General features: G+C 67.9%; 49 protein-coding genes (1 of these 49 running past the window's edge). 18 read left to right on the plus strand and 31 right to left on the minus strand.

Annotated elements, in window-relative coordinates; genetic code table 11:
* Nucleotides 1-473: 473 nt before the first annotated feature.
* The 6 genes from ACWF4Z_RS15045 to ACWF4Z_RS15070 form a co-directional block, all read right to left on the minus strand.
* A complete protein-coding gene (locus ACWF4Z_RS15045; protein ID WP_452243607.1) occupies nt 474-2,618 on the minus strand; it encodes a transglutaminase-like domain-containing protein in 2,145 nt (714 codons plus the stop codon).
* Nucleotides 2,615-3,748: a DUF58 domain-containing protein gene (locus ACWF4Z_RS15050; protein ID WP_452243608.1), complete on the minus strand. Its 1,134-nt coding sequence runs from the start codon at nt 3,746-3,748 to the stop codon at nt 2,615-2,617. Before ACWF4Z_RS15050 ends, ACWF4Z_RS15045 begins: the two co-directional genes overlap by 4 nt.
* Nucleotides 3,749-3,754: 6 nt before the next feature.
* Nucleotides 3,755-4,711, minus strand: a complete 957-nt coding sequence (locus tag ACWF4Z_RS15055) for an AAA family ATPase (protein WP_452243609.1) — start codon at nt 4,709-4,711, stop codon at nt 3,755-3,757.
* Nucleotides 4,708-6,903 (minus strand): fibronectin type III domain-containing protein, encoded by a 2,196-nt coding sequence (locus ACWF4Z_RS15060; RefSeq protein WP_452243610.1) that lies wholly within the window; start codon nt 6,901-6,903, stop codon nt 4,708-4,710. Before ACWF4Z_RS15060 ends, ACWF4Z_RS15055 begins: the two co-directional genes overlap by 4 nt.
* A 63-nt stretch (nt 6,904-6,966) precedes the next feature.
* Complete coding sequence (locus ACWF4Z_RS15065; protein WP_452243611.1) at nt 6,967-8,226, minus strand: sensor histidine kinase; 1,260 nt, start codon at nt 8,224-8,226, stop codon at nt 6,967-6,969.
* Nucleotides 8,223-8,894 carry a response regulator transcription factor gene (locus ACWF4Z_RS15070; protein WP_452243612.1) on the minus strand — a complete coding sequence of 224 codons (672 nt, stop codon included), beginning with the start codon at nt 8,892-8,894 and terminating at the stop codon, nt 8,223-8,225. Before ACWF4Z_RS15070 ends, ACWF4Z_RS15065 begins: the two co-directional genes overlap by 4 nt.
* A gap of 54 nt (nt 8,895-8,948) precedes the next feature.
* Between ACWF4Z_RS15070 and ACWF4Z_RS15075 the strand changes: the two genes are divergently transcribed.
* Genes ACWF4Z_RS15075 through ACWF4Z_RS15095 form a run of 5 tightly spaced genes read left to right on the plus strand, consistent with a single transcriptional unit; the run spans nt 8,949 to nt 15,254 of the window.
* On the plus strand, nt 8,949-10,748 hold the full coding sequence (locus ACWF4Z_RS15075; RefSeq protein ID WP_452243613.1) for a BTAD domain-containing putative transcriptional regulator: 1,800 nt from the start codon (nt 8,949-8,951) through the stop codon (nt 10,746-10,748).
* Nucleotides 10,745-12,037, plus strand: coding sequence for a hypothetical protein (locus ACWF4Z_RS15080; RefSeq protein ID WP_452243614.1), 1,293 nt, complete (start codon nt 10,745-10,747; stop codon nt 12,035-12,037). The genes ACWF4Z_RS15075 and ACWF4Z_RS15080 overlap by 4 nt, the downstream gene beginning before the upstream one ends.
* Nucleotides 12,034-12,705 (plus strand): LuxR C-terminal-related transcriptional regulator, encoded by a 672-nt coding sequence (locus ACWF4Z_RS15085; RefSeq protein WP_452243615.1) that lies wholly within the window; start codon nt 12,034-12,036, stop codon nt 12,703-12,705. Before ACWF4Z_RS15080 ends, ACWF4Z_RS15085 begins: the two co-directional genes overlap by 4 nt.
* Nucleotides 12,705-14,348, plus strand: a complete 1,644-nt coding sequence (locus tag ACWF4Z_RS15090) for a right-handed parallel beta-helix repeat-containing protein (RefSeq protein ID WP_452243616.1) — start codon at nt 12,705-12,707, stop codon at nt 14,346-14,348. Before ACWF4Z_RS15085 ends, ACWF4Z_RS15090 begins: the two co-directional genes overlap by 1 nt.
* Before the next feature lie 21 nt (nt 14,349-14,369).
* Nucleotides 14,370-15,254, plus strand: coding sequence for a S1 family peptidase (locus tag ACWF4Z_RS15095; RefSeq protein WP_452243617.1), 885 nt, complete (start codon nt 14,370-14,372; stop codon nt 15,252-15,254).
* A 104-nt stretch (nt 15,255-15,358) separates the two neighbouring features.
* On the opposite strand, the gene ACWF4Z_RS15100 is transcribed toward ACWF4Z_RS15095, so the two are convergent.
* The 4 genes from ACWF4Z_RS15100 to glgX all read right to left on the minus strand — a co-directional run bounded on the left by ACWF4Z_RS15100 (nt 15,359) and on the right by glgX (nt 21,969).
* The gene (locus tag ACWF4Z_RS15100; RefSeq protein ID WP_452243618.1) at nt 15,359-15,559 is read right to left on the minus strand and encodes a hypothetical protein; all 201 of its coding nucleotides are present in this window, start codon (nt 15,557-15,559) and stop codon (nt 15,359-15,361) included.
* 155 nt (nt 15,560-15,714) lie between these two features.
* The gene (gene treZ / locus ACWF4Z_RS15105; RefSeq protein ID WP_452243619.1) at nt 15,715-17,445 is read right to left on the minus strand and encodes a malto-oligosyltrehalose trehalohydrolase; all 1,731 of its coding nucleotides are present in this window, start codon (nt 17,443-17,445) and stop codon (nt 15,715-15,717) included.
* 4 nt (nt 17,446-17,449) lie between these two features.
* Nucleotides 17,450-19,855, minus strand: a complete 2,406-nt coding sequence (gene treY / locus ACWF4Z_RS15110) for a malto-oligosyltrehalose synthase (RefSeq protein WP_452243620.1) — start codon at nt 19,853-19,855, stop codon at nt 17,450-17,452.
* Nucleotides 19,852-21,969, minus strand: a complete 2,118-nt coding sequence (glgX, locus tag ACWF4Z_RS15115; RefSeq protein WP_452243621.1) for a glycogen debranching protein GlgX — start codon at nt 21,967-21,969, stop codon at nt 19,852-19,854. The genes treY and glgX overlap by 4 nt, the downstream gene beginning before the upstream one ends.
* A 120-nt stretch (nt 21,970-22,089) precedes the next feature.
* Here glgX and ACWF4Z_RS15120 point away from each other — a divergent pair, with 120 nt between their 5' ends.
* The 6 genes from ACWF4Z_RS15120 to ACWF4Z_RS15145 all read left to right on the plus strand — a co-directional run bounded on the left by ACWF4Z_RS15120 (nt 22,090) and on the right by ACWF4Z_RS15145 (nt 27,467).
* Nucleotides 22,090-22,851 (plus strand): S1 family peptidase, encoded by a 762-nt coding sequence (locus ACWF4Z_RS15120; protein ID WP_452243622.1) that lies wholly within the window; start codon nt 22,090-22,092, stop codon nt 22,849-22,851.
* A 114-nt stretch (nt 22,852-22,965) separates the two neighbouring features.
* Nucleotides 22,966-24,546 carry a flavin monoamine oxidase family protein gene (locus ACWF4Z_RS15125; protein ID WP_452243623.1) on the plus strand — a complete coding sequence of 527 codons (1,581 nt, stop codon included), beginning with the start codon at nt 22,966-22,968 and terminating at the stop codon, nt 24,544-24,546.
* Nucleotides 24,543-25,199, plus strand: a complete 657-nt coding sequence (locus tag ACWF4Z_RS15130) for a Rid family hydrolase (RefSeq protein ID WP_452243624.1) — start codon at nt 24,543-24,545, stop codon at nt 25,197-25,199. The genes ACWF4Z_RS15125 and ACWF4Z_RS15130 overlap by 4 nt, the downstream gene beginning before the upstream one ends.
* Before the next feature lie 12 nt (nt 25,200-25,211).
* Nucleotides 25,212-25,583, plus strand: coding sequence for a cupin domain-containing protein (locus ACWF4Z_RS15135; RefSeq protein WP_452243625.1), 372 nt, complete (start codon nt 25,212-25,214; stop codon nt 25,581-25,583).
* A 79-nt stretch (nt 25,584-25,662) separates the two neighbouring features.
* Nucleotides 25,663-26,550: a type IV toxin-antitoxin system AbiEi family antitoxin domain-containing protein gene (locus ACWF4Z_RS15140; RefSeq protein WP_452243626.1), complete on the plus strand. Its 888-nt coding sequence runs from the start codon at nt 25,663-25,665 to the stop codon at nt 26,548-26,550.
* Nucleotides 26,547-27,467: a nucleotidyl transferase AbiEii/AbiGii toxin family protein gene (locus ACWF4Z_RS15145; protein ID WP_452243627.1), complete on the plus strand. Its 921-nt coding sequence runs from the start codon at nt 26,547-26,549 to the stop codon at nt 27,465-27,467. Before ACWF4Z_RS15140 ends, ACWF4Z_RS15145 begins: the two co-directional genes overlap by 4 nt.
* Before the next feature lie 58 nt (nt 27,468-27,525).
* Here ACWF4Z_RS15145 and aceB read toward each other — a convergent pair whose 3' ends face one another.
* The 3 genes from aceB to ACWF4Z_RS15160 are packed head-to-tail and all read right to left on the minus strand — an operon-like array spanning nt 27,526 to nt 30,862.
* The gene (gene aceB, locus ACWF4Z_RS15150; protein ID WP_452243628.1) at nt 27,526-29,091 is read right to left on the minus strand and encodes a malate synthase A; all 1,566 of its coding nucleotides are present in this window, start codon (nt 29,089-29,091) and stop codon (nt 27,526-27,528) included.
* 10 nt (nt 29,092-29,101) lie between these two features.
* Nucleotides 29,102-29,371, minus strand: coding sequence for a hypothetical protein (locus ACWF4Z_RS15155; RefSeq protein WP_452243629.1), 270 nt, complete (start codon nt 29,369-29,371; stop codon nt 29,102-29,104).
* 30 nt (nt 29,372-29,401) lie between these two features.
* Nucleotides 29,402-30,862, minus strand: a complete 1,461-nt coding sequence (locus ACWF4Z_RS15160) for a hypothetical protein (protein ID WP_452243630.1) — start codon at nt 30,860-30,862, stop codon at nt 29,402-29,404.
* A gap of 170 nt (nt 30,863-31,032) precedes the next feature.
* On the opposite strand from ACWF4Z_RS15160, the gene ACWF4Z_RS15165 reads away from it, so the two are divergent.
* On the plus strand, nt 31,033-32,040 hold the full coding sequence (locus ACWF4Z_RS15165; protein WP_452243631.1) for a LacI family DNA-binding transcriptional regulator: 1,008 nt from the start codon (nt 31,033-31,035) through the stop codon (nt 32,038-32,040).
* Between the two features lie 83 nt (nt 32,041-32,123).
* The gene (locus ACWF4Z_RS15170; RefSeq protein WP_452243632.1) at nt 32,124-32,696 is read left to right on the plus strand and encodes a hypothetical protein; all 573 of its coding nucleotides are present in this window, start codon (nt 32,124-32,126) and stop codon (nt 32,694-32,696) included.
* A 3-nt stretch (nt 32,697-32,699) separates the two neighbouring features.
* Here ACWF4Z_RS15170 and ACWF4Z_RS15175 read toward each other — a convergent pair whose 3' ends face one another.
* Nucleotides 32,700-33,545, minus strand: coding sequence for an LLM class F420-dependent oxidoreductase (locus ACWF4Z_RS15175; RefSeq protein WP_452243633.1), 846 nt, complete (start codon nt 33,543-33,545; stop codon nt 32,700-32,702).
* Nucleotides 33,542-34,105 (minus strand): TetR/AcrR family transcriptional regulator, encoded by a 564-nt coding sequence (locus tag ACWF4Z_RS15180; RefSeq protein ID WP_452243634.1) that lies wholly within the window; start codon nt 34,103-34,105, stop codon nt 33,542-33,544. Before ACWF4Z_RS15180 ends, ACWF4Z_RS15175 begins: the two co-directional genes overlap by 4 nt.
* Before the next feature lie 1,642 nt (nt 34,106-35,747).
* On the opposite strand from ACWF4Z_RS15180, the gene ACWF4Z_RS15185 reads away from it, so the two are divergent.
* From ACWF4Z_RS15185 to ACWF4Z_RS15195, 3 genes are read left to right on the plus strand one after another with little or no spacing between them, the layout of a single operon-like run.
* Nucleotides 35,748-36,821 carry a glycosyltransferase family 2 protein gene (locus ACWF4Z_RS15185; protein WP_452243635.1) on the plus strand — a complete coding sequence of 358 codons (1,074 nt, stop codon included), beginning with the start codon at nt 35,748-35,750 and terminating at the stop codon, nt 36,819-36,821.
* A complete protein-coding gene (locus ACWF4Z_RS15190; RefSeq protein WP_452243636.1) occupies nt 36,709-37,968 on the plus strand; it encodes a hypothetical protein in 1,260 nt (419 codons plus the stop codon). Before ACWF4Z_RS15185 ends, ACWF4Z_RS15190 begins: the two co-directional genes overlap by 113 nt.
* Nucleotides 37,965-38,309 carry a YciI family protein gene (locus ACWF4Z_RS15195; RefSeq protein ID WP_452243637.1) on the plus strand — a complete coding sequence of 115 codons (345 nt, stop codon included), beginning with the start codon at nt 37,965-37,967 and terminating at the stop codon, nt 38,307-38,309. The genes ACWF4Z_RS15190 and ACWF4Z_RS15195 overlap by 4 nt, the downstream gene beginning before the upstream one ends.
* Nucleotides 38,310-38,465: 156 nt before the next feature.
* Here the strand turns inward: ACWF4Z_RS15195 and ACWF4Z_RS15200 are convergent, their stop codons facing one another.
* From ACWF4Z_RS15200 to ACWF4Z_RS15230, 7 genes are all read right to left on the minus strand, one after another.
* Nucleotides 38,466-39,611, minus strand: a complete 1,146-nt coding sequence (locus tag ACWF4Z_RS15200; RefSeq protein WP_452243638.1) for a VWA domain-containing protein — start codon at nt 39,609-39,611, stop codon at nt 38,466-38,468.
* Complete coding sequence (locus ACWF4Z_RS15205; RefSeq protein ID WP_452243639.1) at nt 39,611-41,824, minus strand: DUF5682 family protein; 2,214 nt, start codon at nt 41,822-41,824, stop codon at nt 39,611-39,613. The genes ACWF4Z_RS15200 and ACWF4Z_RS15205 overlap by 1 nt, the downstream gene beginning before the upstream one ends.
* A complete protein-coding gene (locus ACWF4Z_RS15210) occupies nt 41,821-42,906 on the minus strand; it encodes an ATP-binding protein (RefSeq protein WP_452243866.1) in 1,086 nt (361 codons plus the stop codon). Before ACWF4Z_RS15210 ends, ACWF4Z_RS15205 begins: the two co-directional genes overlap by 4 nt.
* A complete protein-coding gene (locus ACWF4Z_RS15215; RefSeq protein ID WP_452243640.1) occupies nt 42,900-44,303 on the minus strand; it encodes a DUF5691 domain-containing protein in 1,404 nt (467 codons plus the stop codon). Before ACWF4Z_RS15215 ends, ACWF4Z_RS15210 begins: the two co-directional genes overlap by 7 nt.
* A complete protein-coding gene (locus tag ACWF4Z_RS15220) occupies nt 44,300-45,598 on the minus strand; it encodes an SWIM zinc finger family protein (RefSeq protein WP_452243641.1) in 1,299 nt (432 codons plus the stop codon). The genes ACWF4Z_RS15215 and ACWF4Z_RS15220 overlap by 4 nt, the downstream gene beginning before the upstream one ends.
* Nucleotides 45,599-45,838: 240 nt before the next feature.
* A complete protein-coding gene (locus ACWF4Z_RS15225; protein WP_452243642.1) occupies nt 45,839-48,208 on the minus strand; it encodes an MFS transporter in 2,370 nt (789 codons plus the stop codon).
* Between the two features lie 354 nt (nt 48,209-48,562).
* The gene (locus ACWF4Z_RS15230) at nt 48,563-49,414 is read right to left on the minus strand and encodes a LysR family transcriptional regulator (protein ID WP_452243643.1); all 852 of its coding nucleotides are present in this window, start codon (nt 49,412-49,414) and stop codon (nt 48,563-48,565) included.
* Between the two features lie 85 nt (nt 49,415-49,499).
* On the opposite strand from ACWF4Z_RS15230, the gene ACWF4Z_RS15235 reads away from it, so the two are divergent.
* The gene (locus ACWF4Z_RS15235) at nt 49,500-50,399 is read left to right on the plus strand and encodes a TIGR03564 family F420-dependent LLM class oxidoreductase (protein WP_452243644.1); all 900 of its coding nucleotides are present in this window, start codon (nt 49,500-49,502) and stop codon (nt 50,397-50,399) included.
* Here ACWF4Z_RS15235 and ACWF4Z_RS15240 read toward each other — a convergent pair.
* From ACWF4Z_RS15240 to ACWF4Z_RS15260, 5 genes are all read right to left on the minus strand, one after another.
* Entirely contained in the window at nt 50,384-51,103 is a 720-nt protein-coding gene (locus tag ACWF4Z_RS15240) for an amidohydrolase family protein (protein ID WP_452243645.1), read from the minus strand. The two genes, ACWF4Z_RS15235 and ACWF4Z_RS15240, sit on opposite strands and share 16 nt — an antisense overlap.
* On the minus strand, nt 51,100-51,993 hold the full coding sequence (locus ACWF4Z_RS15245; RefSeq protein WP_452243646.1) for an SDR family oxidoreductase: 894 nt from the start codon (nt 51,991-51,993) through the stop codon (nt 51,100-51,102). Before ACWF4Z_RS15245 ends, ACWF4Z_RS15240 begins: the two co-directional genes overlap by 4 nt.
* 34 nt (nt 51,994-52,027) lie before the next feature.
* The gene (locus tag ACWF4Z_RS15250) at nt 52,028-52,774 is read right to left on the minus strand and encodes an SDR family oxidoreductase (protein WP_452243647.1); all 747 of its coding nucleotides are present in this window, start codon (nt 52,772-52,774) and stop codon (nt 52,028-52,030) included.
* Nucleotides 52,775-52,870: 96 nt separating this feature from the next.
* Nucleotides 52,871-53,803, minus strand: a complete 933-nt coding sequence (locus tag ACWF4Z_RS15255) for a LysR family transcriptional regulator (RefSeq protein WP_452243648.1) — start codon at nt 53,801-53,803, stop codon at nt 52,871-52,873.
* A 130-nt stretch (nt 53,804-53,933) separates the two neighbouring features.
* On the minus strand, nt 53,934-54,113 hold the full coding sequence (locus tag ACWF4Z_RS15260) for a hypothetical protein (protein ID WP_452243649.1): 180 nt from the start codon (nt 54,111-54,113) through the stop codon (nt 53,934-53,936).
* Between the two features lie 268 nt (nt 54,114-54,381).
* Here ACWF4Z_RS15260 and ACWF4Z_RS15265 point away from each other — a divergent pair, with 268 nt between their 5' ends.
* Nucleotides 54,382-54,882 carry a DNA polymerase ligase N-terminal domain-containing protein gene (locus tag ACWF4Z_RS15265; RefSeq protein WP_452243867.1) on the plus strand — a complete coding sequence of 167 codons (501 nt, stop codon included), beginning with the start codon at nt 54,382-54,384 and terminating at the stop codon, nt 54,880-54,882.
* On the opposite strand, the gene ACWF4Z_RS15270 is transcribed toward ACWF4Z_RS15265, so the two are convergent.
* The 4 genes from ACWF4Z_RS15270 to ACWF4Z_RS15285 form a co-directional block, all read right to left on the minus strand.
* Nucleotides 54,869-55,516, minus strand: a complete 648-nt coding sequence (locus tag ACWF4Z_RS15270) for a nitroreductase family protein (RefSeq protein WP_452243650.1) — start codon at nt 55,514-55,516, stop codon at nt 54,869-54,871. The two genes, ACWF4Z_RS15265 and ACWF4Z_RS15270, sit on opposite strands and share 14 nt — an antisense overlap.
* A gap of 16 nt (nt 55,517-55,532) precedes the next feature.
* A complete protein-coding gene (locus tag ACWF4Z_RS15275; RefSeq protein WP_452243651.1) occupies nt 55,533-56,150 on the minus strand; it encodes an L-threonylcarbamoyladenylate synthase in 618 nt (205 codons plus the stop codon).
* Nucleotides 56,151-56,161: 11 nt separating this feature from the next.
* Nucleotides 56,162-57,427, minus strand: a complete 1,266-nt coding sequence (locus tag ACWF4Z_RS15280; protein WP_452243652.1) for a S41 family peptidase — start codon at nt 57,425-57,427, stop codon at nt 56,162-56,164.
* A gap of 91 nt (nt 57,428-57,518) precedes the next feature.
* A protein-coding gene (locus ACWF4Z_RS15285) for a class F sortase (protein WP_452243653.1) crosses the window boundary here: on the minus strand, nt 57,519-57,671 show its 3' portion. 252 nt of this gene lie beyond the right edge of the window; only the last 153 of its 405 coding nucleotides appear in the window; its start codon lies beyond the right edge, outside the window; the stop codon is at nt 57,519-57,521.

Below are 57,671 nucleotides of genomic sequence, written 5' to 3' on the forward strand. Positions count from 1 at the left end.
CCAATCAACTCACACATCCAACACAAGAGCCGGATATCCCCTGGCGTGGTGGGTTCTCTGTTGGTGTACCAGGGGAGAACCCACAACTCAGAGGGGTATCCCCTCGTGTTAGACCGGTCCGGAGGTGGTTGAAGCGTCCGGCTGGGGTGGGGTCTCGGGATGTGGCCGGATGCGGCCGGGTGGCGGGATTCGCCTTGTGGGGAAGGGGTTTGGGAGGTAATTGTGCCTGATATGGGAAGAGATCTTCCCGAGCCCGGGTGTTGCGGGGTGGTGGATCGAGCAGATGGATTGACCTCTGGATGGCGGGATTGCTGGGCTGGAACGGCCGGTTCACGGTGGCGCGGGCGGCTTCTGGGGCTGCGGACCAGGACCACGACCGCATCCGTGGCGCCGAGCGAGTGGCGGGTCCGCGGTCTTCGGATGGGGTCCGCCGTCACCCCGTAGGGTGTCTGCGCCGGGCTGGAGGCAAGGAATTAGCGGAGGCTTAGCTGGGCTCGGAGGCGGTCTTGCCAGGGGCGGGTCTTCAGGGCTTGGGTGAGGGCTTTGAGGCCAGACCAGGCTTCGGTGGGGAGGTTTGGGCGGATTGTGGTGCCGGACCAGAGGGCTTCGTCTACTGCTTGGGCGAGGGTGGTCAGGCCGGTTTGGGCTTTGGGGGTGGTGATGGGGGCTGCGGCTTGGGCTAGTTCGCGGACGGTCATGCCGGCGGTTATCTCGATGCCGAAGGCTCGGAGGCGGTCTCTTGCCTCGGCCCAGGCGCCGATTACGGCGGCGGTGCCGGTACGGCGTCGGCGGCGGGTGGTTCGGATCACCTTGAGGAGTGGGACTCCGAGTACCCAGAGGACCAGGAGGGCGGCTGAGGCTATGAAGAGCGCAGACACGGGTAGCACCCAGCAGTCGCCGCACGGGCCGTGGCCTCGCTCGTCCGCGTCGTTCGGTGGGAGTGGCGGGTCTTCGAGTTTGTCCGGCGGGGGGAGTTCGGAGCGTGCTTCTGCGGTGACCTGGGCCTCGGAGCCTAGCGCCGCGGCTTGTCCCGCGTCGGCTTTGCCGGCGGGGTCCAACGGCCACCAGCCGACGCCGTTGACCGCTACCTCGGGCCAAGCCAGCACATCGCCGTTCCGGACTGTGTACCAGCCGTCCGGACCAGCCGACGCGGGAGCTCGGAATCCCACCACCAGGCGAGCCGGGATCCCAGCCAGCCGAGCCATCGCGACGTACGCCGCAGCGAACTGCTCGCTGGTTCCGACCTTGTCCTGCAGGAGAAAGCGCTGCAACTGCGGCCAGCCGTGTCCGGTCGGCAGCGGCGGACCCGATGCGAGTTTGTAGTTGTCCCGCAGGTAACGCTCGAGCCCCAGAGCGGTCTGGAACGTCGGTCGCCGGCCACCCAGCGCCTTGTCGACCAGATCGGTCACTGCGGCGGGCGCCGTACCGATGTCGCCGAGTCCGCCGGTGGCGTCGTCGTTCACTCCGGCGTTCAGGAGTTGGCGGGCGGTGACGGTCGGCTTCGACCAGTTGAGGGTGTAGCTCACGGGACGTTCGCCGGCGAGCAGGGTGCCGCCGACTGGTTCGATTTGTGGTTCGCCTGCGCCGGTGACCGATGCCGGGAGCAACTGTCCGGGCAGCCATGGTCCGTCCAAGCCGGTGAGCTGGATCTTCGCGGTGTGGCTCGTCGTCGGCACTCGGACGTCGGCGCCTAAAGCAAGCTCCGAGCCGAGGCGGAGGAACGGGTTGCCGGTGCTCCAATTCGTGCCGTCGAAGGAGTCCAGCGCGACCTGCCGCCAACTCCCGACCGGTGTTGGCGATTGATAGCGGAAGAGCGGGCGGTCCTTGTTCTTCGGGTCCAGGCGACTGGCCAGCTCATCCAGCGGGTTGGTCAACCGGGAGCTGTCGTCGTTCGCGGCCTGGAGCTGCTGCAGCGTGTACGGGTCGCGGCCGACCGGGTCGGCGACGATCAGCACGACGCTGCCGAGCGCCGCGATCACGGTGACCAGGCCGGCCGGGACCACGACTCGCCAAGGGACCAGACTCCGGTACGGCGTACGACGCGTCGACGCGGGCCGATCGCTGACCAGCAGGGCGGCTACGGCAGCGGCATACGCGAGGGCTACGAGTACGGCGGCACCCGCAGTCAGGGCGATGTAGGCCTGGCTGACTCCGGTCACCAGCAGACCGGGCACGGCCGCGATCAACGGCGAGACGCGGTCGAGGAGCTCGATGCCGAGGAGGCAGGCGAGTAGCACCAGGAGTGGCACGAACAGCACGAGATCGGGATCCGGGCGCGCGGGCCAGGTCGACTCCAGCGTCAGGCGCCACGAGGACAGGCCGCGCGCCAGAGCGTGAATCGACGCGATCATGGGCAGTCCAGCGTCAGTGGTTGCTTGAAGCAATGTTTCGACGATGGCGAGTAGGCCGGCGAGAAGAACCAGAAGCGGGCGCCAGGCAACCAGTCCAGCCCACCGCCGGCAGCACTCCGTCACCACCAGCACGACGAGACACAAGACCCCGATCGGCAAGAGCAGGCCTCGGACCCCGAAGAGCGGGCCGAAACACAGTCCGCCGATGGCGCCGCAGGCGACAACCGCAACAGTCCTTCTTCTGGTGCCTGGAGAAGATGTACTCATTCGATCAGCCCGCTCCACTGTTGGAGGGCGGTGGAGGCGTCGGTGGCCAGGACTACTTGGGCGCCGGAGATGGGGGCTACTCCGTGGACGGGGCCGATGCCCAGGACGGTGACTGAGCCGAAGCGGGGTGGCAAAGGCGCTAGGTCGGTGGCGGTTCCGCGGGCTCCGGTGACCAGGACGACTGCACCGCCGCTGGGACCGTTGGTCAAGGAAAGCGGCACCAACGGGATCCTCGCGGACGACTGCTTGGCCATGCAGAGCTCATCCAGGAACCCTCGCGCGGTCAGCGGCCCGCCGGGTGCGGCGATGTCGACCTCCGCCGACGTCAACAGTCGGCACCGATGCCCAGCCATCGCGGCGGCGAAGAGGACCGACGCCGCGACCTCGACCGCCTCCTCGAACTTTGCCCCCGGCAACGATTCGGCCCGGGTGTCCAGCAATACGGTCAACCTGGGCTGATCGGGATCGACGAAGTCACGCACCATCAACTGCCCGGTCCGCGCCGTCGCCTTCCAATGCAGGTGCCGAACCTCATCCCCGACCACATAAGGCCGCACGTCCCGCACATCCGAGGACCCACGCAGAGAGTCGTCGGCAGTCCGCCCGACATGGTGATGCCGCGGCCGTCCTGCGACGACGGTCCGCGTGGGATGCCGCCGCGGATGCACCCAGAGCGTCTCGATCTCGCCCGCGGCCCGGCTGTTCCGCGCCAGCCCGAACGGATCCGCCCGGTCCAACCGCAGCGGCCCGACCTGGACCTTCCCCCGCCGCGACGTCGGCAGCTCGTACCGGTACGTCGCCTCAGCCCCCGGAGCCAACCGCCGCACCCGAACCTGCCGCCGCTGCTCACCCGCCGAGTCGTGCGCCTCGAACGCCGGCTGCCAACGCTTCCCCGCGTTCCGCACCCGCAGGGTCGCCAGCGCAGGCGAGCCGCGCTCGACCCGATCAGGCGACAGCTCCCGACGTACGGCGACAACCGGCTGCTGCAACGTGAGCAGTACCGCGGCCACGACCGCCCCCAGCCCGATCCCCCCAACCGCCCGGAAGAACGGCCAGCCAGCAAACTCACCGACCGCATAGGACAGCAGCGCGAAGACCAGTACGGCGATGCCACGCCCCGTGAGTCGCATGATGGGCTAGCCGACGCTGGCGGTGGGAGCCGGTGTGGCAGCGAGGACCTCCTCGACCACCGACGCGGGCGGTCGCTGGCTGAGCTCGGCATCCGGCGTGAGGACGAGGCGGTGAGCCAGCACGGCCTGCGCCACGTCCTTCATGTCGTCAGGTGTTGTGAAGGCACGGCCGTCCGTAGCGGCGAAGGCCCGAGCCGCCCGGACCAATGCGATGCTCCCCCGCGGACTAGCGCCGTACCGAACCGCAGGATGCGTACGAGTCGCAGCCGCCAACTTCACCGCGTACGAGACAACGGCCTGGTCGACGTGGACCGACCGGACCGCGGCGATCGCGTTGTGCAGAGCCGGTACGTCGATGACCGGTGCCAGTGAGTCCGGTCCGATCCGGCCCGTGTCGCCGAGCACGATCCGCACCTCGGCCTCGTGATCCGGGTACCCGATCTCGATCCGCATCAGGAACCGGTCGAGCTGCGCCTCGGGCAGCCGGTAGGTGCCTTCCATCTCGATCGGGTTCTGCGTGCCGATCACCAGGAACGGATCCGGGACGGCCCGCGTGATCGAGTCGACGGTCACCCGTCGTTCGGCCATCACCTCGAGCAGCGCGGACTGGGTCTTCGGCGTACCGCGGTTGATCTCGTCCGCGACCACCACGTTGGCGAAGATGCCGCCGGGGTGGAACTCGAACGTCTCACTGCCCTGGTGGTAGACCATCACGCCGGTGATGTCGCCGGGCAAGAGGTCGGGCGTGAACTGGATCCGGTTCCAGCTGGCGTCCGTGCTGCGCGCGATGCACCGGGCCAGCGTGGTCTTGCCCAGCCCGGGCACGTCCTCGATCAGCAGATGTCCTTCGGCGAACAGCGCGGTCAGCGCCAGCCGGATCGCGTCCGGCTTGCCCTGGATCACTCGCTGCAGGTTGCCCGCGACGAGCCGATAGGCCTCGCCCGGAGGAATCGCGGCGTTCATCGAATCACCTGACAAACAAGAGGCCGTGCCCACAGCTGCGGGAACCACACGTGCGGCTCGGCAGCGGAGACGGGACTGGTCGGGAAGAGGAAGGCCGGAGCGCCGTCGCCGCCACCGATCTCGGCGAACGTCGACGAGGTCGCGCCGGTGAGCTCGCGGCCGTCCGAGGTCTTGGTGACCGCTCTGACCGTGAACATGTAGTAGTCGCCCTTGTAGAGGTTCTTGAAGGTGTGGGAGCGAGACGTACCGTTCGCGCCGCCTTGTCCTTCAGGGCCTGCGTAGGTGTATTCGTAGCGCACGAGCGTCCCTCCGTGCAGGTTCGGTTGACCCCAGGTCAGCGTGGCCTTGCCGCTACCGGGCTGCGCGTTGAAGCCGGGCGGGGCATCGGGCGGACCACCGGTCGGAACGATCCGGGACGTACTGGCGCCTGGACCGGCGCCGACCCTGTTGGTCGCGCGGACCGTGAAGGTGTACCCGGTACCGTTCGTCAGACCGGTGATCGTCATGCTCCGCGACCCGGCCGAGGCCGTGCGGCTACCGCCGCTCCAGCTCACCGTGTACTTGGTGATGTCCGCTCCGTTCGACGCGGCGGCACCCCAGCTGACGGTGGCCCGGCTTTCACCGGCCTTACCACTCACGGAGCGTGGAGCGCCCGGCTTACTGGCGCTGACCGTCGGCGGCGGTGGCGGCGGTTTCGGAGTCGGCTTCTGCGTCGGCTTCTGCGTGGGCTTGTTGGTCGGCTTCGAAGTCGGCTGATGCGTTGGTTCCGGCGGCTGGGTCGGCCGGTCCGGTGGCTGCTCGGTCCTGGTCGGCCGGTTTCCGGGCTTGCTGGGCTGGACGACCGGCGGCCGGCTCGTCGGCTTCCCGGTCGGTACCACCGGGTGCGGAACCGACGGCGGCGGAGTCGTTGTCGGGATCGTTGTCGGGGGCAACGTTGTGACCGGGCTGGTCGGCTCGTTCCCAGGTGCCTCGGTGGTCTTGCCCTCGGTCGGCTTCGGCTGGTTGGTGTCGACGCCGGTGACCTCGCCGCCCTCTTCCACCACCAGGACGTGTTCGCCGGCCACGCTGTCGACGTACAGGCGCGAGTCCGCGCCGCGGAACAGGCCGGCCCGGTCGGTGGACTTCGCCTTCGAGGCCTTCGACGGCGCGGGGATCTTGTGCACCTCGCGCTGGTCGCCGTTGCGGTCGAGCGTGATCAGAGTGTCGCTGTTCTCGTCGATCAGCGCGATTCCGGCGCCGGAGGAGGCGATGCGTTCGTACTTGCCCGGGCGGAGCTTCTTCACGATCGGGTCGGCGGCCTGCTTGTCGCCGGTGAGCTGCGCGGTGTCGATCAGGTGCAGGAGGTTCTTGCCCGGGTCCAGGATCGCGACCCGCCCGGCGACGTCGTTCGCGGCGAGGATCGAGTCGGCCGGCAGGTTCAGCCCGGCGAGCGAGATGCTCCGGCCCAGGCCGTCCGCGTCGACTGCCTGCAGCTGGCCGGCGGTCAGATCGACGAACGTCGCTTGGTCGCCAACCATCGTCAGCGCACCCGCGTGGCCCAACGGCACCTTGGCCGGGCAGGACAGGCGGTCGGCCTTGACCGGCAGCTGGCACAACTGCCCGGTGTCCAGCCGATGCACCCACAAGGTCCCGGCCGACGTCACGGCCGGCGGCCCGAGCCGGCCCGCGGTCTGCACCAGCGCGTTGTCACCGAACCGGGCAATCCGGCCGGACTGCGGATAGATCGCATACGCGACCCCGGCCGCTTCCAGGCCGATCGGCCGCTCGTCGGTCGGGGCCAGCAGCGGGTCGGCGACGGACAGGTCGGACTTGCCGAACTCGATCGTCTTTCCTTCGGCCAGAACGAAACCGCTCTTGTCGGTCTGGACCACCTGCGTCCCCGGACCAGCGCCCGGCACCGAGGCCTGGCTGTCGACGTTCTTCGTCCCGCCGTCGATGTGGAAGACCGTGCCCAGGGTGCTGTTGTAGATCCAGTGGCCGGACTGCACGAACTTCAGTCCCGGCGAGTCGCTGCTCGCTCCGGCCACCGCGACACCGGTGAGCGCGAGGCACCCCGCGATGACGGCGGCGAGGGCCGCCCGCGGCCGCCACGTCTCCGTCGAGCGGGGCCGGGTCGCGGACTCGGTCGCCGCTCCGGCACCGGGTCGCCGGTGACGGCGTGTGACAGCGAAGAGCTCCGAGAGTGACTTCACGGGCTCAAGCTAAATACCCCCTGGTCCAGCCCGGATACAAACGCGGTCCAGCCGCGATCAGCCTCAGCGGTCCACCCAGACCGGCAGCTGGAACTCGAAAATCGCCCCACCCTCGGCCGCGTTGTAGACCGCCAGCTCGCCTCCGTGCGACAGCGCGACCCAGCGCACGATCGACAACCCCAGCCCGGACGAGCCGCTGCCGCTGCGGTACCGGTCGAAGATCTTGTCGCCCAGATCTGGCGACACCCCAGGCCCGCGGTCGGCGACCGTGACCCGCCCGTTCGCGACCGTCACGGTCACCACGGCCTCACCATCCGGACCACGCCCATGTCGTACGGCGTTCTCCAGCAGATTCCCGATCGCACGCCGCAGCAGCGTCGGGTCGGCGCGAACCTTGGTCGGCGCCATCACCATCGAGATCCGCGCGGAACCGGGCGGGAGGTCCTCGACCAGCCCGCCGACGAGCTGGTCCAACCAGACCGGCTCCATCCGCAACTGTTCGACCCCCGCGGCCAGCCGGGCTCGCACCAACAGTCCATCGATGGTGTCGCCCATCCGCGACGCCAACCGGACAGTCCGGGGCAGCAAGTCCGTCCGCTGCTGCGGATCCTGCTCGGCCGTCTCGGCCAGAGCGCGCAGAGCGGCGACCGGATTCCGCAGGTCGTGCGCAGTGTCGGCCAGCAACGCCTCCTGCTGTTCCAACGCGGCCATAGCCGGCCGGATGGCACGTCCAGACAGCCAATACCCACCGAGCGCGGCAGCGGTGACGAGGAAGAAGCACCCGGCGAGTACGACGAGCACGAGCCGTTGATGCCGATCGCTCTCCCCCTGGGCGTCCGACCACGCGACCACGGCCCCGGCGAACCGTCCGCCCGAATCACGGAACGGCTCGACCCCGATCCGCACCCGACCACCCGACACCGACCGTCCCTCGGCGACCAGGCTCTCGCCGGACGAAACTGCCTTGGTAGCAAGGCGATCGAGCTCACCCGAGTCGACCACGACACACGAATGCCGACTGGTGTACGCGCGAAACGGCGTGGCACCACCAGGCAGTACGGCGAACTGCGGGCAGGCGTCGTTCAACTCCGCATCGTCACTCACCCGATCGAGTCCGATCGCGCCACCGTCGTCACGGACCAGTCGGAGAACGGACGCGGTCACCACCGCGATCCGGCCGTCGATGCTGTCGATCCCGCGGTCGGAGTCGAGCGTGATGATCAACGGCGCGAACACGACCAGCCCGATCGTGTTCATCACCGTGAAGATCGCCGTCAACCACCAGCGCAACTGATGGAGATCGCCGGCCGCGGGTCCCTTCACCGGAGCTCGTCCTGATCGATCAGTTGGTAGCCCTGACCCCGGATCGCACGGATGAGCTCGGGCGGGCCGAGCTTCGAGCGGAGTCGTTTGATCGTCGCGTCGACCGCGTTCGACATCGGCGGGTCGCCGTCCCAGCAGCCGTCGATCAGCTCGGCGCGGGTCAGTACCCGGCCCGGTCGGAGCATCAGGTACTCCAGCACCTGGAACTCTTTGGCCGTCAGCGTCAGCAGCACACCGTCGCGGCGCACCTCGCGTCGACCGGTGTCGACCTCGACATCGGCGTACCGCTGGACCGGCGACCGGCCGACACCGGCGCGACGGCACAGGCTCAGCACCCGCGCGGTCAGCTCGGCGACCGCGAACGGCTTGACCAGGTAGTCGTCACCGCCGTGCGCGAACCCGTCCACCCGGTCGGCGAGCGTGTCGCGGCCGGTCAGGAACAGGACCGGGACATTCCAGTTCTGCTGCCGCCGTCGCCGTACGTAGGTGATCGAATCCCCGTCCGGCAGGATCCGGTCGAACACCACGCAGTCGTACTCGTTCACGAAGAGGGCCTCGTCCGCGGTCGCGATGTCACCCACGGAGTCCACCGCGAGCGCGGCGGTCCGGAGACCGGCAGACACGGCGACCCGCAGGTCCTCCTCGTCTTCTACCACCAGTACGCGCACTCCCGGCCTCTCGTGTCATCGAAATGTCATCGTCGGTATGGATCGTAGGTGTTTATGAACGGCGACTCTCTGCAACCACCGCCTCCGATGACCTTCCGCGTCCTCGGTCCGCTCGAGATCGTCGGACCGGACGACCGGCCGATCGAGGTCGCCGGTGGCAAGCCGGCCATCATGTTCACGCTCCTCCTGCTCCACCGGAACACCTGGGTCAGCACCGACCAACTCATCGACGCGCTCTGGGAGCGGCAGGAGCTGCCGACCTCCGCCCAGCGCAATCTCAAGACCTATGTCTGGCAGCTGCGCCGGATCCTGCCGGGTGACCGGATCGAGAGCCGCCCCGGCTCGTACCGGGTCCGCGTCCTGCCGGGCGAACTCGACGCCGACCTGGCCGCCGACCTCTCCGTCGAGGCCCGCCGACTGCTGGTCGAGGGCACCGACCCCGCCCGGGCAGCCGAACTCATCGGGCGTGCCCTCGAGCTCTGGCGAGGAGACGCGTACGACGGTCTCGCGGGTGGAGCCGGGTCCGCCGTCGAGCGGCTGACCGAGCTGCACCGGTCTCTGCGCGAGGACCTGGCCGACGCCGCGCTGGCGCTTGGCCGGCCCGCTGACGCGATCGCCACACTGCGAGTGCTGACCGAGGAAGAGCCGCTGCGCGAGGTCGCGTGGACGAAGCTGATGGCCGCGTTCCTGCAGACCGGTCGCCGGCATGACGCACTTGCGACCTACCAGCGCGCCCGGGGCGTACTGGTCCGCGAACTCGGTATCGAGCCCGGTGCGGAGCTCACCCAGCTCCACCAGGAGATCCTCAACGACACCCCGAAAAACACCGAAGAGACCGGCGGACGTTCCGACCTGCCCTGCCGGATCGCCGGATTCGCTGGTCGTACGGCAGAGCTGGACCGGCTGGCCGCACTGGCCAACGACTCTGCCTCCGGAGTCGGCGTGGTCACCATCGACGGGATGCCGGGGATCGGCAAGACCGCACTGGTTCTCGAAACCGCACACCAGCTCACCAACTCCTACCCGGACGGACGCTTCTACCTGGATCTCCGGTCTCATCGGGATGAGCCGGTCGGGACCGCCGAGGCACTCGGCAAGCTGATCCGCTCGTTCCGCGGACCCGCGGTCAAGCTGCCGGACACAGTCGACGAACTCGCGGCGTACTGGCGCTCGACCTTGCGCGGACAGCGGATCCTGCTGGTGCTCGACGATGTGGCCGACGCCGAGCAGGTCGGTCGGCTCCTGCCGGGAACCGCTGGCTCCCTGGTCCTGGTCACCAGCCGCAGTCGGCTGGCCGGGCTGAATCGGACCGGCTCGATCAGCCTGGACGTACTCCCGGACGAGATCGCGGCAGAGCTCGCCGATCCCGCTGTACTGCGGTGGTGTGGCGGTCACCCGGCCGCGATCCGTCTGTTGACCGACCGGCTCCGGGACAGGCAGCCGTGGACCGCCAAGCGGATGGTCTCCCGCCTCGAGGACCCGACCGCGCGGCGCCGCGAGCTGTCCGACGTGCTGGCGCTGTTCGACGCGACCTACGCGTCACTACCTCCCGAGGTGCAGCAGTGCTACCGGCTACTCGGCCTGCTGCCGGTCTTCGACGTACGACGGGCTGCCGGCCTGCTCGGGATCACCCAGGTCGAGGTGGAACCGATCTTGGACGAGTTGCTCGACCACCACCTCGTCACCGAGCCCGGGCCTGGACGGTTCGCGCTCCACCCACTCGTCCGGGATCACGCGAACCGGATCCTGCTAGCCACCGAGTCGGAGGCCGAACTCCGCGCCGCCGCCCAACGAGCCGACATCCAAGGCGCCGGCCTGGAGCTGGTGTCTGCCCGGGGACCGAGGGTCGCATGAGCCAACCATTCACCACGTCCACACTGGCTGAGCAAAGCGGACAAGCACTCGCACCGGCACAACAACCACAGGCAGCCGCCGCGCCCGTAGCCACCACAGTCGGTACGCCGATCGCCCAGGCCGCACCGCAGTTCTTCCTGCCGCCACCACCGCAGGCGCAGACGTTTGCGCCCCCGGCTCCCGCACCGGCAGCACCGGACCTGTATGCCACTCCTCCACCCACGCCGGACCCGACAGCCACTGTTATCTCGCACCCGGATCGCGCACTGCGGCTGGGACAGATCATCTGGTGGCAGACCGCGGTGGTCGCAGTAGGTGCGGCCACAACCGGCTCACGACTCGCTCTGATCCTCACCTCGGTCGCTGCCTTCACGGTGATCCTCCTGACCGCCATCCGCTTCCGGGGTCAATGGCTCTACCGCTGGGCCCTCCTACTGGCGGCGTACCTGCTCCGGCGGCGGCGTGCCGACCTAACCGGGGAGGTCGGGATCAGCCTGGTCAGCCTGTTCTGCGGCCGGACGTCCACGAGCACCCTGACGATCCGGGAGCAGCCGTACGGGCTGATGAGCCGAGCCGAAGGCGCTTCCGTGGCACTCCGGGTCGGCTCGGACGCGCAGTACGAGGTGTTGCCCCGACTGACCGCACTCGCCGACTCTGTTGACGAACAACCGGTCGGTGTATCCGTACAGCTCGTCCTGCACACCGGAGTCAAGCAAGGCCGCCAGCCGCGGGCGTGGATAGCAGTCCGGGCCTCCCGGACGACCGACATCGCCACCGATGAGCAACTCGGCCAGGTGCTCGCCAACACCGTTCGCCGCTTGGTACGGCGTTTCGACCGCGAACAGGTCGAGACGATGCCACTCGACCAGACCGACGCGTTGGCCTCGGTCGGAGCTCTCGCACACGCCAACGCCGGCCGCAGCCATCTCCGCGAGCGCTGGTCCAGCTGGGCCGCCGGTCCGATCATGCAGATCTCCATCCGGCTCACCGGCTTCTCCGCGCTCGAACCGATCACCGCACAGGCCTTGGTGGACACCCTCCTCGGCACTGGCACCGGCGGAGCGCAGACCCTCGCCATCACCGTTGCCGCCGCAGGTGGCGGCACCACCGAACCCACCCGGTACGACGCAGTCCTCCGGGTAGCGGCGGCTCACCCCGCCACGCTCGACACAGCGGTCACCGTCCTGACCACACTCGCCCGCTCGTTCGGAGTCGATCCGGAACGTCTCGATGGACGGCACGCCCAAGGCGTGGCCGCGACCCTACCTCTGGGGGTTCCCCTCTCATGACCGCCTCACTCTCCCTCCTGAACCGGCCCGCCGTGACTCACCCGTCTGCTTTCGACCAGGTACCCGCCCACGACGGCATCGCATCCCTGCTGGCCAACGCCACCTGCGATGTGATCGCGCTCAGCACGCTCTCCCCGGCCGGTCCGGTCTTCGGACCGCGTGACCTGGTCGCAGGAGTCCGCTACCGAGCCATCTATCCCGACACCGCCAGGACGAACCCGGGTCAGTCCCGCCATCTCAGCCGGATGTCCGTGGCCGGTGCCGCCGTACGGACCATGCCGGCAGTGCCGATGAACGCCCTGGTCATCGACGGCACTGTCGCCGTGCTGCCGGGTGAGACCAGCGCCGGGAGCGTCGCCGTACTGCGGCTGCCCAGTGTGGTCACGACGGTCACCGAGCTGTTCGAGCGGATCTGGCCGGACGCGGTAGCACTTGCCGATGGCGACCTGCCCGAGGGGTCGGACCTGTCGATGCGGGAGCGCGAGATGCTGCGCCTGCTGTCGTTGGGTGCGACCGACGAGTTCGCCGCCGCCCACCTCGGCATCTCGGTCCGGACGGTACGACGGATGGTCGCCCAGATCATGCATCGACTCGGCGCCCGCAGCCGCTTCCAGGCCGGCGTCAAAGCCGCGGACCGGGGCTGGCTGCTGCTGGACCAGGCGAGCTGATGACCCCAACCCGCACCCTGACAGTCGCTGCCGACCGGCCGGGCGCCTACCCGACCATCGGCGCCGCACTCCTGGAAGCACCCGACGGCGCGGTGATCGCCATTGCCGCCGGCACGTACGCCGAGATCCTCGAGCTGAACGGCCGCCGCCTGACTCTCCAGGCCGAGGCCGGGACGAACGTCGTACTCGATGGTGAAGGCGCGGACCAGCCGACGGTCCACGCCATCGACGGCGAACTCACCCTCCGTGGCCTCGATATCCGGGCCGGAGACAACGCGGCCGTGGTGGGCGATCGGTCCAGCCTGACCGTTGAGCAGTGCGAGGTGCGGAGCCGGACACAACCGGCCATCCGGCTGCATGCGACCCGGACCTTCATCGTCGACCGCTGCACCGTGAGCGGCGCCGAGACGGGCATCGTGATCGAGGGCGCGAGCGGCCGGCTCCTGGACACCGTCATCACCGGGATCGCCGGCGACGGCCTGGTCGTTGCCATGGGCTCCGATCCGTTGATCCGCGGCTGCACGATCAGCGGCTGCGGCGGCCGTGGTGTCTACATCTACCAGTACAGCCGTCCTGAGCTGACCGACTGCGAGATCAGCGGAATGGGCACCGAAGGGATCGGCGTCGCGCACGGCAGCAGCCCGTCCATCCGGCGGGTCCGGGTCTCCGACACCCGGGGATCCGGCATCACGTTCGCCCCGGGATGCGGCGGCACCATCGAGGGCTGCCGGACCGAGAACACCGGGCTGCCCGCCGTCCAGATCGCCGACGGCAGCACGGTGCAGGTGATCGAGAACGCCGCCGCGCGCCCGGCCGCCGAAGGTGGCGCGTTGGAGAACCTGCTCGGCGACCTGGACGGAATGGTCGGTCTCCTCGGAGTGAAGGGCGAGGTCCACGCGCTGGTCGACGAGATCCAGGTGAACGAGTGGAGACGCTCCGCCGGGCTGTCGATCGGCGGTGTCAGCCATCACCTGATCTTCGCAGGCGCACCCGGTACCGGAAAGACGACCGTCGCCCGGACCTATGGCAAGCTGCTGAAGGCCCTCGGTGTGCTGCCGAACGGCGAGTTCACCGAGGTGTCCCGCCGCGATCTGGTCGGTCAGTACATCGGCCACACGGCCGAGAAGACCACGCAGGTGTTCGAGAAATCGCTCGGCGGTGTGCTCTTCATCGACGAGGCCTACACCCTGTCCCGGCAGGCCGGGGCCGGCGGCGACTTCGGCCAGGAAGCGATCGACGCGCTGGTCAAGCTGATGGAGGACCACCGCGACGAGATCGCCGTGATCGTGGCCGGCTACACGCAGGAGATGGCCGATTTTCTGGACGCCAACCCGGGACTGGCCTCGCGGTTCTCCAAGACCATCGAGTTCGAGAACTACTCCGCCGACGAGTTGCTGCTGATCACCAACCGGATGGTCTCCGTCGACGACTACGAGCTCGACCCGGCGGCCGGCCCGTCCCTGACCGCGTTCTTCGACCGGATCGCCCACGGTCCCAACTTCGGCAACGCCCGCGAGGCCCGCCGGCTGGTCGAGGGGATGCGCAAGGCCCAGTCCCAACGCCTCCGAAAGCTCGGCCGGATGCCCTCCACCGAGGAGCTCCGGTCGCTCCAGACCGATGACGTGCTCGCTGCCGCGGGCTGACCCACCTCGAGGAGACCGAACGTGACATCACCGATCGCGCGCCGGGCGACCGCAGTCCTCGCCGCTACCGCGCTCACCACCACCATTGTGTCCGCACCGACGGAGGCGGCGACGCCCGTACCGCCGTCGACGCTGTCCGCTCCCGCGATCAGCGCAAGGCTGAACCACGACGCGGCCATCCCGGGCACCGCCTGGATGACCCGACCGGACGGCACCGTCGTCGTGTCGTACGACGACACCGTGACCGGCAAGAAGCTCTCCAGCCTGCTGGCCGTGACCCGACAGTTCGGGGCCAAGGTCGCGGTCGAGAAGACCCCAGGCACGCTGCGGAAATTCATCAGCGGCGGCAGTGCGGCGTACGGGCAGGCAGGCCGGTGCTCGGCGGCCTTCAACGTCCAGGCCGGCGGGAAGTACTACTTCCTGACCGCGGGCCATTGCGGCAACATCATCCAGACCTGGTACTCGGACAAGACGCTGCGGACGAAGATCGGCAGCACCCAGCACTCGAGCTTCCCGAACAACGACTTCTCCCTGGTCAAGTACACGACCACGGGGAAGCCGCCGGGCGGCAGCGTGAACCTCTACAACGGCAAGTCGCAGGACATCCGCACCGCCGGGACGGCCAAGCTCAACCAGGCCGTCGCGCGGGCCGGCAGCACGTCGGGGCTCCACAGCGGCCGCGTCACCGGGCTCAACGCGACGGTCAACTACGCCGAGGGCCAGGTGTCCGGGCTGATCAAGACCAACGTCTGCGCGGAGAGCGGTGATTCGGGCGGTCCGCTGTTCGCGGGCACGGCCGCGCTCGGGATCACCTCGGGTGGTAGCGGCGACTGCACTTCCGGCGGTACGACGTACTTCCAGCCGGTCAGCGAGCCGCTGGCGGTCTACAAGGTCAGCGTCTACTGAAGTACTGAACAGCGCGCCGCAGCGGCCGTCGGGTTCCGGCACGACGGCCGCTGTGGTGTTTCCGGTCCGGTGACCTGATCTGGCGGGTCCTGCCACCGGGAGCTTCAGCCGAGGACGGTCTTGGCCTTGTCGCGGTCGCGGGTGGAGGTCGTATGCCGCTCACGGGACGGTTCGTGCGCCGCCCGATCAGCGATCCGTGGGGCTGGGCAGACCGGGCCTCGACGGATCGGTCCGCCTCCCAATCGCCTGCTCTTCCACTGCTTCTCTTCGTAGTCGTAGTAAGTGTCGACGCCTCCGACTGTCATCCAGATCCTCCCGTCAACCCCCCGGTACCGTGCTGGCCTTTCCACATTCCGCCACGGATCGCTTCCACACAAGCGATTCCAGAAATCCCCCGCGAAACAACAGGCTCGAACGGCGTGTTGTGTTGGATTCGAAACACATTGTGCGGCGTTAGTGATTAACGGACCGCGACGATGGCAACGCCATGACCTGGCAGCCGAACACCGTCCGTGACGACGTTCGCCGTACCGAAAGCCATCACGAGGTACGCCGGGTCCTCGTCGAGCGGGACCACGGACTCGGCCGGGCTCAGGTTCGCCGCGATCCGCAGGCTGCCCCGCGTCACGACCAGCCAGGCGCCGCCCGGATCGAACGCGATCGCCACCGAGTCCAGCCGGTCGTCGCGCAATTCCGGCATCTTCGCCCGGAACGTCAGCAGGTGGCGGTACCAGGCCAGCAGGTCGTGGTGCGGCGCTTCGTCCAGCTCGGACCAGTCCAAGACCGAGCTGCGCCAGGTCTCGGGATCCTGTGGGTCCGGGATCTCCTCGGCCTCCCACCCGAACTCGGCGAACTCACGCCGCCGCCCGGTCCGGACGGCCTCGGCCAACGCGGGCTCGTCGTAGTCGGTGAAGAACCGCCACGGCGTCGAGGCACCCCACTCCTCACCCATGAACAGCATCGGCGCGTACGGCGAGGTCACCACCAGCGCAGCACCGATCGCGAGCTGGCCAGGTGTCAGCGCGGGCCGGTCGCCGAGCGCGCGATTGCCGATCTGGTCGTGGTTCGACGTGTAGACGAGGAAGTCACCACCGCTGACCTTCGTCGGGTCGACCGGGCGACCCCAGTCCGTGCCACGGAAGGTCGAGTAGGTGCCGTCGTGCAGGAACACCTTCGTCAGGGTCTTCGCGAACACCTCCGGCGCACCGAAGTCCACGTAGTACCCGAAGCGTTCCCCGGTCAGCAGCGAATGCAGCGCATGGTGGAAATCGTCGTTCCATTGCGCGGTCATGCCGCGCCCGCCCTCGGACACCGGCTCGACCATGCGCGGATCGTTCAGATCCGACTCCGCGACCAGTCCCAACGGCCGACCCAGGTCCGCGGACAACTCTGCGGTCTCAGCCGACAATTGCGCGAGCAAATGCACCGGACTGTCATCAGCAAACGCATGTACGGCGTCAAGCCGCAAAGCATCCAGGTGGAACGACCGGAACCACCGCAATGCGTTGTCACAGATCCACCGGCGGACTTCGACGCTGCCTGTGTCGTCGAGATTGACGGCCGGACCCCACGGCGTCGAGTGCTTGGCGGTGAAGTACGGACCGAAGCTGCTCAGGTAGTTACCGCTCGGACCGAGGTGGTTGTAGACGACGTCGAGGCAAACGGCCAGCCCGACGTCATGACACCGGTCAACGAACCGCTGCAACGCTTCGGGACCGCCATAGGCCTCATGGACGGCGTAGAGGTCGACGCCGTCGTACCCCCAGCCGTGGTTGCCGGGGAACGCGGCGACCGGGAGCAGCGAGACCACCTCGATGCCCAACAACGCCAGATAGTCCAGGTTGTCGGCTGCCGCGTCCAGCGTGCCTTCTGGAGTGAACGTCCCGATGTGCAGCTCGTAGAACACCGAACCGCGCACATCGCGGCCAATCCAGTCCTCATCGGTCCACTCGAACCGGTCTGGCTCAAAGACTCGGCTGAACCTGTGGACGCCGTCCGGCTGCCACGGGCTGCGTGGATCCGGCAGTGGCTCGCCTCCGTCCACGGCGAACGCATAGTCGGTGCCGTGATGAGCCTCGACGACCTCTCGCTGCCACCAACCGCCGTCCGCCGAGTGCATCGGCAGTACGCCGTCCCGCAGCACCAGATCGACCGACGACGCTTCAGGCGCCCACACCGAGAACGTGTGCATGTGTTCAGCTCCTGACGAGCAGAGCTACTGGGAGGTGTTCCAGTAGGTCATGGATGCGAGCTGCTCCACTACCCACCTCGTGGCCGGTCAACACGTTCTTCCATTGGCCGCTGGGTAGGACGACCGTGCTGTCACCCCAACCGCCGAGCCGATGCAGTGCCGCGGGCAGTCTGGTCGCCACGGTGATGACCGCGTCGCCGCGGGCGAAGGCGACCGCGTGACCGTTGGACGTCGGGAGCGGGGTGTAGCTGCCGGCGAACGCCTCCGGGTACTGCCTCCGGATCCGCAGTGCCCGCGCGGTGACCAGCAGCTTCTCGTCGGACAGGTCGTCCGGCTTGGCACCCTCGTCCAGTCGACGCAGCCGGTCGATCCGGTCCGGGTAGTCCACCGGCCGGCGGTTGTCCGGGTCCACGAGCGACAGGTCGACCAGCTCGCTGCCCTGGTAGACATCCGGTACGCCGGGCATCGTCAGCTGGACCAGCTTCTGGCCGAGCGTCGCCGCCCGGACGAATTCGGTCTGCCGATCGGCAAAGCGTCGTACCGCATCCAGGACGGTCTGGTCGTTCAGGACCGAGCTGGCGAAGCCGGCGACGGTCTGTTCGTACTCCTCGTCCGGAGACGTCCAGGTGGTGTGACGCTTGGCCTCGCGGATCGCCTTGAGCAGGTAGGCCTGCAGACGGTCCTCGGGGAGCGGTCCGTCGTCCCACGTGCCGAAGAGCGTCTGCCAGAAGAGGTACTCGGTCGAACCGTCCAGCAACGGGCTCCGGTGGTCATCTGACAACCGGCGCCACTCCCGGACGGCCTCGGACCAGGCAGCGGGCTGTTCCGACAGCACACCGAGCCGGGCACGCACGTCCTCGGAGCGCTTGGTGTCGTGAGTGGACAGCGTGGTCATCGTCTTCGGCCAGTGCTGGTTCAGCCGGGCTGCGTACGCGTGGAACTCCTCCGGCGAGACACCGAAGTGCTCTGGATCGCCACCGACCTCGTTGAGCGAAGTGAGCCGGAACCACCGGTAGAACGCGGTGTCCTCGACCCCCTTGGCCATCACCGGCCCGCAGGTCTGCTGGAACCGCACAATCAGCTCGTGCCGCGCGTGTTCGTCGATCCGTCCGGCCGTACCGACCTCTCGACCGAGCAGCAGATGCAGTACGACGTCGAGCGTCTCCTGCCTGTCCTCGTCGAGGTTGTCCCGAGCCTTCGCGGCGGCCCGTTCCATGGCGTGCACCGCTGTGGGCTCCGGCGTCTCCCCCGGTACGACGTACGCCCGGTAGACGTCGAAGTGGACGAGCAGCTCGACAACGACCTCATGGAACGCACGTCGGGTGTGATCCCGCAGCCGGACGTCGTCCTGGCAGATGCGAGCCAGGAGCTCCACGAGTCGATGCACTTCGGCGTACTGCCCGTGCTGCACGATCTCGCGCTTCGCCTCCTCCACAACCGGACCGAAGTCAGCAGGCTGACCGGTGAGCTCGGAGTGCAAGGCCGACAGCGGCGCTGCGCCGGCGGGGTCGACGAACAGACCACCGACTCGTAGGAGCGCGTCGTACCCGGTAGTGCCGGCGCAGGGCCAGTCGCGAGGTAGCTCTTCGTCGCCCTCGAGGATCTTCTCCACCACGACCCACGCACCGCCGGTGCGCTCGGCCAACCGACGCAGATAGCCACGCGGGTCGGCCAAACCGTCCGGGTGGTCGATGCGGTAGCCGTTGATCTTGCCCTCACCCAGGAGCTCGAGCAGAAGCGCATGCGTCGCGTCGAAGACCTCCTGCGTCTCCACCCGGATGGCTGCGAGCGTGTCGACGTCGAAGAAGCGCCGGTAGTTCAGCTCCTCGTCAGCGACCCGCCAGTGCGCCAGCCGGTACCACTGCTCGGTCACGAGCTCCGCCATCGGCAGGTCCTCGGTCTCGGGCCGCACCGGGTACTCGTGGTCGTAGTACCGCAGAATGTCGCCGTCGAGGGACAGCTCGCCGTTGGCCAGCACCTTCCCGATGCGCTGACCGAGCACAGCCATCAACAGCGGCTGGTTCCCCGAACCCCAGTCCACGTCGAACCACTCGGCGTACGGCGAACTCGGTCCGTCCCGCAGCACCGACCACAGGGCCTTGTTGAGCCGCGCCGGCGTCGGCACCGCCACATGATTGGGTACGACGTCAACCACAGTCCCCATGCGGTGATCTGCCAACCGCTTCGCCAGCCGGTCGAACGCAGGCCGACCACCGGCCGGCTCGGACAGCCGGCTGTGGTCGACAACGTCGTACCCGTGGGTGGAACCGGGTGCGGCCTGCAGGATCGGCGACAGGTACGCATGCGAGATCCCGAGGCTGTCCAGGTACGGGACGACCGCGGCCGCGTCGTCGAAGCCGAACTCGGCGCGCAACTGCAGCCGGTACGTCGCCTGCGGGACGGCCGTCATCCGGCGACCTGGCGAGGACGGGTCAGGACCAGCGTGCTGCGCGACTCCAATCGGACTGTGCTGCTGGCGGCATGCGGCTCGTCACTCGCGACACCCGTCGCGGTCGTCGTGTCCACGACCACTGTCCAGGCCGCGCCGTACTCCTTCGGCGGGAGAAGGAAGTCGGTCTGCTCGTAGTTGCTGTTCAGCAGGACCAGGAACGAGTCGTCGACCACCGGCTCACCGCGTGGATCCGGCTCGGAGATGGCGTCGCCGTTCAGGAACACCGCGATCGCGCGGGCGTCGTCGGCCTGCCAATCGCCGTTCTGCATCTCGGTGCCCTTGGGGGTGAACCAGACCAGGTCACCGAGCCCGTCGACGCCGGTGTCGCCGTGGAAGAACCGGCGGCGCCGCAGCACCGGATGGTTGTTCCGTAGCTTGACCAGCGCGCGGGTGAACTCGAGCAGGTCCTTCTGCGTCGGCGTCAGCTTCCAGTCGACCCAGGAGAGCTCGTTGTCCTGGCAGTAGACGTTGTTGTTGCCGCTCTGCGTCCGGCCGAGCTCGTCGCCGTGCGCCATCATCGGCACGCCCTGCGAGATCAGCAGCGTGGTGAGGAAGTTGCGCTGCTGCCTGGCGCGCAACCGGAGCACCTCGGGGTCGTCGGTCGCGCCCTCGACACCACAGTTCCAGGAGCGGTTGTGGCTCTCGCCGTCCTTGCCGCCCTCGCCGTTCGCGTCGTTGTGCTTCTCGTTGTACGAGACCAGGTCGCGCAGCGTGAAGCCGTCATGCGCGGTGATGAAGTTGATGCTCGCGATCGGGCGGCGGCTGTCGTCCTGGTACAGGTCGGACGAGCCGGTCAGCCGGGACGCGAACTCGGCCAGCGTGTACTTCTCGCCGCGCCAGAAGTCGCGGACGGTGTCGCGGAACTTGCCGTTCCACTCGGTCCACAGCGGCGGGAAGTTCCCGACCTGGTAGCCGCCGTCGCCGACGTCCCACGGCTCGGCGATCAGCTTCACCTGGCTCACCACCGGGTCCTGCTGGACCAGGTCGAAGAACGCCGACAGCCGGTCGACTTCGTGGAACTGCCGGGCCAGCGTGGCCGCGAGGTCGAAGCGGAAGCCGTCGACGTGCATCTCGGTGACCCAGTAGCGCAGCGAGTCCATGATCAGCTGCAGCACGTGCGGATGCCGCATCAGCAGGCTGTTGCCGGTGCCGGTCGTGTCGTAGTAGTGCGACTTGTCCTGGTCGACCAGGCGGTAGTACGCGGCGTTGTCGATGCCCTTGAACGACAGCGTCGGGCCGAACTCGTTCCCCTCGGCGGTGTGGTTGTAGACCACGTCGAGGATCACTTCGATGTCGGCCGCGTGGAGTGCCTTCACCATCGTCTTGAACTCGGTCACCTGCTGACCACGCGTGCCGCCGGCGGCGTAGTCGTTGTGCGGCGCGAAGAAGCCGATCGTGTTGTAACCCCAGTAGTTCGACAGGCCGAGCTCCTGCAGGTGCCCGTCCTGCGCGAACTGGTGGATCGGCATCAGCTCGATCGCTGACACGCCAAGCTCCTTGAGGTGCTCGACTATGGCTGGGTGGCCGATCCCGGCGTACGTGCCGCGGATCTCCTCAGGCAGCGCGGGATGGGTCTTGGTCAGGCCCTTGACGTGCGCTTCGTAGATCACGGTCTCGTGGTAGGCGTGACCCGGCGGGCGGTCGTTGCCCCAGTCGAAGAACGGGTTCGTCACCACGGACAGCATGGTGTGTTCGCGGTTGTCCATCGTGTTCAGCTCGTCCGGCTTCTTGAACCGGTAGCTGTACAGCGACTCGTCGCCGTCGATCTGCCCGTCGATCGCCTTCGCGTACGGATCCAGCAGGAGCTTCGACGGGTTGCACCGGTAACCGTCCGCGGGGCTGTACGGCCCGTGCACCCGGAACCCGTACCGCTGGCCTGGCTGCACCGCCGGCAGGTACGCGTGCCACACGAACCCGTCGACCTCGGTCAGCTGCACCAGCTGCTCGGTCCCGTCGTCGTCGATCAACGCGAGATCTACTCGTTCCGCAACCTCCGAGAACAGCGCGAAGTTCGTCCCGGCGCCGTCGTACGTGGCACCGAGAGGGTAAGGACGACCTGGCCATTTCTGCACCTGACGACAGTAGCCACCTCCACCGGTGGAGACTGCATCGGTGCCGATTTGCAGCCGAGAGTTCACCGAGCGGAGTGTTACCTCGAGTGCTTGATGGGTTACCTGGAGTAAGTTCTGCGCATGCTGAGACGGGGTTTGGCGCTGGTCGGGGTGCTGCTGCTGGTGACGGCCGGGGCGAAGGAGCCGGTGGTGATCGGGGGGACACTGGCCAGTTCCAGTGAGGCGCCATGGGCGGTGGCGCTGACGTACTCGGGGGCCGCGTCGGCGACCGGGCGATGGTGTGGGGCGGTCCTGGTACGGGCCGACAAGCTCGTGACTGCGGCCCACTGCATGGGGAAGCCGTTGTCGACGTACGGCGCCGTCCAGGGGCGAGCCGAGCTGGCCGACGACAGCACCGGGCGGGTGTCTGCGATCAGCAAGGTGTGGATCGATCCGGCGTACAACACCACGAACAACCGCCACGATTTCGCCGTACTGACGCTGGAGAAGCCGTTCACCGGCGTACCGGTGATCGCATTGGAGACGGACCCCAAGGCCGACCGGCGTGGCGTCGTACCGACCGTTTACGGCTGGGGTGACACCAGGGACACCGGTCCCGACGACACGTTGCAGAAACTCGCCGTCCCCGACCTCGGCGACGCGACCTGTTTGGCCAACAAGGAGTACGTCGCCAACGGTTACGCGGCCGCATCCAATGTCTGCGCCGGATACCTCGACGGTAACGCGGACGCCTGCCAGGGCGACTCGGGCGGCCCGCTCGTGTTGAACGGACGTCTGCTCGGTGTCGTCTCCTGGGGCAAAGGCTGCGCAGAGCCCGGCTACCCCGGTGTCTACGCCGAGATCGCGCCGGTGGCCAAGACGCTGCTCCAACAGGTTCGTTAAGCCGAAACATACCTGTCAGTTCCGGTTTCAGCTCGTCACCGTCGCGTCACGGGGTGAAAACATCATGTCCTTACCTTTCTGGTCAGCTACCCCGTTGCTCAGTGAGGAGAAGGCATGGCGCAGACCAGACGTCAGTTCCTGCAACAGGTCGGTATCACCGGTGGGGCCGGTGTGATGTTCTCCACGATGTCGGCGCTCGGCCTCACGGGCGCCGCCGAGACACCCGCGTACGCCGCTCCGTCGCGGACCGAACTCAACGGCCGCGGCACCAAGCACGTCGTCGTCCTCGGCGCCGGGATCTCCGGGCTGACCTCGGCGTACGAACTGCTCAAGGCCGGCTACAAGGTCACGCTGCTCGAAGCCCGCAACCGCCCGGGGGGCCGGAACTGGACGGTCCGCGGCGGCACCGTGGAGACCGATCTGGCCGGGAACACCCAGCGGGCGACGTTCTCGCCCGGTCAGTACATGAACGCCGGGCCGGGCCGGCTGCCGCAGCACCACCTGACGCTCGAGTACTGCCGCGAGCTCGGTGTCGCGATCGAACCGTTCGTCAACCAGAACGCCGATGCTTATCTCTACCGGGAAGGGTCAACAGCCCTGTCCGGCAAGCCGATTCGGCATCGCACGGCCAAGGCGGACGTGTATGGCTACGTCTCCGAGCTGCTGGCCACGGCCGCGGACCAGGGTGCGCTCGACGGCCTGTTGACGGCGTCCGACAAGGAGGCGCTGATCGGGTTCCTCAGCAGCTTCGGTTCGATCGGGAACAAGGCGGCCGGGTTCGCGTACACCGGGACGGATGGTCGCCGCGGATACGAGGTGGAGCCGGGCGCTGGACTCGAGGGCGGTAAGACGGCAGCGCCGTACGCGCTGAGCGATGTGTTCGCGAGCGGCGTCGGCAACTACTTCTCGTTCGAGTTCGGCTGGGATCAGGCGATGATGATGTTCCAGCCGGTCGGCGGGATGGACCGGATCCCGTACGCGTTCGAGAAGGCCATCGGCCGGGACAAGATCCACTACGGCGCCGAGGTCACCGGGCTGGCCAACACCGGCAGCGGCGTACAGGTCACCTACAAAAGCGGGTCGCGGACCAAGGTGATCACCGCGGACTACGCCATCTGCACGTTGCCGCCGCACCTGGCCGCGAAGGTCCCGTCGAACCTGCCGGCTCCGATCATCGAGGCACTCAAGTACGCCCGGCCGACGAACGCGGGCAAGCTCGGCATCGAGTACGGACGGCGCTGGTGGGAAGAGGACCACAAGATCTACGGCGGCATCACCAACAGCTCGCTCGACACGGTCAACACGTGGTACCCGTCGACCGGCTTCCACGGCAAGCGCGGGACGGTGATCGCCTACTACAACACCGGCACCAACGCCAACGCGTACGGCGCTCTGACCCCGGCCGCCCGGCTCCAACGCGCATTGATGCAAGGCGCCAAGATGCACGGTGACGTGTACACGCAGGACGTCAAGGCGGCGTTCTCGGTGAACTGGCTCGGGACGAAGTACTCCGAGGCTTCCTGGGTGAGCTGGCCGTCCCAGACCGACGGCATCTACGCCCGGCTACTCGATGCCACCGGCAACATCTACTTCGCCGGTGATCATCTCTCGCACACGATCGCGTGGCAGCACGGCGCGATCGTCTCCGCGCGGGCGACGGTCACCGCTCTGCACAGCCGGGTGACGAGCCGATGAGGAAACGTACGTTGGCTGCAGGGGTGGCAGTCGTCGCGTTGTCCTTCGGTGGTGGTGCCACCACGGCCGCCGGCTGGTGGAACAAACCAGGACCGCCGAGGCCCGGGACCGTCGTACCGGCATTGCCTGCTGGTCAGGCCAATCCGATGATCGCCAGCGGGGTCGGCATCGGCGCGAATACGCCGTACTACAAGACCAGCGGGATCGGACCGTCCGCGCTCAACCCGGGTGCTCCGGCCGGCTCGGAAGCGTCGTACGTCGATGCCGTGGTCTTCCCCGGTGGGACGCTGCCCGCCGGGGTGACGATCACCGAGGCCCAGGGGATCAACGTCCTGCGGCGCATCGGCGAGAACCTGCAGGCGGCCGGTCTGTCGTACGCCGACGTCTACACGATGCGCGTCTTCCTCCAGAATCCGGCGGGCGCGACCACGGCCGACTTCGCCGGCTGGAACCGCGCCTACCGCCAGTACTTCGCCAACACCGACCTCACCACCGGCCAGTACGTCCCCGTCCCTCTCGGCACAGCTCCACCCGCCAAGCCGTTCGTGGTGAACAAGTCCCGCCCGTCCCGCTTCGCCCTCGAGATCGAGAACCTCCCGGTCGCGGGCTGGCTCGTCGAGGTCGAGGTCGACGCCGCCTACCCCAAACGCTGACACACTGGAGGCATGAGTGAGCCCGTCCGCGTAATCACAGCGGGTGACCTGGTCGCCGCCGACCCAACGGCCGGCATGCTCCGGATGCGAGCCTTCGAGCTCCCGATCCTGTGGGCCGGCCAGGTCATCACCCAGCCCGGCGCGATCTCCGGCTGGCACCACCACGACAAGAACGAAAGCAGCCTCTACATCGTCTCCGGCGTCCTCCGCCTGGAATTCGAAGGCACCGACGACTACCTCGACGCAGTAGCCGGCGACTTCGTCCACGTCCCAGCCTTCACCATCCACCGCGAAAGCAACCCCACCACCACCCCCTCCCTAGCCATCATCGCGCGGGCGGGCGGCGGGATCCCCACGGTCAACGTCGACCCGACCCAACTCTGAACTTCATGCCTCGTGCTTCGAAATTACCGTGGTAGAGTATTTTCGAAGTGATACTCGGAGGATTGAAGTGTTGATCGCTGTGGTTGCCGCCATCGCCGACGAGCAGTGGGGGTTGGTGACAACCGCCCAGGCGCGCGCTGCCGGCGTGTCTCCGCAGTCGATGGCCCGGCTGGCCAACGACGGCGTCTTGGAGCGCGTGTCCCATGGCGTCTACCGGGTAGTGGGAGCAGGCTCGCCACTGGACGACCTCCGCGCAGCATGGCTCGCACTGGCTCCTGAGCAGCAGGCATCCGACCGTCTCCAGAAACCAGACGCAGTCTTGTCGCATCGATCGGCCGCCAGGTACCACCAACTGGGCGATCTGGACGCGGATCGATTCGAGTTCACCGTTGCTGCCCGCAAGCAGTCCAAGCGAGCTGATGTCAGCTTTCATCGCGAGCACCTGCATCCGGACGATTGGCAGATCGTCTCGGGCCTTCCAGTAACGACGATCGTGAAGACCATCGGCGATCTGGCGAAGGCGCAGACCGACGGTGGCCATCTGGCCGGCGTCGTACGCGACGGGATGGCTCTGGGCTCCGTGACGGCGGATGAAATCAGCTCTGCACTCTCCCCCTTCGCCCACCACTACGGGCAGCACCTGGGACACGGTCGCGCGCTCCTGCGTTACCTCCTCGAGGAGGCCGGTATCCCTAGAGCGACGCAGCAGGCCGCGGAACTCGTCGGGCCAAGGCCGTCTCAAGCTGATTCCGCCCTTCTTCACGCACTTGCGCTGCTGGATCCGCGAGTCCCCAGAGACCTCCGTAATCGCGCTGCGCATACCGGGCTGTCGATCGACGACCTGCGGGCCGTGCAGACCGCACTGGGCGTCACCAGCGATCCCGGAGAGATCCAAGACGCGCTGCACGCCGCCTATGAAGCTCGCGCACGACTCCTTCACGAATCAAAGGATCAGGCAGTCGAGTGAGAGAGAAGCCGTATGCCAGCGCTCGCGAGTTCCGGGCGAGCGCCAACGCACACATGAAGAAGCTTGCCAAGGACCTGGGGCGGCCGCCCCAGGAGATCAACCGCGAGTTCGTGTTGCAACGCTTCCTCGCCCGCGTGTTCCACAATCCCGGTGCGCCGTGGGTACTGAAGGGTGGGACCGGTCTCCTGGGCAGGCTTCCGCATGCCCGCTACAGCGACGATGTCGATCTCTTGTACCCTGCCAACGAGGTTGACCTCGTCGCGCCTCTGACCGAGCTGCGCAGCGCAACAGCGCGACCGTGTGGCGACGACTTCTTTCGGTTCGAACTCGGCCGAGTCGACGAGCGCGCTTCGACGGACGGCGAGAAAGCGGTCGCCACCATCCGTGTCGCGGCGGCGATCGGCACCACCGAATACCAGCGGTTCAGCATTGACCTTTCCGTGAAGAAACGCCAACTCAGCCGCGTCGACCGGTACCAGCCGAAGCCGGTCATCGAGATGCCAGGCGTACCGCCCCTTCCGGAGTTCTCGCTCTACTCGTTGGCCGACCAGATCGCAGACAAAGTCTGTGCGATGTACGAAGTCCATCGAGACGGCATGCCATCGACTCGGTACCACGACCTCGTCGATCTCGTGTTGATCGTCACCAGCGGTGCAGGGATAGTCGCAGCCACCACTGCCGCCGCGCTACACGCTGAGGCACTGCATCGAGACCTTGCTCTACCGGCCACGCTCGACTCGCCGGGCAGGCAGTGGCCCGCCGGCTACCGGAACGAAGCCGTCAAAGCCAAGCTGCCCGCCGAACTGTGCGACCTCCCACAAGCTCTCGGTGCGGTGGGTGCCTGCCTCGGCCCGCTCCTCGCAGGTGACATCGAACGCGGCGCTTGGGACCTCGCCACTCAACGCTGGGTCGAGTAGCTCGACAGTGCCGACAAGTTCGTCGAGATCCTACCGATGCGACCTGCCCAAGCCCGCCTCAGGTGAAGGTTTCGTAGGCGGGGAGGGTTAGGAAGTCTTTGTAGTCGTCGGCCAGGGCTACCTGTAGGAAGAGGGTGCGGGCGGCTTCGTAGGCGGTGGGGGTGGGGAGTTTGGTGATTTCTTCGGCGGTCAGGCGTTCTACTAGTTCGGTGGTGATGGTGTCGCCGGTGTCTAGGACTACGCCGTTGCGGCGCCATTGCCAGATTTGGGAGCGGGAGATTTCGGCGGTGGCGGCGTCTTCCATCAGGTTGAAGATGCCGACGGCGCCGGTGCCTTCGAGCCAGGCGGCGAGGTATTGGATTGCGACGCTGATGTTGTTGCGGAGGCCCGCCTCGGTGACGTCGCCTGGAGTGGCGGCTACGTCCAGCAGTTGATCGGCCGTGACCGATACGTCCTCGCGGAGCTTGCCGAGTTGATTGGGCTCCGAGCCGAGCACAGAGTCGAAGACTGCGCGGCAGGTCTCGACCATGCCAGGGTGCGCGACCCACGAACCGTCGAACCCGTCACCGGCCTCCCGGGTCTTGTCCGCCTCGACCTTCGCGAAGGCCTGCTCGTTCACGGCCGGGTCCTTGCTCGGGATGAACGCCGCCATCCCGCCGATCGCGTGCGCCCCGCGCTTGTGACACGTCCGCACCAGCAATTCCGTGTACGCGCGCATGAACGGCACGGTCATCGTGACACTGTTTCGATCCGGCAACTGGAAATCGACACCGCGATCACGATGCGTCTTGATCACGCTGAACATGTAGTCCCAGCGTCCCGCGTTCAACCCCGCCGAGTGCTCACGCAGCTCGTACAGGATCTCTTCCATCTCGAACGCCGCCGGATACGTCTCGATCAGCACCGTCGCCCGGATCGTCCCGCGCGGAATGCCGACGAACTCCTGCGCGGTGACGAACACGTCGTTCCACAGCCGCGCCTCCAGATGCGATTCCATCTTGGGCAGATAGAAGTACGGCCCCTGACCCCGGTCGAGCTGCAACTGCGCACACGCCGCGAAGTACAGCGCGAAGTCCACCAGCGAACCGCTCACCCGCGAACCGTCGACGAGGATGTGCTTCTCCGGCAGGTGCCACCCGCGCGGCCGGACGACGATGGTCGCCAACTCGTCGTCCGGCCGCAGCGCGTAGCTCTTCGTGTCGGTACTGAAGTCGATCCGCCGCGTGATCGCGTCGAGCAGGTTGAGCGGACCGCCGACCACGTTCTCCCAGGTCGGCGTGTTCGCGTCCTCCTGGTCGGCCAGCCACACCTTGGCACCGGAGTTCAGCGCGTTGATCGTCATCTTCCGGTCGGTCGGTCCGGTGATCTCCACCCGCCGGTCGACCAGCCCCGGTGCCGCGGCAGCGACCCGCCAGGACGGATCGTCCCGCACGTCCTTCGTCTCCGGCAGGAACCCCAGCGACGCCCCGGCCGCGATCTCGGCGACCCGCTGGGTCCGACGATCCAGGAGCTCGAGCCGCCTCCCGTCGTACGCGCGGTGCAACGCCTCGATGAGTCCGAGCGCCCGCTCGGTGAGGATCTCGTCGTACCGCTCGTTGATCGGCCCGGTGACGTCGACTGACACAAAAGGCTCCTTAGCTCAGGACCAGAACTTCGTGATCGGTGATCCGGTCAACCACGACCGTAATCCAGCCGTCCACCGAGGTCACCTCGACCTCGCCCCCGGCCACCAGGAACCGCGCCCGCGACCCGTCCGACCGGAGCGTGACAGTGAACGGCCCTGCGGGCGTGAACTCCGCCAGCCGACCGCGCCACGCGCCGCCCTGATCAAGGTTGACCAGATGCAGGATGACCGTCTCGCCCTGCCGGTTGAGCTGACAATCCAGTACGCCAGCACCCTCCACGCGCAGCGGGAGTCCTTTGATACCAAGGCTTCACGCGAGACTCCGGACTGCGTCACCAGCGCCTGACACGTTCTCGAGCAGCATCTCGGAGTACTTACGACTCAGTACGACGCCCTCCGCGCCACCCTCGAACGCGGCCAGCGTGGCATCGCGCACGGACTCCCGTGTGCACTGTGTCAGCTCACCCTCGTTGTCGTCCCAGTTGATCTTGGTCCCGAGATCACGCGGCGCCTCCAACCGTTCACGCGCCTTGCCGACCGGGATGTCGATGTCGATACCGGGGTAGATGGCGCTCTGCCCGCCGACTCCCGCGACTGCGCGCGCGGTCTCCCGCCGTACGTAGTCGGCCGTGAATCCGGTCTGCGGCAGCTTCTCGTACGAACCCTCGTCGAGCTGCAGGAGCTTCATCACCAACGGGTAGACGTCCTCGGGATCCGCGTCGGCGAAGAGCGCACCACAGATGCTCTTCACCCAGGTGAAGAAGCGCGGACCGGCGCAGTTGTTGTAGATCACGACCTTGATGAAGTCGGAGAACCTCGCCATCTCGGTGTAGTCCTGATCGGCCCGATAGAACGGGCTGAACGAGATGTTGTGATAGACGTGCCAGCCGACCTGCACCTCCGGCGACAACGCCTTGGCGACACCGTAGATGTCGCGGTACAGCTGCCGCTGGCTCTCGGTCCACAACGTTTGCCAGGCAAGCACTTCGGGGAAGTTCAGCAGGATCCGCCAGAACGTCACGAACGCGCCGTCGACCGGCCGCTCGCCCGCGCCGACCCGCTGGTTCCACTCGATCAGCTCGCGATACCCCTGGATCGCGCGGGCCACATCGATCCCGCGATCGCGGCCGATCTGGCGGCAGTGCGGGCAGAAGCACCCGATCTCGGCCACGTCGACCGTCCCCTGCATCAGCAGGTTCAGCGGGCCGGGTCGCTCAGAGCACCAGGCGAGTCCATCGAGTTCGTAGCTCTGCAGATAGTCCTCGACGAAGCCGAGGTGCCAGTTGCGGTAGTCAGGGTTGTTGAAGCACGGACGCCGACCGGGCCGGCCCCAGGCGTCGACCTCGAGCACCTTGACGAAGTTCGGGTAGGTCCGTAACTGGCGCGCACCACCGCTCTCCTCCATCCACGCGAACGACTTCATCCCCCGCTCGCGCGCCTTCGGCACGACCTCGGCAAGCAGGTCCAGTGAGGGGTGCTCCGGCGCGCGACCGGCCGAGCCGAGCACAGTGTTCCCGTAGTACTGCGGATGCGGCGGCGCGTAGTTCCCGCCGACCCAGCCGAGGTCGTACTCGGCGCCGCCGTGGTCGGGGATCGGATGCCCCGGGATCTGCCGTCCGCCGGTGCCCCGGGTCCAGGTCGGCGTGGCCAGGAACAGCGCATTCACCGCGCCGCGGTCGGCCAGGATGTCCAGTGTCTGGTCGACGCCTTCGTCGACGAACGAAACCGCTCCGATCTGCAGGGCAACGAGCCGGTCCGGCACGGTGCTCACCCCTTCTCCCCTTGCGCTGGGCTGAATACGTCGACCGTGAATACGTATACACAGGTCGGTGGGAGCGGTCAACGGCGCGGGGTGAGACTCTTCAGTAGGGTTCAGCATCTGGACCGGCCGATTGGACTGGCCGACTTGACTGGGTAGCGGGATTGGGGAGGGAGGCCGGGATGGCGCGTCCACCGACGAGCCGGGATGTGGCGCGGCTGGCGGGGGTTTCGCAGGCGACGGTCTCGCGGGTGCTGACCAACAATCCGAAGGTCAACCCGGAGACGCGGGCACGCGTGCTGCAGGTGTTGAAGGACGCGAACTACACCCCGAACGCGTTGGCCCGGGCGATGAAGACCGGCCGCACCGACACCATCGGCGTGTTCATGACCCGCGTGACCAGCCCGTTCCATGCCGAGTTGCTGGACGAGATCGGACGGGTGCTCAGCTCGGTCGGGCTGCACATGATCCTGTGGAACATCGAGCACGATCCGGAGGAATCGGTCGGCAACGTCATCCAGCAGCGCCTGGTCGACGGGTTTCTGCTGACGTCGGCGACGTACGACTCGACGCTGCACACGATGGCGCTCGCGTCGGGGACTCCGACCGTGCTGCTGCACCGCGGGATCGACGGGCTCGATTGCGACCAGGTCGTCGGCGACAACTGGCAGGGCGCGTACGACGCCGGCCGCTACCTGGTCGAGGCCGGGCACACCGACATCGGCCTGGTCACCCTGACGCACACCGGGAACACCTCACGCGATCGCGACCTCGGGTTCCGGGCGGCGCTCGCCGATGCCGGGGTGAAGATCAAGCCCGCCAATGTCGTCTCGGTCGGCGTCCCGCACGCCGACGGCCATGCGGCCGCGACGAAGCTGCTGCGCCGCAAGAAGCCGCCGGCCGCCATCTACACCGTCACCGACCTGTTGGCCTTCGGCATCCTCGACGGCGCCCGCGCGGTCGGGGCCAAGGTCCCCGACGACCTGTGGGTGGTCGGCTTCGACAACACCGAGATGGCCGCGTGGGAAGCATTCGACCTGACCAGCGTCGAGCAGCCCGTCCACGCGATCGTCGAGACCGGTGTCGACCTGCTCCGCCGACGCATCCAGGACCCGGAGCGACCGACCGAGATCATCACCCTCCCCTGCCCACTGGTGATCCGTCGCTCGACAGCCAACACCCGCCTCTAGCTCGGTACGGCGGAACCACGCGCAGTGGGCGCACGTCCAACGCGCGATCGGTACCCGCCCCGTACAACGCGAGAGGCTTTCTGATGAGCGAGGTCCCCGTCCTCGAGACCAAGGTCGGCTGGTCGGCGCTCCACGCCGATCCGGAGCGAATCACCCACGGCCGGCGAACGATGACCCTCGACGAGATCGAGTGGGTCAGCTACTGGGTCACCCAGACGACCGAGAAGCGCTTCATGTATCCCACCACGCACACCACCTACTGGCACTTCGAGGTCGGCAAGTATCCGCACAAGGCCGCGCCGACGATCATCTTGTCCTCCTCCCGCGGCGGCGTTCGTGACGAGCTTCCGGAGTGGTTCACCTTCATGGCGAACCTGTCCGCCGAGTTCCTCGAGCCGCGCCTGCTCACCGACCTCGTCAACCGGATCTACCAGGGCGAGACGGTGACGATCGGTGGCAGCATCAAGGTGAACCAGCTCGGCATCGGCTGCAAGCGACCGAAGCTCAGCCTGCACTGGTCGTCGATCCGCCCGCCGCGGGTGGCGAACGGCATGGTGCGGATCTACCGGACCGACTCCGCGGAGCCGATCGTCAACGTGCCCCTCAGCCACCCCAACGCAGGTCTGATCCCCGCCCTGTTCGGCATCTTCAGGTGACCTCTAGGTAAGGCGCTGCAGGACGCTGCTGAGGACCTCGGCGTGGTCTTCGGGCTTGGACAGACCCATGTTCATCGTGTTGACGCACAGATGCGTCGCGCCGAGGTCGCGCCAGGCATCGACGTACCTGCGCCAATCCTGCTCCGGCACGGCGCCCAGTGAGAGTCTTGGCTCGATCCCGATCTGAGCGGGATCGCGGCCTGCCTCTTCGGCGGCTGCCTTCATGATCCGAAGCTTGCTCTTGGCTTCGTCGTCGGGTGCGAGCTGCGGCATCCAGCCGTCACCGATGCGGCCCGTTCGTCTCAGCACCGCGTCCGCGCCACCGCCGAACCAGATCGGGATCTGCTTGGCCGGTAAGGGATTGAGCCCGGCTTCCTTGACGCTGCCGTGGGTGATCACCGGCTCCGCCCAGAGCTTGCGCAGCAGTTCCACCTGTTCGGTGAGGCGAGCGCCTCGCCGCTCGAACGGTACGTCGAGTGCGTCGTACTCGACCTTGTTCCACCCGATGCCGACGCCGAGCCGCAGCCGTCCGCCACTGAGCACGTCGATCTCGGCCGCCTGCTTGGCGACGAGCGCCGTCTGCCGCTGCGGGAGGATGAGCACGCCGGTGACCAGCTCGAGCGTGGTGGTGATCGCCGCCATGTATCCGAACAGGACGAAAACCTCATGAAACAAGGACTTGTCGGTGTAGCCGGTCCACCCGGGCCGATTGGTCGGGTCCGCGCCGAGGACGTGATCGTAGGCGAGCACGTGGTTGTAGCCGGCCTGCTCGACGGTCGTCGTCCAGTCGCGGACGACCGCGGGGTCCGCGCCGATCTCGAGCTGAGGGAACACCGCACCGATCTTCACTTCGTAGCCTCCAGCAACAAGTTGATCAAACCCTGTACGGCGAGGTCGAACGGCTCCCGCGATCCGGCCGCTCGCGCCAACACATAACCGCCCTGCAACACAGCGGCGATGGTCGCGGCCGTCTGATCGGCATCCAGGGTGGCCGGATACTCGCCGTTTCGCTTGCCCTCAGCGACTACCTCCGCGAGGCGCGTCCGCAACCAGTCGAACATCTCGGCGACCGGCGCACGGAGATCGGCATCCGCCAGTACGTCGGGATCCGCGGTCAGCCGCCCGATCCGGCAGCCCTTGAGCACCTCACGATCTCGCTCGAGGTACCCGCTGATCCGCTCGGTGGCCGTGCCCGGTTGCTCGAACTGGCCGGCCGCCGCGGCGCGCAGTTCCTCGGCCGACCTCTCGATCGCAGCCTTGGCCAACTGGGCCTTGCCGGCGAAGTGGTGATACATGCTTCCCTGCCCCGCGTCAGCCGCTCGCTGGATCGCTTTGGGCGAGGTCCCGACGTACCCACGCTCCCACAGCAACTCCTGAGTACTGCTGATCAACCGCTCGACCGTCTCCACCTCACCACCGTACCCACAGGTACAGCGGCGTACGCACAACCATCGGCCGCACCCTGCTCCCGACCGGACACCGCTCCGCGACGGCTGACCTGCTGCCGCCTTCGGCGGGGGCGCGGATGGTGGATCCGCCGCTCAACTCGTACGCGCACAACCACCGTGATGCGGCCGGACCGACCGGACACCGCTCCCCCGGCGGCTGACTTGCTACCGCCTCCGGCGGGGCGCGGATGGTCCGATCCGCCGCTCGACTGGTCTGCGCAGAACCACCGTGATGCGGTCGGACCGATCGGACAACGCTTCGCGGCGGCTGACTTGCTACCGCCTTCGGCGGGGGCGCGGATCGTGGATCCGCCGCTCACCTGGTGTGCGCAGAACGACTGCGCTGCGGCCCCGGCCTTGCGGAGGAACTGTGGTGGCGCGGTCTCCGGGCTGCGTGATCGTGCCAGTCGGCGCGGCGTGCATCAAGGGCGCCTCCGGCGTCGCTGCGCGATCTTCGACCCTTGACCCACCACCACCCCGACCAGGAAAGACCGCAGCTATCCCGGAGCCGCTCACCCGAGTGGTCGCGCGCAGGGTGTGATCACGGTCCCGGACTGTGGTGAGGCTGACGGGCTGGTCTGGATGGGGGCACCGGTGTGTTCACAGAGGTGGGCTGTGGTGACGGGCCGGTCTGGATGAAGCCGCGGCGTGATCACGGTGACGGATCGTAGTGGGTGGCTGTTCGGGGTGCCGCCGGGCAGACCTCACAGCGGCCGGCCGACGACGCGACGGGGCTGCCCCGACCAAGCGGTCTCCAACTCACGGGTTAACCCATGAGCTTGTCCCTTCTCCCACCGAGATCTCACCCGAGAACCGACAAACTCACCGGATAACCCACGAGTTGGCAGCCCAGACGCGGGGTAGATCCCGGGATGTGGTCGGGAGTGTCCGAGTGACGGGATTCCCCTGGCAGGGAAGAGGGTCGGGAGGATCTTCTACCCGGAACGGGAAGACATCTTCCCGAGTCCGCGAGTCGCCGGCTGCTGGACCGGCGGGTGGATGAATCTGCCCGAGTCGTGAGATCCCGAGCCCGGGACAGCCCCCGCGCGACTGATACGTGCACACCGATAGACCAGGACCGGCCGGTCCACCGGATCCTGCACCGAATCACTCCGAACCAGACCAGCCCGCCACCACACCGACCAACCGGGACCACCTCGACCCGGCTCACAACTCCCCGCGGGATCCGCGTAGCTGCGTCCTTCCCTGGTCGCGGTGGTGTGGGTCAAGGGTCGAAGATCGCGCAGCGACGCCGAAGGCGCCCTTGACGCACACCGCCGCGACCAGCACACTCACGCAGCGGAGACCGCGAACCACAGTCCCTCCGAAGGCCCCGACACCACATCCCCTCCGCGCACACCACCCGAGCCGCGGATCCACCCTCCGCGCCCCGCCGAAAGGCGGCAACAGGCAGTCGCCGCGGAGCGGCGACCACCACACCCGCGACGCCACATCTCGTCACGCACACCAGATGAACGCGTGTCAGCAGTTCGCGCACCCCGCCGAAGGCGGCAACAAACAGCCGCCGCGGAGGGGTGAGCGTTGGAGCCGCAAGCCGGTCCTTCGGGGCTGTCCGTTGGGGGGAACGATAGGCTCGGGCGCCATGAGCACCAGTGTCGCCATTGCAGTAATCACATTCAGGCGACCTGCTCTGTTGCACGGGCTGTTGACCAGCTTGCAGGCTCAGAAATTACCGGAGAACTCCGACTACGCGATCCGGATCGTGGTGGTCGACAATGACGCGGACGGCTCGGCCGCCCGGGTGCTCGAGGAGTTCGGCGCGGGGACGCCGTACCCGATCGAATCGGTGGTGGAACCGGAGCCGGGGATCCCGTTCGCGCGGGAGAGGTCGGTCGAGCTGTGCTGGAACGACGACGCCCTGATTTTCGTGGACGACGACGAGGTCGCGCCGCCCGGTTGGCTCGCGCGCCTGCTCGACGCCTGGGAATCCACCGGCGCCGACGTTGTCACCGGCCCGGTCAAGGGCAACCTGCCGCCTGGCGCGCCGCCGTGGAGTCACTACAGCGATGTGCACGACTCGACCGGCAAGCACGCCACCGGCGAGGAGCTGCGGAAGGCCTACACGAACAACACGCTGGTCAGCCGGCGGGTCTATCACACTGTCACGCCCGGGTTCCATCCCGCGTTCCGCTACACCGGGTCCAGCGACCTGCACTTCTTCCTCCGCGTCCACCGGGCCGGGTTCCGCATCGTCTGGTGCGAGGAGGCCTGCATCGCCGAGGAGGTGCCGGTCGAGCGGACGACTCTGCTGTGGCTGGTACGGCGTGCGTTCCGGTCCGGCAGCGGGGACACGATCAGCCGGCTGCTGATCCGGCCGGGCGCGGTCAGCTACCTGCTGGTGCTGGCCTATGCTTCGGCGCGGGTGATCTCGGCGCTCGGGTTCGCGCTGGCCGGGCTGCTGCTCGGCCGCAAGACACACCTGCTGAAGGCGGTCCGCCGGTTCTTCTCGGGTATCGGGAGCCTCGCGGGCATCATCGGAATCAACCACGACGAGTACCGGGAACGGCATGGAATCGAGCACGGCACCGGATCGGGAGCCGACGGTGGCGAGTCTGTGCCAGGCGATCTGGCAGGTGGAGCGGGAGCTGAGTCTGCTCGACTGGGAGATCCAGGGCGTTCGTCCGTGGCCGATCATCCGGATGCGCGTCTTCCATGAGCTGACCCGGCGCAGCGGGATCCACGGAGTACCTCATCCGGTACGACGTTCGCCGTACGAGAAGGCTGCTCTCACCGGCAGGCACCTGGCCGGCCTGATCACTCGCAATCCGTTTCTCGGCCGGTACGACGTTCTCGTCGTACCGCATCCGCGGAAACCGGGCGGTGTCGAGATCTACACCGACGAACTCCGGACCGCTCTGGGTCCGTCGGCGCTCATCCTCGACTCAGGGATCAACGGGACCCCGCTGCCCGGCAGCAAGAACCTCGACTTCTTCACCTCCGCCGCGGGAGCGGTCCACGGGCGGTCCTTCGACGATCGCGGGGCCGGCGCGGCGCTGCGTGAGTTGACGGGCGTTTCCGTTCCGGTCGGTGCGTTGCTCGCGCGCGAGGTGCCCAAGCACCTGCGGTTGCGGGCGTTGTATCGATCGCTGCTGCGACGGCATCGGATCAGCACGGTTTATGTGGTCGTCGCGTACTTCCATCAGCACATCGTCGGGGCAGCGCGCGATCTCGGCATCCGGGTGGTTGAGCTGCAGCATGGGGCGATCAGTCCGTTCCACCTCGGCTACAGCTATCCGGGGCGGCCGGCGGTGGCGGATCAGCCGGATGAGCTGTGGTGCTTCGGCTCGTACTGGACCGATGTCGCGGAACTGCCCGCGGGAATGAAGACCGCGGTTCTCGGGGCGCCGTTCCTGCCCAGCGTCGGGACGAAGGATCCGCGGCGAGTCGTGTTCCTGTCGCAGGGCACGATCGGCGCGGAGCTCGTGGACGTCGCCGAGGCGGTGGCGAAGGAGCATCCGGAGCTGGAGGTTCTCTTCCGACTGCACCCGAGTGAGCGGGAGACCGACTACACGCTGCCCGACTGTGTGCGGCTGTCGACAAGTGGGAGCACGCTGGAGTTGCTGGCGTCGGCGACGTACCAGGTCGGTGTCGCGACGACCGCGCTGTTCGAGGGGATGGCGCTCGGCTGCCGGACTGCCGTGGCTGACCTCCCCGGTCACGAGTACCTCGAGCCGGCCATCAAGCGCGGTCACGCCATCCTCATGACCGCACCGAACCAACTGACCGCCGCTCCGGTCTGTGCCGACCCCACCACCTATTACGCCCCCAGCAACCTCACCCAGCTACTAGGCTCCGCCTCATGAGGTACATGCTGCTGCACAAGACGAACGACAGCCTGGAGGCGGGAAATCCGCCCGATCCGGCGATTCTGGAGCGGGCCGACGCGGTGCTCGAGGAGATGCGTCAGGCCGGCGTGCTGGAGGTCGGCGAGGGGCTGATGCCGAGCTCACGGGGTGCGCGGCTCACGTTCCCGAGTCCGGGGCAGCCGCGCGTGGTCGACGGACCGTTCGCCGAGACCAAGGAGCTCGTCGCCGGCCTGTCGATCATCCGCGTCGACTCCAAGGAGGAGGCGATCCAGTGGGCGCTGCGCTTCGCCGCGGCCGACCCGAACACGCCGATCGACATCCTCGAGATCGCCGGCTAAAGCGCTAGGTGCAGGATCGGGTAGGGCTTGTTCATGGCGTCTGTCTCGCTGCGGGAAACCAAGCGGAACCCGTGGTGCAGGTAGAACCCGAGAGCCTGCGGATTCTGCTCGTTCACATCCACGGCGGTTGTCAGGTCGATAAGGCGAGCGCGGCTTTCAGGTCAGGTTTGTTGCGGCCCAGGTTGTGATGTCCTCGCGACGGATGGCCGCTGCCATCAGGTCAGGGAAAAGATCGGGTGTGCAGGCGAACGTCGGTACGCCGAGATCCGCCAGCGCGGTCGCATTCTCAGCGTCGTACGACGGTATTCCCGAGTCGGCCAACGCCAGCAAGGCAATCAGTTGTACGCCGGACTCCACCAGCGAACGTGCTCGCCGCAGCATCTCTTCCCGGACGCCGCCCTCGTAGAGATCCGAGATCAGGATCATCACCGTCTCGGCCGGCTTGGTGACGAGCTCCTCGCAGTACGCGAGCGCCCGGTTGATGTCCGTCCCACCGCCGAGCTGTGTCCCGAACAGAACGTCGACCGGGTCATCGAGCTGATCGGTCAGATCCACCACCGCGGTGTCGAACACGACGAGGCTGGTCCGCAGCGTGCGGATCGATCCGAGGACCGCGCCGAACAGCGACGCGTACACAACCGATTCCGCCATCGAGCCGGACTGGTCGATGGCAAGCACCACATCCCGCCGGACGCTGTGGTTCCGGCGCGCGTAGCCGACCAGCCGATCCGGGACGATCGTGCCGAGGGCCGGCGAGAAGTGCTTGAGGTTGGCCCGGATCGTCCGGTCCCAATCGATGTCGGAGTGCCGCGGCCGGCCGGTCCGCCCGGCCCGATCGAGTGCACCCGTGACGGCGGCCCGTGTCCGCTCGGCCAGCCGCGTCTCCAGCTGGGCGACGACCCGCCCGACCACGTCACGCGCGGTCTGCTTGGTCTCCTCCGGCATCACTTCGTTCAGCGCCAGCAGTGTGCTGACCAGATGGACGTCGGGCTCGACCGCACCCAGCAACTCCGGCTCCATCAGCATCCGCGTGAGGCCGAGCCGCTCGACCGCGTCCCGCTGCATGACCTGTACGACGGTGCTCGGGAAGTACTGCCGGATGTCGCCCAACCACCGCGCCACTCGCGGCGCCGACGAACCCAGCCCCGCGGACCGTTGCGTCCCCTCCCCGGCCTCCGCGTCGTACAGCGCCGCGAGTGCCGCGTCGACGGACTGGTCCGCCTTCGACAGCGTCGTACCCAGCTCGGGTGCGGCTTCACCACCGAGCACCAGGCGCCAGCGGCGCGCCTTCTCGTCGCTCATCACACCCCCAGCAACTGTGCGACCACGGGCAGAACGGACTTGGCCAACTCGAGATCGAGCTCGTTGTCGTCAGCAACAATCACCGACGCGGGATCGCCGAGGGCGCGAGCACGCGTGCCGATCGACCGACGTTCCGGCGCGGCGAACGTCCCGAAGGTACGGCGCAACAGCGGCAACACCTCGAGAAACGCATCGTCCGGGATCGCACCCAGCCAGGCATCCACCAACGCGAGCAGGTGTTCGTCGTGGACGAGGAGCAATCCACCGCCGGCCAGGAATCCCTCGACGTATCCAGCGGCGTCGGCGGTCGGCGTACCCGGCGACAATGCCCGCCCGAGCCGCAAAGCGACCTCGTGATCCGGCAACCGGGAGGTATCGAGCATCAGCCGGGTCAATCGGCCCCGAATCAGCGGCGGGACCGGCGCACGATCACTCAACCCCTCCAACGTGTTCAGCCACTCCGACCGCACATCCTCAGCCAGCAAAGCGGTTGCGTCCTGTACACCGTCGATCAATTCCTGTACGGCGGTTGCCGCGTCCGGATCGAGTCCGTGGACGGTCCGGCCGAGGCCCGCGCAGATCCGCGACACCATCCGGCCGGCGACCGAGGCGAGTCCGACGGAGTCGGTGCCGCGGACATCGCCGTACCGCGAAGAACGCGCCAGCGCGGGCAACGCGGCCATCAGGTGACCAACGTCGGCATCGGCCGCGGCCCTCGTGTCGACGCCTCGGAGCAATGCCGGGAGTGCCTCGGCGAGGTCGGCGAGGAGCGATCGCTCCAAGGCGGCCGTGACGTCGGCGAGGGTTGCCGACTCGTCGGCGACGGCGAGCATGACAGTGGTCGCGGCCCTGAGGACGGTCGTGCCGTGCGCGCCGGCGGCAACCAACTCGACCTCGAGACCGGGGTCCCAGGTCAGTCGCCACATCTCGCGGAAGGTGCCCTGAGCCCGCCGTTCGTCGGTGGCCGGCACACCCCAGTGCACGCCGAGGATTCTCAACCGGTGCAGGAGTCTGGACTTCTCCAGGTCGTTCGGTTTGCGGAGGTCGAGCTCGATCACGCGCTCGGTCGCATCCCGCTTCATCCGCAGCCGTCGCGCCTGCGCCGCGAGGTCCGCGGCGACCGGCGCCTGCGGAGTCTCACCGGGGACCGATCCGAGCAGCTCGCCGACGACGGCTTCCCTGGTGACGAGATCGAGGAGTACGTCGTTCCCGCCACAGAGAACAGCCCGGGTCGCCTCGGTGACCTCGCTCAGGCCGGCCAGCGGGCGCTCGCGGAGTGCGGCCAGGGTGTCCGCGAGCCGGACTGCCTCGATGACGTGCGCGCTGGAGACGGGCAGGTCTTCGTTACGGAGGACCTGGGCGACTTTCGACAGCCAGCGTGTCGTGATCTGGTCGGGGGCTGTGAAGAGGTGGTGGTACCAACCAGGAGACGTGATGCCGGCGCCGTACCCACTCGCCGACGCGAGTCGACCGTGCGTCCAAGGGACCCAGGTGCAGGCGACCTTTCGCTTCGGCAAGCCTTTCAGGATGCGTTGGTCGTGGGTTGCCGGGGGCAACGGTAGCTCCAGCGCCGGGACGTGCCAAGCGCCGCAGATCACTGCTATGCGTTCGAATCCTTCGCGAAGGGCCTTGCGCAGCACCGTGCGCATGTAGGCCTCGCGTTGCGCTTCCCGACCACCTGACCGGGGCGGTGGGGTGGGTGATGAATCAGATTCAGCGTCCTCGTCGTGGCGCAGTTCGCGCATCGCATCGGCGATCACGCTGAACGGCTCGGCGCCCTCGCGACGCGACTCGATCACGTCGTCCCACCAACGCTCGGGATCGTCGTACCCACCGGCCTCGGCGAGCGTTGCCAACGGATCGATGGACGCCGCGCGTCGGCTCTCCCGCGCGGTCGAGGCGAACTGGTGTGCGGCAGGGAGGTCGCAGAATCGGACCGGGACTTCGGCGGCGAGTGCGTACTTGATCGCCTGCCACTCCGGGCTGAAGACCGCGAACGGCCAGAACGCGGCGCGGGTCGAGTCGTCGACCGCGTAAGCCAGCAGGGCGACCGGCGGCTCCATCTCTGCCGACGCCGCCAACTCGACGACCTTGTCAGCCTCGGGCGGTCCCTCGATCAGCACTATGTCTGGTCGCAGCTCGGCCAGGGCCGTCGCGACCGCGCGCGCCGATCCTGGCCCGTGATGCCGAATCCCCAATAAATGAACGCTCATCCGGAGATCTCTCGGGCGGCTCGGTAGAACGGCGCCCAGTCGTCGCGTTCGCGGACGACGGTCTCCAGGTACTCGGACCAGACGACTCGGTCGGCGGAGGGGTCTTTGACAACGGCACCAAGGATGCCGCCGGCAACGTCCGTCGGGCGGAGCACGCCGTCGCCGAAGTGCGCCGCGAGGGCGAAACCGCCGGTGACCACGCTGATCGCCTCCGCCGTGGAGAGCGTGCCGGATGGTGACTTCACCGCCGTACGGCCGTCCTCGGTTCGTCCGGACCGCAGCTCACGGAAGATCGTCACGACGCGGCGGATCTCGTCGAGGGCGTCGTCGGGTTGCGGCAGCTCGAGCGCCGTACCGAGTTGGGCGACGCGGCGGGAGACGATCTCGACCTCGTCCTCGGCGGAGTCGGGGAGCGGGAGTACGACGGTGTTGAAGCGCCGGCGGAGTGCGCTGGACAGTTCGTTGATGCCCTTGTCGCGGTCGTTCGCGGTCGCGATGACGTTGAATCCCTTGCGGGCCTGGACTTCCGTGCCGAGCTCCGAGATCGGCAGGGTCTTCTCGGACAGGATCGTGATCAGCGCGTCCTGGACGTCGGACGGCATCCGGGTCAGCTCCTCGATCCGCGCGATCTTCGCATCGCTCATCGCGCGTTGGACCGGGCTCGGGACGAGCGCGGCCTCACTGGGGCCTTGGGCAATCAACTGGGCGTAGTTCCAGCCGTAGCGGATGGACTCTTCCGCGGTTCCCGCCGTACCTTGCACGAGGAGGGTCGAGTCGCCGCTGATGGCTGCGGCCAGGTGCTCGCTGACCCAGGTCTTCGCCGTACCGGGCACGCCGAGGAGGAGCAGCGCGCGGTCCGTGGCAAGGGTGGCGACGGCTACTTCGATCAGCCGGCGCGGTCCGACGTACTTGGGTGAGATCTCTACACCACCGGCACTTCCGCCGAGGAGGTAGGTGACGACGGCGGCCGGTGAGAGCCGCCAGGCCGGCGGGCGCAGCTTGTCGTCGGCGGCCGCGAGCGCGGTGAGCTCGTCGGCGTATTCCTCTTCCGCGTGCGGCCTGAGTACTTCGGTGCTCACGATAACTCCTCGTACATCTCGCGTCGGAAGATCAAGGTCTCGACGAGCCGGCGCCGCCAGGTGTCTTCCTCGCCGGTCGGCTCTCTGGTGATCGGATGATTCAGTACGTCGGGAGGCGCGGCGCGGGCCGTGATACTCGCCAGCCGAGCCCAGGCGCGATTGGTGCCGACCTTCGCCAACTGATCCAAGATCATGCTGGCCAAGGACGCCGGCCACGGCACTGGCAGCCCACCCACCAGCTCCGCCACATCCACCGTCACCCGCAACCCCTCAACAGCCCCAGCCCACTCCCCGGCAGGCAACAACCGCAACAACTCCGCCGGACTCCTGCTGCCTGTGTTCGCATTCACCCGCAACAACTCACGCGCCCACGCAGCCGAGCTCTCGCGAATAGCTGCCTCCGCCCAAGCGGCCTGTAGGGCCTCGGGTGGGCAGCCTTCTACTGGGGTCTCCAGCCAGCTGAGCTTCATGGCTGTGAGTGGGGTGTTGGCGATGATTTGGTGGAGCCACCAGGTGCGTTTGCCTTGGGATTCGGGGGGTGGGGTGTCCAGGGCGTCGCGTTCCATGGTGGGGGTCAGGTGGTGGGGGAGGGTTACGGACAGGACGCCTTGGGATTCGGTCACGTGGGAGTTGAGGCGTTGGATCATGCGTTCGCCGTACTGGGAGCCGGGCATGCGAGCGAGGAGATGCGCGGCGGCTCTGCGGACTTCCTTGGAGCGGTCATCCAAGGCCGCCTCCAGGAACGGCTCGTCCTGGGTGGAGAGACCGTCGGCGAGGATCGCCAGGAAGTCGGTCCGGGTGGGCGCGGACTCGGTGTGCCAGACCTCGGCTAGGGCCTCGCGAGCGGCGGCCGGATCTTGGCGCCTGAGGGCGCTCAGCCAACTGCGGCGCTGGATGGTGTTGCCGTGCGTCCACAACTCAGGATTGTTGCTATCGGCAACCGCCGCGTGCAGGAATCGCCACTCGGGGTTGAGATCCGCCAACCACTGCGCACGACGACCGGCGGCGGCGATGACCAGCGGACGATACTCGGCGCGGTTGCGTGCGTAGTCCGCCAGCGCCGGCAACTGCTCCGGCGGCACGCCCCACCCACGCGCATCCGCAGCGCGCAACCACTCACCCAACGCAGTCGTCTGAAATCCACCAAGCATCGCAGCCAACCGCCGAATCGCCACCGGCCGAGGCAGCGGACCATCATCGCCAGGTGCCGAAGGCAACGGCTCGAGCTCCCGCAACGGCTTACGACCGGCACGCTTGTACACGGTCGCCAGCGCAGCCGCATCGAGTAGCCCGCCCTCCCCCAACTGCTCCTGAATATCCTCCGGCAACTCCTCGAATCGCGCCGGCCGCCGATCCGTCCCCAGCAACGCCGAACTGACCAGCCCGTCCCACCCCTTCACAGGATCACCGGCCGATCGCCGTGCCAGCAGGTGATGGGCCGCAGACCGGCTCGATTCCACTCGCCGGCAACAGTCAGCGCGTCACCGGCCGACACCGCCAGCAGCTTCCACACATCGATCCCCGGAAGAAGCTCAAGCGCATCACCGTCCTGATCGACCAGCGCCCACCCCGAGCCGAACCGAGCAGGCCGGACACCATCCAGCACCAACGGCCAGCGCTCGTTCCACGGGTCCGCCGCGACGGATTCGACGTACGACGCCAACGCCTGCCGCACCGTGAATCCGGCCGGCCGCGGCGCCGGAAACCGCGGAGCGAATTGTGTCAGGAGCGCACGCATCGGCAGCGCCCCGGGATAGAACGACAACGCCCCAGGCACATACTCACCAGGCCGCCCCGGCAACGGATCGAGCGGCCGCCCAGCCGCCGCGAAGTTGAGAATCAGCCCGAGCCGCCCACTCGTTGCCCCACGCAACCAAACCCGCCGGACCGTGAGTCGGTCGTCCGGCTCGATCACCCGGCCGAGCACGAGCCAATCGTCCTCGACCTTCTCCCCCTCGGCCAGCACACGCGCAGTCTCCACACTCCGCCCGATCCGGCTCTGCACGGTATCGGCCAGCGACGGCGGCAACTCCGCGAGCCGATCGTGCGCCGCAACGACCAAATGAATCAGCGACAACTCCTCCAGCAGCTCCCCCGGCCACCCGTGACCACGTCCAACGACCCCGGCCGCACGCCGTACCGCTCCCGCGACTCCCGGCGCCTGCGCGTCCACCATCCGCGCCGCCAGCCGGCTCAGCTCGGTATACGCCCGCTGATCGAACCCGCCCAACCCCTGCCGGACCTGATCGTCCAGCCAACTCCGCAGCTCAGCCATCCCCGCCGACACCCGATCGGCCCGCCGGGTCGCCCGCTGTTCGGCCGCCAGCGGATCGGCGACCTCCCCCGGCTTACGCTCCGGCCGCTCCGCTCGCGCCGCCCGCTGGTCGACCCATGAGGTCACCCACTCCGGCTCGTCCCCGGCGCGGACCTCACCTCCGGTCCACAGCAACAGCAACCCGAGCGCGTGCTTGCAGGGAAACTTCCGGCTAGGACAACTGCACTTGTACGCCGGACCTGCCAGCTCGACCGTGGTCTGGTACGGCTGCTTCCCACTCCCCTGACACAGCCCCCACACCGCCCGCTCCGAGGCTCCCGTGCCGGACCATTTCGCCGTACGGGCCTGGCCTTGGCCCGCCTTCGCAGACGCGGCATCGGGCGCCAACCCCAGCACCCGCTCCACGTCCCACAACCCCACGACGCTCCTCGCTCGACAACCTTCCCCCCGGAAGCATGCCACCCACCCCCGACACACCTCGCGGCGACCGGTTGCTGGGTGGACCAGGTCCGACTTTGTGCACCAGATCCGTGTTTTGTGGCGTGCGGCGTACGGACCTGGTGCACAAAGTCGACTTGGAAGGGCGGGCTCGGCGAGCGGGGGCGGGCTCGGCGGCGGGGTTGGGGGGTTGGGGGTTGGGGGGTTGGGGGTGGGGTGGGGTTAGCCGAAGGCTTGGCGGTTGTGGAGGTCTTCGGGGTAGCCGTTGCCGTTGCTGGTGGTGTGGGGTACGGACTCGGGCGGGGCGGCCGGTGGGGGTGGGGTGTCGGAGAGGCCGTCGCGGATGGTCCCCAGGAGGCGGTGTTCGACGGCTTCCAGTTCGGCGATGCGGTGGCGGATCTCTTCCTCTTCGGCTTTCGCCTCGGCGACGAGCTGGTCGGCCTCGGCTCGGGCCGCCGCGCGGAGCTGCTCGGCCTCCGTGTGCGTAGATGCGCGCACCTGTTCGGCCTCGGACTTGGCCGTCTCGCGGAGGTGATCGGCCGTCCGCTGGCTGGCGCTGAGAACGCTGAGCTCGTAGCGGCGCAGCTCGTCGACCAGGTCGCCGGCCGGGCGTTGGGAGTCGAGGATCGCGGCCGCCGGCTGCGGGATCGCGTCCGGGAGCGTGTTCTCCAGGGCTGCGATCTGCTGGTCGACCCGGGTGAAGAGGTCGGCGACGTTCGTACGCATCTGGCGAATGACGGTCGCCGCCGCCTGGACGCGTTCGTTGGCCTGCCGCTCGCGATCGCGGGCGGTGCGTTCAGCCGAAGTGATCACGTCGAGCGCGATCACCGCGGCCCGCTCGGCCGGATCATCGGGGACCGTCTCGCGCACCGGAACCTCAACAGGCTCGGCCGATGCCGAGGCCTGAGGTGTCATAGCGACAGTCCGCCGCAGCGGGACCTCGCGGATGAAGAGGACGGCGAGCAAGCTCACCAGCGCCGCGCCCGCGGCAATGGCGAAGATCCTGCCGGTGGCATCGCCGTACGCATGCCGCACGATCTCCGCGACCGGCGCCGGCAGCGCGTTCACATCGAGCAGGCTCCCCGCCGAACCACCCTGCGCCGCGGCCGCCGCCTCGGGCCCGAGCGCACGGATGTTGGTCGCGATCAGATCCGTCACCCGGGTGGCCAGGACCGCACCAAGGACCGACACACCCACAGCACCACCGAGGCTGCGGAAGAAGGTGACCGTGGCGCTCGATGCGCCGACCTGGCTGACATCAACAGTGTTCTGTACGGCGAGGACCAGGTTCTGCATCATCATGCCCATGCCGAGGCCCATCCCGAGCATGCCGAGACCGACGTACCAGTAGGGACTGGTGTGGTCGATCGTCCCCAGCACGCCGAGACCGGCGGTGAGGAACAGCCCGCCCAGCACGAGGTACCGCTTCCACTTCCCGAACCGGGTGATCAGCTGCCCGGCCCCGACCGACCCGAGGAACGAGCCGAACATCATCGGGATCGTCAGCAACCCGGCCTCGGTCGCGCTGTACCCGCGGGCCACCTGGAAGTACTGCCCCAGAAAGACCGCGCTGCCGAACATCGCGATCCCGACCGAGAGGCTGGCCACGATCGCCAGTGCGGTCGTGCGTTCGCGGATCACCTTCACCGGTACCAACGGCTCACGCGCGTGCGTCTCGACGATCACGGCGAGGATGGCCAACACCGCCGTACCGCCCAGATAGGCGCCCGTCTGCCACGACCACCACGGGAAGTGCTCGCCGGCGAACGACACCCAGATCAGCGGCAGGCTGGCGGCGCCCGCGATCAGCAAGGCTCCGATGTAGTCCATCTTGACCTTGCGCTTGACCAGCGGCAGGTGCAGGTACCGCTGCAGGATGATCAGGCTGATCACGGCGAGCGGCACGCAGACGTAGAAGCACCAACGCCACCCGAGCCACGACGTATCGACGATCACGCCACCGACCAGCGGTCCGGAGACGGTGGCGACCGCCATCACGGCACCCATGTAGCCGGAGTACCGGCCGCGGTCGCGTGGTGGGATCGCGGCGCCGATGATCGCCTGTGCCAGCGCCATCAGGCCGCCCATCGCGAGCCCTTGCAGCACGCGCGCGCCGATCAGGAACGGAACGTTGTGCGCGGCACCGGCCAACGCCGACCCGATCACGAACATGACGATCGCGAGCTGGACGAGCAGCTTCTTGCTGATCAGGTCGGAGAGCTTGCCCCAGACCGGCGTCGAGACCGTCATCGCGAGCAGGCTGGCCGTGATGACCCAGGTGTACTGGGTCTGCGAGCCTTCCAGGTCCGCGATGATCGTCGGCAGCGCGTTGCTGACGATCGTCGAGCTCAGGATCGCGGTGAACAGCGCAGCCAGCAGCCCGGCCAGGATCTCCAGGATCTGCCGGTGGGTGAGCTGCGGATCCACGGCCGGTACGGCGGAAGCCGGTTGGCTCTGCTGCGGTGGGGCCGGCTGCTGAGCGGACTGCTCGCCGCCTTCGGCATAGATCGAGCGATAGCGGGTCGGCCGGGCATGGCCTGCGGCGTGGTGTGCCGGGCCTGATTCGCCGGCCTCGCTCCGGGTGACAGACATCGAGTTCCGTTCGGGGTCGCTGCGGCCGGAGCAGCGGTGGTGTGCTGCTCCGGGGCGGAAACGGCCGGCACGTGCTTCGTCGTACGCAGGTACGCCGGAACACCAGGTCCTCACCCGGGCCCTCGAGCCCCGATCTGTGGATCGAGACCCCGTCTTTTGGTTGCAACTACCAACAATAAGCCCGCAGCGTCAGCGACCGCTCACCGGGCGCCACCGACCGTCCGTCGACAAGCTCGGTCCATTCCTGAGACGACCCCTCCTCGGGAGAGGGTTTACCGCGTACGATCCGGGTCTTGTTGAGAGATCAACAGCGCCCTCGGCGGAGCTGTCAGGGCCCGCCGAGGGCCACCCTGCTCACGCGAACGCGGAGACCAGTACGTCGACGCACGCGGGAGCCCGCCCGGACAGGACCAAGTTCCCCGGTGCACTGAGCGGCGGCGCGAACGGACCCATCCACAACGGTTCACCTTCCGCTGTCTCACACGTCGTCCCGTAGACCACCGTCCAGGCCGGCGACCCGGTCGACATCTCGACGACCGCCGCCTCGAGATCGTCCACCGGCCGACCCACCACCGGCTCGAACCCGGCCTCGCGACAGGCGCCCACGACGTACTCGTGCAGCCAAGGATCGGCGGGCAACCGCAGCGGCAGACCGGCGAGGTCGATCAGCTTGACCCCGTCATCGGCCCGGTACGCCGCCGGCGCCAGAACGGACAGTGGATCCCGCCACAGCTCCTCCACCTGGAGATCCGCGACCGTCACCTCACCGCGCACGAAGGCGATGTCGAGCTCACCGGTCCGGATCGCCTCCAGATGCTCGACCGCGGATCCGGAGCTGAGCTTGATCTCGACCCCGGGACTCGTCGTCCGCAGCGCCGCGAGCCCGCGTTCGAGCCGCTCCCGCAGACCAGCCGCGGTCCCGATCCGCAGTACGCCGGAGTGCCCGGAGGCGAGCTCCGCGGCAACGTCAGTGGCGCGTTCGGCGGCTGCCAGCACCGTCCGCGCCTCGGCCAGCATCCGCTCGCCGTCGCCCGTCAGCCGGACATGCCGCGACGAGCGATCGAGGAGCCTCAGCCCGAGTTCGCGTTCGAGCCGGGCGACCTGCTGACTGACCGCGGGCTGGACGATTTTGAGCCGTTCAGCGGCCTTGCCGAAGTGGAGTTCCTCGGCGACCGTGACGAAGTACCGCAACTGCCGCAGCTCCATACGACCCCCAGCGATCACGATTCGCTATCACTGCACAGCGTAGCTGCGTCTTGGTCGGCCGACCCGTGGCCCGTTGACTTGAACCATGAGAATCGGACTGTGGATCGACGAAGAAGGCCGCCGGATCGACGAGGTCGGAGCGGACGCGAAGACCGCTGAAGAGGCCGGCGTCGACCGGATCTGGTTCAGCCAACGCCTCGGCTGGGATGCACTCACGCTGATCGCCGGGGTTGCGCCGTACACCTCGACGATCGGCTTCGCAGTCGGCGTCGTACCGGTGTATCCGCGCCACCCGCTCGCCCTCGCCGCGCAGGCGCTCAGTGTGCAGGTGCTCAGCGGCAACCGGCTGACGCTCGGGATCGGGGCAAGCCATCCGCACATGGTCGAGGGCATGCTCGGTCTGCCGATGGACCGGCCCGCCGCCTACATGCGCGAGTACGTCGAGGCGCTCGGGCCGTTGCTTGCCGGGGATGCGACCAACTTCCAGGGCGAACGGATCACCGCCCGCGGGCAGATCGAGATCCCCGGTGCCGAGACGCCCGAGCTGATCCTGGCTGCACTCGGTCCGCAGATGCTGAAGATCGCGGGCGAACTCACCGCCGGTACGACGACCAGCTGGACCGGCCCCGAGGTGATCGAGAACTACATCCGCCCGACGATCGACAAGGCGGCGGCCGGTCGCCCACAGCCTCAGGTCATCGCCGGTGCCTGCGTGGCGCTGACCGACGATCCGGACGGGACCCGCGAGTGGATCCGGCAACGGTTCGGCGCGGCCGGTGACATGCCGTCGTACCGGGCGGTGCTGGATCGGGGCGGTAAGGCCGGGCCGGAGGACACGGCCGTGCTGGGTGACGAGTCGGCGGTCGCGCGGGAGGTCCAGCGGTACGCCGACGCCGGGGCGACGGAGTTCTTGTTCTGCCCGGTCGGGACGGCCGAGGAGCAGGCGCGCACGATCAAGTTCGTGCTCGACTACGCGCAGCAGTAGCCGCTGCCGAAGGTGTCAAGGTCGGAGACGTAGCTCAAGCCGTCCAGCTGGGCGTTGATCCGGTCGCTGAGGGACGGGAGCAGTTCGCCGTCGACGATGACGAAGTGGATGTCGGGGTGGCGGGCGAGGATGCCGGTGAGGGCCAGGTCGGTGACGGCTCGCGCGGTCTCGAACGGGAACTCGATCACCCGTCTTGGCCGATCCAGGGCAACCTGGCGCCACTGCGGTGGTGACGTCGGGTGCAGCAACACCGTGGCCGATCTGTCGTTCAGCGCCCGCCACAGCGGTTCCCACGACGGCTCGCCTGGATAGCGTCCGCCGGCATTGCTGAGGAGTACGACGCCGTCCGCGTGCAGGACGTCGTACGCGTAGGCCAGCTCGACCAGCGCACCCTCTACATCCGGCAACGGCAAAGACGCGAAGAAGCCGAACCGACCTGGATGATCGCGACCAAGGCCGGCCGCGGCCTCGTTCACCTGACGCGCCAGCACCTGCGCGCGGAAGTCGTCGCCGAAATGCACACCCGGCGACGACACCGACAGCAGGGCCGTGTCGATCCCGGATTCGTCCATTGCCTCCAAGTGCTGCTGGACAGACCACTTCGGCCAGCCGGGCATCCCGTCTGGCCGAAGGTGTCCCGCCCGCTCCGCCGCGGCGACGTACTCCGGCGGCAGGAAGTGCGCGTGGAGGTCGATCAACGTCATCCCGCCACCGGGTGCAGGAGGTCCTCCAACCCGATCCGGCGAAGAAGCTCGGCGCGTACCCGGTCGGCGACCGGGTTGACCACGGTCGAACCGTCGTCGGACGGGTCGTAGTGCACGCGGAACGGCCGGTGTCCCTTCTCGGTGTCGACCACCTTCACGATCAGCTTCGCCACCTCTGCGACGTCGGCCCACTCGGGCTCCAGCTCGGCGAGACGCTGGCTGACCTGTTCCATCAGCCCTGCGTACTTCGCCTCGTACGCCGCGACCACGTCGGCGTCGGCCGGCGACCCGCTGTGGAGGAAGTGGTTGGTGCCATGGGTAAACGCACCCGGTACGACGATCGTCGTCTCGATCCCGAATCGCGCCAGCTCCAGCGCATAGCTCTGGGCCATCGCGTCCATCCCGGCCTTCGCCGCGAAGTACGGTGCCAGGTACGGCGGCGTGCCACCTCGCGTGCTCGAGCTGCCGACCCACACCACCAGGCCGTCCTGCTGCTTGCGAAGGACCGGCAGCGCGGCCCGATTGAGGCGCTGTGAACCGACCACATTGGTGTCGTAGATGTCGAGGATCTGCTCCGGCGTGAATGCCTCGGCCGGACCGGTGACCATGTGGCCGGCGTTGTGCACGAGTACGTCGAGACGACCTTGCTCACCGACCACGGTGGCGACGGCCTGCTGGGTCGAGGCGTCAGTGCTGATATCGAGCTCGACGGCCCGGAGGTCGACGTTGTGCTCGGTCGAGTACTGCTTGGCGTCCGCGGCAGCGGCCGCGTTGTGACCGGTGAGGCCGCGCATTCCGGCGTACACGGTGTGGCCGGCATCGGCGAGGGCCCGGGCGGTCAGGGCACCGAATCCGCTCGACGCGCCGGAGATCAGGACTGTTTTGGGCATGACGATTCCTTTGACGACGAAGGTGGGGTACTGATCAGGCGGCCGAGCCGCCGTTGGCGTAGATGACCTGGCCGTTGATCCAGCGGGCCGGTCCGGCCAGGAAGGCGATGATCTCGGCGATGTCGGAGGGCTGCCCGAGTCGCTCGAGCGGCGGCTCGGCGGTGATCCGGTCGATCAGCTCCTGCGACTTGCCGTTGAAGAAGAGCGCGGTCGCGGTCGGACCGGGAGCCACGGCGTTGACGGTGACGTCACGGCCGCGCAGTTCGCGGGCGAGGATCAGCGTGATCGCCTCGACGCCGCCCTTGGTGCTGGAGTACGCCGCGTATCCCGGCCGGGCCAGCTTGGTGAGCGAGCTGGAGATGTTGATCAGTGCGCCGCCGCTACGGAGTCGCCGTACCGCCTGCTGGTCGACGACGATGGTGCCGCGAAGGTTGGTACGAACGACCTGGTCGAAGACCTCCAGGTCGAGGTCCGCCAGCGGCGACAGCGGCATGATCCCGGCGGCATGCACGACCACGTCGACCCCGCCGAACTCCTGCTCGGTCCGGTCGAACAGCGCGGCCACCGCTGTTTCGTCGGCCACGTCGGCCTGGACTGCGATCGCCCGGCCGCCTGCCTGCTCGACCTCCTTGACCGCTTCCTCGGCGCCGGTCTTGCTGCCGGCGTACACGATCGCCACCGCGTAGCCGTCGCGGCCCAGCCGGGCCGCGGCCTCGCGGCCGATCCCGCTCGATCCACCGGTCACGATCGCGACCCGTCCGGCCGTGGTGTTCTCGGTCATCGTCCTGCTCCTCGATCTCGGTGTCGGTTCCTGCTGACACCAACGATCTTGCTGCGGTCGGTGCATCAAGTCCAACGACTCAAGTCGATAGGAGGATCAGTTTTGTTGATCTATGTCCCGACCGGGTTGGGTGCCTTCGGGATGCCGGAGATGAGTGGTGACCAGACCGAGCAGAGCTCGGAGCGCTGCGGTCGGCTTTCGCTTCTTCAGGGTCGCCATGTAGAGCGACCACTGGAACGACTCGTCGGCGATCGGTACGACGCGGATCGCATCCATCCCACGGACGGCGTACGCGGGCAGGATGCCGAGGCCGACCCCATGCGCCACGAACTGCACGCCGTTCTCGATACCGAGCGCCTCGACCACCACGTGCCGCGCGATCCCGGCCGCCTCGAAGGCCTGGTCGATCAGGGTCCGCGTGCCGAAGCCGGGTGGGAAGTCCACGAAGGCCTCGTCGGCGAGATCGGCCAGCGTCACCGACCGGCGGCGTGCGAGCCGATGCCCGACCGGTACGGCGAGGGCCTGCGGGACCCGGAGCAGCTCCCAGGCGGTCAGCTCGCGCGGCACACCGTCAGCGGCGATACCGAGGAAGCCGACGTCGATATCGCCGTTCCGCAGCCCGACGATCACGCCGGCCGAGCCTTCGGCGTCGACCCGCAACTGCAGCTCGACGTTCGGATATCTCCGGCGGAACTCACCGGCCGCGGCGGGCAGATCGATCAGCCCCAGCCCCGGCAGCAGCCCGACCCGCACGGATCCACGCATCCCCGCGCCGAGCTCGTCGACGACATCACGCGCGCCCTGGACCGCGTCCATCACCGTGAGCGCCTCGGGGAGAAGCGCCGTACCCGCCTCCGTCAGCACGACGCGCTGAGCGCTGCGCTCGAACAGCGTGACCTTGAGATCCCGCTCCAGTGCCGCGATCGCGGCACTGACCGCGCTCTGGACCACGTGCAGCCGCCGCGCGGCGAGCGTGAAGCTCCGCTCGTGCGCCACTGCCACGAAGTACTCCAACTGCCGCAACTCCACGAGGGCAGCGTACGTAACGCCGTGTCGAGAACAGCGGATCGGCTCCGGCCCAGTCGGCGTCGGCGGAGGAGATCGGCAACCTGGTTGCGAAAACTCTCTACTGAAATCCCTTACAGGTAAGGGGTTTCCGTCAGGAGGGTTGGCGCACCAACTGCTGGTCGACCCAGACGAGATGGCCGTGGTGGCTGACGAGAACCTCATCGGCCCCGGTCGTCCCGGACCGGCGCCCCAGCTCCTGGCCCGCGATCCAACGCCCGCCGATGCGGACCTGGACAGCGATGCTCTGAGCCGGTGAGGTGGCTACTGGCATGGCACCTGACTTCTTCTGGACAGGGGCGGAAGGAATGGGGTGGCGTCGTGCTCTGGGATGGTGCTGAAGATCGGTCATTTTCGTCGCCCTCTGAGGGAAACAAGGCCAACGCGGGGCGCTGGCTTCTCAACCAAAGGCCACCCTACAACCGTGACGGAGAAGACCGTTAGCGGTAACTCTGATTGTTCACGAAGCACAATCGCCGGTACGGCGAGCGTAGGATTCCTCCATCGCGGAACCTCGAGGAGCAGACCCGGGCAGCCACGGCCTGACGTCGTCCAAGCCCATCTTCGTGGTGCAGCTGCACGATGCCCGGCGGCTGCATTACGACATCCGGCTCGAGGTCGACGGCGTACTGAAGTCCTGGGCGGTGCCGCGCGGGCCGTCGCTGGATCCGACCGTGAAGCGGCTCGCGGTGTTCACCACGGACCACGATCTGGAGTACGCGTCGTACGAAGGCGTTCATGCGGACGCGCAGTACGGCAGCGGCGCGGTGATCGTCTGGGACGCCGGGGTCTTCACCAATCTGACCCGCGATGCCCAGCACCGGTTGGTCGACCCGGCTGTCGCGATCGAACGCGGGCATGTGAAGGTGCAATTTCACGGCGTGAAGCTGGACGGCGCGTGGGCCTTTACCCGGACCGGGACCGACTGGCTGCTGGTCAAGGTCAAGGACGCGTCGGCCGATCCGGGGCTCGACCTGACCGTGACTGAGCCGCGCTCAGTTTTGAGCGGTCTGACCATCGAGCAGATGGCTACCAGGCGTTGAGGTGGAGGACCTCGTCGAGTGGCTGCCGGGCGCCGGGCTTGAAGTTCGTCCCGATCGTGTACGCGGTCGGGATCAGGACCGTCTGCCGGATCTCTTCCGGCAGGCCGAGCAGGTCGCTGACCTCCTGCTCGTAGGCCATGTGCAGGGTGGTCCACGCCGTACCGAGGCCGCGGGCTCGTGCCGCGAGCATGTAGCTCCAGGCCGACGGCAGGATCGAGCCCCACAGACCGGCCTGGTTGCCCGCGGGCAGGGTGCGGACCTGCAGGCACGGGATCACCAGCACCGGCACCTGGCCCATCCGCTCGCCCAGGTAGGCGACGCTGTCACCGACCCGGCGCTGCACCGGACCGCGCTCGGGATCGTCGGCGTGGAGCTTGCCGGCCGCGCCCGGTCCGGCCAGGTACTCCTTGACCGCGCGACGGTAGTACTCGCCGATTGCCGCGCGCTTCTCCGCGTCCGTGATCACGAGCCAGTGCCAGGTCTGCCGGTTGCTCCCAGACGGCGCCTGCAGCGCGATCTCGATGCACTCGCGGATCAGCTCCATCGGCACCGGCCGCTCGAGGTCCAGCCGCTTCCGCACGGTCCGTGTGGTCGTCAGCAACTCGTCCGGGCTCAGATCCAGGGTCTCGGTCACGCACCCCTTTGTACAGCTACTCGAAGGGAGCGGGGTCTCCGGCACCGACTCGGACGATCTCAGGCGCGTCCTCCGAGAAGTCGATCACGGTCGTGGGCTCGGTGCCGGCCTCGCCTTCGATCACCGCGTCGACCTGGTTGTCCAGCTCTTCCTTGATCTCCCACCCTTGGGTCATCGCGACCTCGTGGTCGGGCAGGAGCAGCGTGCTGGAGACGAGCGGCTCGCCCAGCTCGCTGACCAGGGCCTGGGCCACGACGTGATCCGGGATCCGTACGCCGACCGTCTTCTTCTTCGGGTGCAGCAATCGCCGCGGCACTTCCTTGGTCGCCGGCAGGATGAACGTGTAGCTGCCCGGCGTGACCGCCTTGATCGAGCGGAAGACGGCGTTGCTGATGTGCACGAACTGCCCGAGCTGCGAGAAGTCCTGGCACACCAGCGTGAAGTGGTGCCGATCGTCCAGGTGCCGGATCGTGCGGATCCGGTCGATCCCGTCCTTGTTCCCCAGCTGGCAGCCCAGTGCGAAACAGGAGTCGGTCGGGTAGGCGATCAGCCCGCCGTCGCGGACGAGCTCCACCACCTGCCCGATCAGCCGCCGCTGCGGATTCTCCGGATGCACATCGAAATACCTGGCCATAGCGGCCGAGCCTACCGCCGCAGATACTCCAGGGCCTGCTCGAAGGTGGCCGAACTGAAGGGCTGGGTACGACGGTCGGGCGGCAGGCCCAGGCCCTCGTACGAGCGACCGGACGGGCTGGTGTAGCGCTCGGACGGAACCGCGATCAGCCAATCGTTCGGCAGGGTCCGGATCGCCGTGTCGGAGAACGCGCCCTGCGTGGTGTCGCCGTACCGGATCGGACGCGGACTCCTGCCGTCGAGCGCGAGCGTGAAGCTCTCGGCCGCACTGACCGTCGCGGTCGAGGTCAGCACCGCAACAGGACCGTGGTACGACGGCCGATTGCTCGGACGAACCCAGATAGACTGCGGCGCGGTGAATCCGTTGTCGGTCCGAGCACTCTTCACATAAGCGACGTACGGCCGCTTGGTCAGCCGCGACGCGATCTGCAGGCCGAGCGGGTCCGAACCACCCTTGTTGACGCGGAGGTCGATCATCAGGCCACGCAAGGGCTTGCGGAAGACGGTGTCGAGGACGTTGTCCAGGGCAACCACATCGGCCGCGTAGTCGTCGCCGTACTCGCCGAAGGTATCGAGCCGCAGGTATCCGATCCGGCCGGGCAGGTCGGCGTACTGGATGTGTCCGTCGCCGTACGACGTGAGCTTGGCACCGTGGAGGTCCTTGGCGATCAGCGTCTGTGCTTGGGCTTCGAGCTCGTCGGACGGGAGTTCGGTGCCGGCGCGGATGCCGCTGAAGGCATCGAACGGCGAGAGCAGGCCGGTGTGCGCGTCGCCGAGCGGTTCGAGCATGCCGGCCATCAGCGTGAAGAGCTCTTCGTCGGACATACCGTCGTGGATCAGCGGCCGGACGCGGTCGCGCTCGGCCTTCCAGTCGATGCCCTTCTGCGTGAAGGACGGGTAGTTCTCGGCGTAGCTCGCCCAGAACACATCGAAAACGGACAGCGGATCGTTGGGGGTGTCAACGGTGCAACGCGTCGGCAGGGTGGTCAGGCGGTGCATCCGCAGGACCCCGACGCTGCCTTCGACCTGGATGCGGCCGGGCCGGATGGTGTACCGGGATCCGTCGCCCTCGTAGACCCCGGGCTGGGTCTGGACGGCGGTGTCGGAGGCCGCGCAGCTGACCTTCGTCAGGTCGTAGAACCGGGCGGATCCGTTGTCGATGGCAACAATGACGTTGTAGCCGTCGGTCTGCCAGACACCGTCGACCGAGACAGTCTGGGCGGGAACGGCGGACGGCACGAGTAGGGATGTTACGGCGGCTAGCGTTGAAGTGATCATGTCCGAAATGCTGGTGCCCGTCCCCCACCGGTGGGAACGGGCAGCAGCGAGGTTCAGGGGCACTCCCGGGAGGTGCCTGACTACTTCCGTCTTACTTGGCCAGTCCGATCGGCGTAGCGGTGATGACGAGGTTGTCCTGGTAGCCGCCGTGGGAGGCGTCGTACGCGCCGGTGCAGGTGATCAGGACGAGCCGGTGATCACCGGTCTGGTCGAAGGCACCGCTCTTGGTCGCGAGCGCGTCCTT

The sequence above is a fragment of the Kribbella sp. NPDC055071 genome (assembly GCF_053608045.1).

Excerpts from the sequence above, each read along its gene's own strand:
- ACWF4Z_RS15045 (WP_452243607.1), bottom strand. The coding sequence starts at position 2,618 with ATGAGTACATCTTCTCCAGGCACCAGAAGAAGGACTGTTGCGGTTGTC.
- ACWF4Z_RS15050 (WP_452243608.1), bottom strand. The coding sequence starts at position 3,748 with ATGCGACTCACGGGGCGTGGCATCGCCGTACTGGTCTTCGCGCTGCTG.
- ACWF4Z_RS15055 (WP_452243609.1), bottom strand. The coding sequence starts at position 4,711 with ATGAACGCCGCGATTCCTCCGGGCGAGGCCTATCGGCTCGTCGCGGGC.
- ACWF4Z_RS15075 (WP_452243613.1), top strand. The coding sequence starts at position 8,949 with ATGAACGGCGACTCTCTGCAACCACCGCCTCCGATGACCTTCCGCGTC.
- ACWF4Z_RS15080 (WP_452243614.1), top strand. The coding sequence starts at position 10,745 with ATGAGCCAACCATTCACCACGTCCACACTGGCTGAGCAAAGCGGACAA.
- ACWF4Z_RS15085 (WP_452243615.1), top strand. The coding sequence starts at position 12,034 with ATGACCGCCTCACTCTCCCTCCTGAACCGGCCCGCCGTGACTCACCCG.
- ACWF4Z_RS15090 (WP_452243616.1), top strand. The coding sequence starts at position 12,705 with ATGACCCCAACCCGCACCCTGACAGTCGCTGCCGACCGGCCGGGCGCC.
- ACWF4Z_RS15100 (WP_452243618.1), bottom strand. The coding sequence starts at position 15,559 with ATGACAGTCGGAGGCGTCGACACTTACTACGACTACGAAGAGAAGCAG.
- treZ (WP_452243619.1), bottom strand. The coding sequence starts at position 17,445 with ATGCACACGTTCTCGGTGTGGGCGCCTGAAGCGTCGTCGGTCGATCTG.
- treY (WP_452243620.1), bottom strand. The coding sequence starts at position 19,855 with ATGACGGCCGTCCCGCAGGCGACGTACCGGCTGCAGTTGCGCGCCGAG.
- ACWF4Z_RS15120 (WP_452243622.1), top strand. The coding sequence starts at position 22,090 with ATGCTGAGACGGGGTTTGGCGCTGGTCGGGGTGCTGCTGCTGGTGACG.
- ACWF4Z_RS15125 (WP_452243623.1), top strand. The coding sequence starts at position 22,966 with ATGGCGCAGACCAGACGTCAGTTCCTGCAACAGGTCGGTATCACCGGT.
- ACWF4Z_RS15130 (WP_452243624.1), top strand. The coding sequence starts at position 24,543 with ATGAGGAAACGTACGTTGGCTGCAGGGGTGGCAGTCGTCGCGTTGTCC.
- ACWF4Z_RS15135 (WP_452243625.1), top strand. The coding sequence starts at position 25,212 with ATGAGTGAGCCCGTCCGCGTAATCACAGCGGGTGACCTGGTCGCCGCC.
- ACWF4Z_RS15165 (WP_452243631.1), top strand. The coding sequence starts at position 31,033 with ATGGCGCGTCCACCGACGAGCCGGGATGTGGCGCGGCTGGCGGGGGTT.
- ACWF4Z_RS15170 (WP_452243632.1), top strand. The coding sequence starts at position 32,124 with ATGAGCGAGGTCCCCGTCCTCGAGACCAAGGTCGGCTGGTCGGCGCTC.
- ACWF4Z_RS15185 (WP_452243635.1), top strand. The coding sequence starts at position 35,748 with ATGAGCACCAGTGTCGCCATTGCAGTAATCACATTCAGGCGACCTGCT.
- ACWF4Z_RS15195 (WP_452243637.1), top strand. The coding sequence starts at position 37,965 with ATGAGGTACATGCTGCTGCACAAGACGAACGACAGCCTGGAGGCGGGA.
- ACWF4Z_RS15200 (WP_452243638.1), bottom strand. The coding sequence starts at position 39,611 with ATGAGCGACGAGAAGGCGCGCCGCTGGCGCCTGGTGCTCGGTGGTGAA.
- ACWF4Z_RS15205 (WP_452243639.1), bottom strand. The coding sequence starts at position 41,824 with ATGAGCGTTCATTTATTGGGGATTCGGCATCACGGGCCAGGATCGGCG.
- ACWF4Z_RS15225 (WP_452243642.1), bottom strand. The coding sequence starts at position 48,208 with ATGTCTGTCACCCGGAGCGAGGCCGGCGAATCAGGCCCGGCACACCAC.
- ACWF4Z_RS15230 (WP_452243643.1), bottom strand. The coding sequence starts at position 49,414 with ATGGAGCTGCGGCAGTTGCGGTACTTCGTCACGGTCGCCGAGGAACTC.
- ACWF4Z_RS15235 (WP_452243644.1), top strand. The coding sequence starts at position 49,500 with ATGAGAATCGGACTGTGGATCGACGAAGAAGGCCGCCGGATCGACGAG.
- ACWF4Z_RS15240 (WP_452243645.1), bottom strand. The coding sequence starts at position 51,103 with ATGACGTTGATCGACCTCCACGCGCACTTCCTGCCGCCGGAGTACGTC.
- ACWF4Z_RS15245 (WP_452243646.1), bottom strand. The coding sequence starts at position 51,993 with ATGCCCAAAACAGTCCTGATCTCCGGCGCGTCGAGCGGATTCGGTGCC.
- ACWF4Z_RS15250 (WP_452243647.1), bottom strand. The coding sequence starts at position 52,774 with ATGACCGAGAACACCACGGCCGGACGGGTCGCGATCGTGACCGGTGGA.
- ACWF4Z_RS15260 (WP_452243649.1), bottom strand. The coding sequence starts at position 54,113 with ATGCCAGTAGCCACCTCACCGGCTCAGAGCATCGCTGTCCAGGTCCGC.
- ACWF4Z_RS15275 (WP_452243651.1), bottom strand. The coding sequence starts at position 56,150 with ATGGCCAGGTATTTCGATGTGCATCCGGAGAATCCGCAGCGGCGGCTG.
- ACWF4Z_RS15280 (WP_452243652.1), bottom strand. The coding sequence starts at position 57,427 with ATGATCACTTCAACGCTAGCCGCCGTAACATCCCTACTCGTGCCGTCC.